The sequence below is a fragment of the Phyllobacterium sp. genome (assembly GCF_037994405.1).
Classification (GTDB): Bacteria; Pseudomonadota; Alphaproteobacteria; order Rhizobiales; family Rhizobiaceae; genus Phyllobacterium.
In genome coordinates, this window is record NZ_JBBNAN010000075.1 from 1 (window position 1) to 41421 (window position 41421).

Consider the following 41421-nt stretch of genomic DNA (forward strand, 5'->3'; position numbering starts at 1 on the left):
CAGGCCGTTGCAGGCGGAACCAGAAGCGCCGGCTATGTGTTTGCAGCGGCGAAGCGAGCCGAGCGGCATAGGGGTTCTCAGCTGCCTGTCCGAGTACGGTATCAAAAATCTTGTCAGCTGCAAGAAAGCTGCTGACATCATCGGCCGCTAGTGCGGTGCTCATGGCGTCGGACGCCTCCTTTAGACGTTTATGATGCAATGCCGCGCCGTAATGCGCCGCGTCGCGGGCGAGGACCCGTTCCACCCCTTCGCGAGCGTCGAGCACCTTGCCAAAGTCCTGGGGATTGAGCGCTGCGATCGCGATACCCGATCGCGGGCGGATTTCCATTAGGCCTTCCCATGCCAGCTTCTGTACGGCCTCGCGCACCGGGGTGCGGCCCATACCGGTAATATCCGTCAATGCCCGCTCGTTGACGATCGCGCCGGGTTCGAGCTTGAGCGTTACGATCATCTCTTCGATCTGGCGATAGGCAAGCTCCGCCAGGCTTTCGCCCGTCTGTGTGATGGTATGAACAGCGGTTTGATACATAAGTGGAAACTTTCAATTTATCACGATTGACAGCAATGGATGTTACAGATATATTACTGATATATCAAGAAGGAGTAAGCACATGTGGTCAGGTGTATTCCCGGCAGTTACCAGCAAATTCACGCAAGATGATAGTCTTGATCATGGGGAAATGGAACGTTGCTTCTCGCTCCTTATGGATGCGGGCTGCGATGGTCTGATTGTCGCCGGTTCCCTTGGCGAGGGGCCGATGCTCAGCCATGACGAAAAACTTGAAGTTCTGAAGACGGCGCAAAGCGTGGCCAAGGGCAAGCCGGTGCTGCTGACCATCAATGAAGCGGCGACCCGTGACGGTGCGGCGCTGGCCAAGCGTGCTGCCAAGGCAGGCGCGGATGGTTTGATGCTTGTTCCAAGTCCAATCTATCATACAGATCCGGAAGAAACCGTAACGACGCTGAAGGCTGTTGCCGCTGCGGGTGACCTTCCGGTCATGATCTATTCCAACCGCATTGCCTACAGAGTGGATGTGACCAACGAGATCCTGGCCGAACTGGCGTCCGACAAGCATTTCGTCGCAATCAAGGAATCTTCGGACGACATCCGTCGCACCACGGATATCATCAATACATTCGGTACGCATTTCGATTTGTTTACGGGCGTCGACAATCTCGCCTTCGAAGCGCTGACTGCCGGCGCGATCGGCTGGGTGGCCGGTCTTGTAACCGCATTCCCGAAAGAGACCGTTGCGATTTACAAACTGGTGCTCGCTGGCCGCTACACAGAAGCCCTGGAAATCTATCGATGGTTCCGCCCCCTGCTCGATCTCGATGTCTCCACCTATCTGGTGCAGAATATCAAGCTCGCGGAAGTGCACGAAATCGGCACCAATGACCGCGTCCGCCTGCCACGCCAGCCGCTGCGCGGCGAGCGCCGTGCAGCAGTCGAGAAGACGGTTAAGGATGCGATTGCGTCCCGTCCGAAGCTGCCTGCGCTCTAAGGCATTTTCGCTGATCGATGGATTCGCAGGCGAGTAAGCAGGATATCGTCATCGTGGGTGCCGGCATTGTCGGCATCGCCATAGCTTGCTACTTGTCGGAGGCGGGACGCGAGGTTCTTGTCATCGACCATCAGGGTGTCTGTGAAGGTACAAGCTCCGGTAATGCCGGAGCTCTGGCCTTTTCCGATATTCTGCCGATGGCCTCGAAGGGCGTACTTGCCAAAGTTCCGGGCTGGCTTATGGATCCTCTGGGACCATTCACCATCCGGCCCTCTTATTTGCCGAAACTAGCGCCATGGCTTTACCGGTTCTGGCGCGCCAGCCGCGCCGATGTGCTAGAGCGAACCGTGCAGGCGCAGGGGGTAATGATGCGGCTCGCCGAGCCGGAAATGCTGGGATTGATGCAGCGGGCCGGTATTCGCCATATGCTGCGCGAGAACGGTTCGCTCGAGCTTTATGAAAGCGAGGAAGAACTGAACGCGGCACTGCCGGGCTGGGAGGCGCGCAAAAGAGCTGGCATCGCCTTCGAACATCTTCGCGGCGATGAACTTGCTGCCAGCCAGCCGGGCCTCGCAACGCGGTTTGCAGCTGGAACCTTCGTACCTGGATGGAAGACGGTCAGCGATCCCCAGCATGTCGGCAAGGGCTTGTGGGAGTATGCCAAGCGTCTCGGTGCCGGGTTTCTGCAGGCTGAGGTTTCGGCTGTCGAGGCGAAGGAACATGGTGCAAGCGTCGCTCTCATCGACGGCCGAAAAATCGAGGCTGCGCAACTGATTGTTGCCGCTGGGGCTTGGTCGCATCGGCTAGCGAGGGGCCTCGGGGATAGAATTCCTCTCGAAACCGAGCGGGGTTACAATACGACGCTGCCTGCTGGAGCATTCGATCTCAGGCGTCAATTGATTTTCTCCGGCCACGGTTTCGTCGTCACACCGCTGGAAACCGGCATTCGCATCGGTGGAGCGGTAGAACTCGGCGGACTTGATTTGCCGCCAAATTACAAACGGTCAGAGGCGATGCTGACGAAGGCGAAAAAATTCATGCCCGGTCTCGTGACCTCGAACGGTCGATCGTGGATGGGTTTTCGCCCCTCCTTGCCTGATTCGTTACCTGTTATCGGCTATGCAACAACGAGCAAAAATGTTCTGTATGCTTTTGGTCATGGTCACCTTGGACTGACACAGTCGGCAGCGACAGGCCGTTTGATCAGCGATCTTATTGGTGGAAGAGAACCATCGATTCCGATCGATCCATTTAACCCGCAGCGTTTTTGAGGAACATCATGGCGCGTCATTCTTTCTTCTGTGTTGATGGTCATACCTGTGGCAACCCGGTCCGTCTGGTGGCAGGCGGTGGACCCAATCTCGTCGGCGCAACGATGATGGAAAAGCGCGCGCATTTCCTGTCAGAATTCGACTGGATTCGTACCGGTCTAATGTTCGAGCCGCGTGGCCACGACATGATGTCTGGTTCAATTCTCTATCCGCCAACGCGCGACGATTGCGATGTGGCGGTGCTGTTCATTGAAACCTCGGGCTGTCTTCCCATGTGCGGCCACGGTACCATCGGAACCGTGACGATGGCGATTGAACACGGGCTCATAACCCCCAAGACGCCAGGCATCCTCAAGCTAGACACGCCGGCCGGGCTCGTCGTCGCCGAATACACGCAGGACGGGCAATATGTCACCAGCGTTCGCATCACAAATGTTCCGGCTTTTCTCTATGCCGAGGGACTTGAAGTAGAATGTCCCGATCTGGGACCCCTCTTTGTGGATGTCGCTTACGGCGGAAATTTCTATGCGATCGTTGACCCACAGCAGAACTTCACCGATCTTGCCGACTACCGTGCACTCGATCTTATCGGCTGGAGCCCCGTGTTGCGCGAGCGTTTGAATGAGCGCTATTCCTTCCAGCATCCGGAAAAGCCTGACATAAATGTGCTCAGCCATATCCTGTGGACGGGAGCGCCGACTCAAGCGGAAGCGCACGCACGCAATGCGGTATTCTATGGTGAGAAGGCGATTGACCGCTCGCCCTGCGGAACCGGAACATCTGCCCGCATGGCGCAGCTCGCCGCCAAAGGGAAGTTGAAGCCTGGCGACGATTTCGTTCACGAATCCATCATCGGCTCATTATTTCATGGTAGGGTTGAAAAAGCGGTCAGCGTGGCGCAAAGGCCTGCCATTATCCCGTCGATTGCCGGCTGGGCGCGCATGACGGGATACAACACGATTTTCATTGACGACCGGGATCCTTTCGCTCACGGATTTGTGGTGAAGTGAGGCGCCCCTCGGCTCGATTCCAGAAATAAGGCGGGTATAGGCAATTCGTCTAAGAAGGGCGAAAATGTCGAAATTTCCGTTGCATTGCGTGCAAAATTTGGTGAAAATCGCCAGCAAATTTATGCGAGCAAATGTAACGTTATTGTGTGCGCCAAAAAAGCAGTTGCTTTCTTTAGCGCAGGCGCTAGGTGTAAGGATATTGGGGCAAACGGGAACCGGATAAAAAAACCGGATAAAAAACTTCCCAATAAAAATGAGGGGTATCGTTGCGATGGAGTATTTCATCCAGCAATCGATCAATGGTCTGACGCTTGGTTCAATTTACGGCCTGATCGCAATCGGTTATACGATGGTTTACGGGATCATCGGCATGATCAACTTCGCTCACGGCGACGTGTTCATGCTCGGCGCCTTTATGGCGATGATTATTTTCCTTGCTTTGGCTACTTTCATTGGCGGCATACCGGTTGTTCTGGCGCTGCTTTTGATGATGATTGTCGCCATGCTGCTGACAGGGCTGTGGAGCTGGACAATCGAGCGCCTGGCTTACCGGCCCTTGCGTGGTTCGTTTCGACTTGCGCCATTGATCACGGCGATCGGCATGTCGATCGCATTGTCCAATTTTGTGCAAGTTACGCAGGGTCCGCGCAACAAGCCGATCCCACCGCTGGTCAATGGCGGAATCACGGTCTACGGCACGAACATCACGATAGCCTACAAGCAGATGGTCATCATTATCGTAACGGCGATCCTGCTTGCCGCTTTCTGGTACCTCGTCAACAAGACGACCCTTGGACGGGCTCAGCGCTCCTGCGAGCAAGATCGCAAGATGGCGGCGCTACTCGGGGTCGACGTAGACCGGACGATTTCCACGACCTTCGTGATGGGTGCAATGCTCGCCGCGGTCGCTGGTACACTCTACCTGATGTTCTATGGCGTGATTTCCTTCACCGACGGTTTTGTTCCTGGCGTCAAAGCCTTCACGGCGGCGGTGCTTGGTGGAATCGGATCGCTGCCCGGTGCTGTGGTCGGAGGTTTGCTGATAGGGCTGATCGAAGCACTATGGTCGGCGTATTTCTCCATTGATTACAAGGATGTCGCGGCATTCTCGATCCTGGCGATCGTTCTGATCTTCCTGCCGTCCGGTATTCTGGGCCGGCCCGAAGTCGAAAAGGTTTAAGCCTATGAAACCTATGCCTGATATTCAGTCGGCGGAGCCGGATTCCGTTTTCGCCAAAGCGCTCAAGGAAGGTCTTTTGGCGGGGGCGCTCGCCTTGGGGCTGTTTTTCCTGGTGGTCGGTTTCCGAACCGATCAGAACATCCGCAATGAGCTCATTTTGACACAACGTTGGGGACTATTGGCGATCTTCGTGCTTGTCGCAGGGGTAGGACGTTTTCTCATTACGTATACCGCCCCCTGGAGAGAAGAGCGCAAAAAGAACAAGCGCGCCGTTGTCGCCAAGGAGCCGTCGGCTTTCCGACGGAGTTTTCCAAAAATCGGTCTGGCATTGCTCTTTGTCTATCCGTTCCTGATAATCACGATCCTCGCCCTGTCTCAGTGGTATTTTACCGGCCAGTGGTCGTATCAGAGCGGTGTTCAGGGCTCGCTGAAGTATGTGGACAATTTCGGTATTCAGATCCTGATTTATGTGATGCTTGCATGGGGGTTGAACATCGTCGTCGGCCTCGCCGGGCTTCTTGATCTTGGATATGTCGCCTTTTATGCGGTCGGCGCCTATTCTTACGCTTTGCTGTCCACCCATTTCGGGTTCTCATTCTGGTTGTTGCTGCCAATGGCGGGCATTTTTGCCGCAACGTGGGGAGTGATCCTCGGGTTTCCTGTCCTGCGTTTGCGTGGCGACTATCTTGCCATCGTTACGCTGGCGTTCGGTGAAATCATCCGGCTGATTCTGATCAACTGGACTGCTGTAACCAAGGGAACGTTCGGCATATCCGGTATCGCCAAGGTCACGCTGTTCGGCATTCCATTCACCGCCGGTGATGGAGGTTTTGCCAAGACGTTCGGCCTGCCGATGTCCAGCGCCTACTACAAAATATTCCTCTATTATCTCATTCTGCTCCTGGCGTTGTTGACGGCCTGGGTCACTATCCGGTTGCGCCGCATGCCGCTCGGCCGGGCCTGGGAAGCCTTGCGCGAGGATGAAATCGCCTGTCGTTCGCTCGGGATCAATACGACGACCACAAAACTGACCGCCTTTGCAACGGGCGCAATGTTCGGTGGTTTTGCTGGATCGTTCTTCGCAGCCCGCCAGGGTTTCGTCAGTCCTGAATCCTTTGTCTTCCTTGAATCGGCAATCATCCTGGCGATGGTGGTTCTCGGCGGCATGGGATCGCTGGTCGGTATCGCCATCGCGGCTGCCGTGATGATTGGCGGTACGGAACTGCTACGCGAACTCGAATTCCTCAAGCTCATATTCGGCAATGATTTTACACCGGAGCTCTATCGTATGCTGCTGTTTGGTCTGGCCATGATCGTGGTCATGGTTTGGAAGCCGCGTGGCTTTGCCGGCAGTCGGGAACCGAGTGCCTTCCTGCACGAACGCAAGATGGTATCGGGTGAGTTTACGAAAGAAGGGCACGGCTGATGGTTTCGGAAGTGCAAAAGAATACGAGCGCAATATTACGCGTCGAACGCCTCTCTATGAAATTCGGTGGTCTAATCGCCATCAATGATTTGAACTTTGAAGCAAAGCGTGGGGCGATTACCGCCCTGATCGGTCCGAACGGTGCCGGCAAGACGACGGTCTTCAATTGCATCACCGGATTTTACAAGCCGACCGAAGGTATGCTGACAATGACACGTCAGAACGGGGAGGAATATCTGCTTGAGCGGATGGCGGACTTTGTCATCACCAAGAAGGCGAAGGTTGCCCGTACGTTCCAGAACATCCGCCTGTTTTCAGGCCTGACTGTCCTGGAAAATCTGCTCGTCGCTCAACACAATCCTCTGATGCTGTCCTCCGGCTTCACAATTCTCGGACTGCTGGGCTTCCCGACCTACAAGAAGGCGGCAACTGACGCGATCGAGAAGGCTCGCTTCTGGCTGGAGAAGATCAATCTGATCGATCGTGCCGACGATCCCGCTGGCGATCTTCCCTATGGCGCCCAGAGGCGTCTGGAAATCGCCCGTGCCATGTGCACAGAGCCAGAACTGCTCTGCCTTGACGAACCGGCTGCAGGTTTGAACGCGCGTGAATCGGCGGAACTGAATAAGTTGCTGCTCGATATTCGTGCCGAGACCGGTACGTCGATCCTTCTCATCGAGCACGATATGTCCGTGGTGATGGAAATCTCCGATCATGTGGTCGTGCTCGAATATGGCACGAAGATCTCCGACGGCACGCCGGAGACGGTCAAGAATGATCCGAAGGTGATTGCAGCCTATCTCGGCGTCGAGGACGAGGAGGTGGTCGAACTGATCGAACAGGCAGAAGCTGCTGGCGTGGATGACATCACGGCGGCCGTTGACCTGCTGTCGACTGAAGCCCTGCATGAAATCGTGGAGACCCACCCGGAAGCGGCAGCCGTCGAGCTGATTCCAGCGACACCTACGGTCAAGGCAAAGCGCAATAAAGCCACTGCTGCCAAGAAGATATCCGAGACAACGGCGCCAACCAAAGCGGAAGCGCCTGCGAAAGCTGGGCCAATCAAAGCTGGAGCAACGTCTAATGCCTTGGCCGAACCGCGGGGTGGCAAGGCTGACAGGCTTATCCTGATCAAGGGTATAGGTCCGGTCAATGAACGGAAGCTCAACGAGCACGGCATTTTCCACTTCGACCAGATTGCGGCGTGGAAGAAAGCAGATGTGATCGCCGCTGAAGTCTACCTGGCTTTTGACGGACGCATCGCACGTGAAGACTGGATCGGGCAGGCGAAGAAACTGGCAAAAGCGAGCCAGGCAAAACCGGCGCCAAAAAAGACCGGAGGGGCTAAATAATGTCAGAACCACAAGCCCTTCTCAGCGTCGAGAACGTCGAGACCTATTATGGCAATATCCGCGCGCTGAGCGGTGTTACCGTCCATGCGAATCCCGGTGAGATTGTCACGCTGATCGGTGCCAACGGTGCTGGCAAGTCAACGCTGATGATGACGATCTTCGGCATGCCGCGTGCGCGTACCGGCCGCATTGTGTTCGACGGCAAAGACATCACGAAATTGCCGACGCATGAAATCGCGCGCCTGCGCATCGCTCAATCGCCGGAGGGCCGGCGTATTTTCCCGCGCATGACCGTGCAGGAAAATCTGCAGATGGGTGCAAGCCTCGATGATCTCAAATTCTTCGATGAAGATTCACGCATGGTGTTCGACCTGTTCCCACGGTTGAAGGAGCGTATCAACCAGCGCGGCGGCACGCTCTCAGGCGGCGAGCAGCAGATGTTGGCGATTGGCCGCGCCCTGATGGCCCGCCCGCGGCTGCTGCTGCTCGATGAGCCTTCACTGGGGCTCGCGCCTTTGATCATCAAACACATTTTCGAGGCGATCAAAGAGCTGAACAAGCATACCGGGCTGACGGTGTTCCTGGTCGAGCAGAATGCGTTTGGCGCCTTGAAGCTGGCTGATCGGGGCTATGTCATGGTGAACGGCATTGTGAAGATGAGCGGTTCAAGCGCGGATCTGCTTGCCAATCCCGAAGTGCGAGCCGCCTATCTTGAAGGTGGTCGTCACTAAGAAGAATGATGGGTCGTGCTCCGGCTGGAGAGGACCAAGGAGAACACTGCCATGCAAGGCATATTGTACGAAGAACCCTCGATCTGGCTGTTCCTGCTGGTCACCTGCCTCATGGGCGGTTGGGCTGCATGGATGGCAGGCCGTGCTTGCGCCAAGACCTGGCGCCCCACTCCCGTCCTTGTGTTATACATGTTCTTGCTCGGCATCGCTGTCCGCTTCATTCATTTTGCATTGTTTGGCGGCACGATGTTCACCCTTCATTACTATATCGTCGACACGATCGTGCTGATTATCATTGGCACACTTGGCTATCGCTACACCCGCACCAAGCAGATGGTGCGGCAATATCACTGGCTCTATGAAAAAGTTTCCCCCTTCTCCTGGAAGGAAAGAACGAGAGCCTAATCAATCTCGCTGGTGCGAAATGAATCAGCGTGACAACCGCCGGGAAATCGGCAAATGTGCTCTTCAAGCGATGAAAAGGGTCATCGCGAGGGGTTTGGTAAGTACCTAGGAAATGGGAGTTTTCAAATGAAGAAGTCACTGTTTTCGGGCGTTGCACTCGCTGCGATGCTCGCTTTGAGCGGTCATGCCTATGCCGATCTCCTGATCGGTGTTGGTGGTCCGTTGACCGGCCCGAACGCCGCCTTCGGCGCTCAGCTGCAGAAGGGTGCAGAAGCCGCCATTGCTGAGATCAATGCTGCCGGTGGTATCAATGGCGAGCAGGTCAAGCTTTCGCTTGGCGACGACGTTTCCGATCCGAAGCAGGGCATTTCCGTTGCCAACAAGTTCGTTGCCGATGGTGTAAAGTTCGTTATCGGTCACTTCAACTCGGGCGTTTCGATCCCGGCATCGGAAGTCTACGCCGAAAATGGCATTGTCGAAATCACTCCCGCTGCAACCAACCCGGTCTTCACCGAACGTGGCCTGTGGAACACCTTCCGTACTTGCGGTCGCGATGACCAGCAGGGCGTGGTAGCCGGTACATACATTGCCGAGAAGTTCAAGGATGCCAAGATTGCGATCGTGCATGACAAGACCCCATATGGCCAGGGCCTTGCCGACGAAACCAAGAAAACCTTGAATGCCAAGGGTCTCAAGGAAGCGATGTACGAAGGCGTTAACGTCGGTGACAAGGACTTCTCCGCGCTGATCGCCAAGGCAAAGCAAGCCGGTGTTACAGTTCTCTACTGGGGTGGGTTGCACACCGAAGCTGGTCTGATCATCCGTCAGCTTGCTGACCAGGGTCTGAAGGTCACGTTCATCTCCGGCGACGGTATCGTTTCGAACGAACTGGCTTCGATTGCTGGTGACGCTGTTGCAGGTACGCTCAACACCTTTGGTCCGGATCCGAGCAAGAATCCAGCCAACAAGGAACTTGTCGAGAAGTTCCGTGCGCAAGGCTTCGAGCCGGAAGCTTACACCCTCTACGCCTATGCAGCCGCTCAGGTGATTGCTGACGCGGCAAAGGCCGCCGGATCGAATGATCCTGAGGCCGTTGCCAAGACCATGAAGGCAAAAGGTCCGTTCAAGACCGTTCTTGGCGACATTGCCTTCGACGAAAAGGGCGATCCCAAGCTTCCAGGCTACGTCATGTACGAATGGAAGAAGGGCGAAGACGGCAAGTACAGCTACTTCCAACAGTAAGCCTTTACTTTAAGTACAACGTGAATGTCCGGCTAAGGCCGGGCATTCATAGCGGGACAGTCAGTTTAAAATGGCTGTTATTCATCGCTGTTTGGCAGCGAGTTCGATATTGAATGACTTATCTAACCATCCAAAAGTATCAAAAATTATTTGTCGACTTGGGCGCATTCGCTAATGTGGTGCGGCCTGTTCAGTTTTAAAACTCTTTGCCGACTCTATCGATAACTACCGGCAGAATCTGAGCCTTTTTGGGCTGGGATATTTGATGTCTCAAATTTCTGATTGTTAAGAATGGAGTTTTTGAATGACTAAACTATTATTTCCAGGCATTGCGATAGCGGCGATCCTTATTCTTGCCGGTCAGGCTCGCGCGGACATATTGATTGGCATAGGCGCTCCGCTGACCGGTCCGAATGCTGCGATGGGTGCGCAGATCAAGCAAGGCGCCGAAGCGGCTGTCGCAGAAATCAATGCGAATCGCGGGATAAATGGCGAGCGGATCGAGCTTACTTACGGGGATGATGTTTCCGATCCGAAGCAAGGAATTTCGGTCGCCAATAAATTCGTGGCGGATGGGGTGAAGTTTGTCGCCGGCCACTACAATTGCGGCGTATCAATTCCGGCATCGGAGGTTTATGCCGAAAACGGAATTCTCCAGACGACGCCTGCCTCAACCAACCCGAAACATACACGAGCGAGGCCTGTGGAATACATTTCGTACCTGCGGCCCGCGATGACCAACAGGGCAAGGTTGCCGGCGCTTTTATTGCCGAGCACTTTAAGGATGCGAATATTGCGATCGTCAATGATAAGACACCCTATGGTCAAGGCCTCGCCGATGAAACCAAGAAAGCGCTGAACGCCGAGGGTATTACCGAGGCGCTGAACGAGGGTGTCCATACCGGCGAGAAGGATTTCTCTGCGCTGATCCGGCTTGATCATGCGCCAATTGGCGGATCAAGGCCTGAAGGTGCAGTTCATTTCCGGTGCTGCGATCGTGTCGAACGAACTCGCGTCGATCGCGGGGGATACCGTCATAGGCACGCTTAATACGTTCGGCCCCGACCCCCGCAACAACCCTGCCAACAAAGACTTGATCGATAAGTTCAGGGCGGAAGGATTCGAACCGGAAGCGTTCACCCTTTATTCCTATGGTGCGGTCCAGGCGATCGCTGTGGCCGCAAATGCTGCGGGATCAAATGATCCTGAAATGGTCGCCAGCGCATTGAAAGAACGTGGGTCATTCAAGACCGTTCTTGGCGATCTCGCGTTTGATGAAAAAGGCCGATCCGAAGTTCCCTGGTTATGTCATGTATGAATGGAAGAAGGGACCCGGCGGTAAAATCACCCACTTCCAGCAATAAGTTTCTGCCCGAATTAAACTGTGAAATGCCCGGTTCTTAGCCGGGCATTTTGCTATTGGACATTTCACTGTCTTATGATCAATATGCCTTGTTTGCAGTGCAGCAATCTGTAGCCAGATAAGCTGCTGCCAAACTCATATTGCTATTTCATATTCTGGAGTCTCGCCTTGCCTATCAAGAAGATCCTCGTCGCCAACCGTTCGGAAATCGCAATTCGTGTGTTTCGGGCCGCCAATGAGCTCGGCATGAAAACCGTGGCGATATGGGCGGAAGAGGACAAGCTGGCACTGCACCGTTTCAAAGCGGACGAATCCTATCAGGTTGGGCGTGGGCCACACCTGGCCAAGGACATGGGGCCGATCGAAAGCTACCTCTCGATCGAAGAAATCATTCGGGTCGCCAAGCTGTCCGGTGCTGACGCCGTCCATCCGGGTTACGGCCTCCTTTCGGAAAGTCCGGAATTCGCCGAGGCCTGCGCCGAAGCCGGCATCATCTTCATCGGTCCGAAGCCGGAGACCATGCGCCGGCTCGGCAACAAGGTTGCCGCGCGCAATCTCGCGATTGAAATCGGTGTTCCAGTGGTGCCAGCCACCGAGCCACTTCCCGACGACATGGAAGCGGTCAAGGCCATGGCCGAACAGATCGGTTATCCGGTCATGCTGAAGGCGTCATGGGGCGGTGGCGGGCGCGGTATGCGCGCGATCTCCTCGCCGGAGGATGTTGCTCGTGAGGTAACCGAGGGTAAGCGCGAAGCCAAGGCCGCGTTTGGCAAGGATGAAGTCTATCTCGAAAAGCTGGTGCAACGCGCACGCCATGTGGAAGTGCAGATACTCGGCGACACCCATGGCAATGCGGTGCACCTGTTCGAGCGTGACTGCTCGATCCAGCGCCGCAACCAGAAGGTCGTAGAGCGGGCTCCCGCGCCTTACCTTACTGACAGCCAACGCAAGGAAATATGCGATTATGGCCTGAAGATCGCCAAAGCGACCAATTATATCGGTGCCGGCACGATCGAATTCCTGATGGACGCCGATACTTGTGAATTCTATTTCATCGAGGTCAATCCGCGCATCCAGGTCGAACACACTGTTACGGAAGAAGTGACCGGGATCGATATCGTCAAGGCGCAGATCCGTATCCTTGAAGGCGCAACAATCGGCACTCCGGAATCGGGCGTTCCTGCGCAAAAAGATATCAAGCTGAACGGCCACGCGCTGCAATGCCGTATCACCACGGAAGACCCGGAACAAAACTTCATCCCGGATTATGGCCGCATCACCGCGTACCGCGGCGCAACCGGCTTTGGCATTCGGCTTGATGGCGGTACCGCCTATTCCGGCGCTGTGATCACACGTTTCTACGATCCGCTGCTGGAGAAGATCACCGCCTGGTCACCGACGGCCGAAGAGACAATCCACAGGATGCATCGCGCCTTGCGTGAGTTCCGCATTCGCGGTGTGGCCACGAACCTGACGTTCCTTGAAGCGATCATCACGCATCCGAAATTCCTGGACAATTCCTATACGACCAAATTCATCGATACGACGCCGGAGCTTTTCGCACAGGTAAAACGGCAGGATCGCGCCACGAAGCTGCTCACTTATCTCGCGGATGTGACAGTGAACGGCCATCCGGAAACCAAGGGACGGGCGACGCCACCCAAGGACGCAGCGCTGCCGCGCGTGCCCTTTATTGAAACGCCGATTCCTGATGGTACGAAGCAGATCCTCGATCAGCTGGGCCCGAAGAAGTTCGCTGAATGGATGCGCAACGAAAAGCGCGCGCTGTTCACTGACACGACGATGCGCGATGGCCACCAATCACTGCTCGCTACGCGCGTGCGGACCTACGATATCGCCCGCGTCGCTGGCACCTATGCCCGCGCCCTGCCACGACTGTTCTCATTGGAATGTTGGGGCGGCGCGACCTTCGACGTGGCTATGCGGTTCCTGACAGAGGATCCGTGGGAGCGTCTCGCGGAGGTTCGTGAGCGGGCGCCGAACATTCTGTTGCAGATGCTTTTGCGCGGCGCCAATGGGGTCGGTTACAAGAGTTATCCCGACAATGTCGTGAAGTATTTCGTCCAGCAGGCCGCGCGGAGCGGCATTGATGTATTCCGTGTGTTCGATAGCCTCAATTGGGTCGAGAACATGCGCGTCACCATGGATGCGGTTGTCGAGGAGAACAAGCTTTGCGAAGCGGCGATCTGCTATACCGGGGATATTCTGAATTCGGCCAGGCCGAAATATGATCTGAAATATTATGTCGATCTCGCGAGGCAGGTGGAGAAGGCAGGTGCGCATATCATTGCCGTCAAGGATATGGCGGGACTGCTAAAGCCAGGCGCAGCCAAAGTGCTGTTCAAGGCATTGCGTGAGGCGACGGATCTGCCGCTACATTTCCATACCCATGATACGTCCGGTATCTCGGCAGCGACCGTGCTCGCTGCCGTGGATGCGGGTGTGGACGTCGTCGACGCAGCGATGGACGCGCTGTCCGGAAATACGTCACAGCCATGTCTTGGTTCGATTGTCGAAGCGCTGAAAGGTACAGAGCGCGATCCGGGTCTCGACCCCGAATGGATTCGCCGTATTTCTTTCTATTGGGAAGCAGTGCGCACGCAATATGCAGCCTTCGAGAGCGATTTGAAGGGACCAGCTTCCGAGGTATACCTGCACGAAATGCCGGGCGGCCAGTTCACTAACCTCAAGGAACAGGCACGCTCGCTTGGCCTTGAAACCCGCTGGCACGAGGTCGCGCAGGCCTATGCGGACGTCAACCAGATGTTCGGCGATATCGTCAAGGTGACTCCTTCCTCAAAGGTTGTCGGCGACATGGCGCTGATGATGGTCAGTCAGGACCTCTCTGTTGCGGATGTGAAAAATCCGGACAAGGACATAGCCTTTCCGGATTCAGTCGTGTCGATGATGCGCGGCGATCTCGGACAGCCGCCCAAAGGCTGGCCAAAGGAAATACAGAAGAAGGTTCTGAAGGACGAGAAGCCATTTACCGAACGGCCGGGTGCCTTGCTGCAACCGGCTGATCTCGATGCGGAACGCAAGGAAGTCGAGACGAAGTTGGAGCGTGAGATCAGCGACCAGGAGTTCGCCTCATATCTCATGTATCCGAAGGTCTTCAGCGACTTTGCTGTTACACACGGTACCTACGGGCCGACAAGCGTCCTTCCGACGCATGTCTATTTCTATGGTCTGGCGCAGGAGGAAGAGGTTTTCCTCGATATCGAACGCGGCAAGACGCTGGTCGTACGCAACCAAGCCGTTGGCGAGGCCGATGAAAAGGGCATGCGCACGGTGTTTTTCGAGATGAACGGGCAACCGCGCCGTGTGAAGGTTCCAGACCGCAGCCGCGCCGGGAGTGGTGCTGGCGTGAGACGCAAAGCCGAACTCGGCAATGACAAGCATGTCGGCGCACCAATGCCAGGCATTGTATCGACGGTGGGCATTTCGACCGGCCAGAAGATCAATGCTGGCGACGTGCTTCTTTCAATCGAAGCGATGAAAATGGAGACTGCACTGCGTGCGGAACGTGACGGAACAGTTGCCGAAGTGCTTGTCCGCGCCGGAGACCAGATAGATGCCAAGGACCTCCTCGTCATTTACGAATAGGCTTGGGGGCGTCGTCATTCGCAAGCATGAAAAAGGCCCCGTGTGGGGCCTTTTTTGATTCCGGCTTACACGCCAAAATGCCCCCGAATGCCCATTCATGCAAATATGCGCATAATATATTGCCGATATCGGTAAATGTCGTTATGGTGGAAGCATGCGCAGGGCTGTTTCAATGTTGAAAGATTTATCGCCGGACGAAAGAAAAAGCATGATCCTCCAGAGGATCAATGAGTCCGGCCGCGTGCTGGCAAATGCGGTTGCATCGGAATTTGGCGTTTCAGAAGACTCTATACGCCGGGATCTGCGGGAACTTGCCGAACAGGGCCTTGTTCAGCGGTTCCATGGAGGCGCTGCGAGAAGCAGATCAGGTCCCCGAAGTTTTCAGCAGCGTGCTCGCGATGAGACCGCCGGCAAAAAGGCAATTGCCGCCGCCGCCGCGGCTCGCATCCCGGCGAATACAACGATGCTTCTCGACGCCAGCACGACAGTGCTGGAATTCGTTCGTGCACTTCCTGCAGACCTTCAGACATGTATCATCACAGGTTCTCCCGATATCGCCTCGGCGGCTCTCGACCATCCCTGCTGCGAGGTCATCCTTCTGGGAGGAAGCCTGAACCGGCTGACACGCAGTGCCATCGGGCAGTCCACGCTGGCTGAAGTCCAGTCGATGCGTGTTGACTATTGTGTTCTCGGCGCATGCGCCATCGATGAAGAACTGATGCTGCGTGCCGAGAACTATGATGATGCACGCATGAAACTCGCTCTTGGTCAGGCATGCAATGAGATCATGCTCCTGACAACAAGCGAAAAGCTTGTTAAGCAAGCTCCCTTTGCCATTGGCCCGATATCGCTCGTATCCACCCTTGTAACCGACCGGACGGCAGATCGGTCGATATTGGAGCGGATAAGCGGGGCGGGGGTCGAAGTGATCGTCGCCGACGATCAGCTTGCGTGACCTGAATGTCTTCGCAGTATCAATACACAACCGGTGATGAATCAATGGATGCCTCTGTCTACCTCAGGAAAGCTGTTTATGGCCGATGGGCCGTCGCCTGCGCGTTCTTCTTCAACGGCTTTCTCGTCGGCAGCTGGGCGCCGCAAATACCTGTATTCATGACGCGTCTCGGGATCAGCGAATTTACGCTTGGACTTCTCATCCTGGTCTTCGGCGTGGGTGCATTGGCCTCAATGCCCTGGTGCGGCTATCTCATCGGCCGGTTTGGATCGCGCGCTGTCATCAAAGGCTTTGCAGTGTTCTGCTCCTTCTCTCTGTTGCTCGTTGCCCTTGCGCCCAATGAAATTACGGCGGCGCCGGCGCTGTTTCTCTTCGGTGCAGTAATCGGTGGCATGGATGTGGCGATGAATGCCAATGCGGTCGAGGTGGAGAAGAAACTCGCGCGCGCGGTCATGTCGTCATCGCATGGATTCTGGAGTCTTGGCGGTTTTGCCGGCGGCGGCCTTGGCGGCCTGTTGATCGAGGCGCATGGTTACCTCGTTCATGCCGTCGTTGTTACCATCATAGCCAGTGTGATCGGACTTGCGGCTTTCCGCTACATGATCACCGAAGAAACGCCGGTCGTGCCCGAAAAGCACAAGCTGATCTTCCCGACCAATCCGTTGATCTATCTCATCGGTCTGATGGCGCTGTTTTCCATGGTTCCCGAGGGTTCTGTTCTGGATTGGGCCGCGCTCTATCTCCAGCAGGAACGTGGCGCGGATATCGCGACAGCCGGGTTCGCCTTTGCCGCATTCTCCGGCACCATGTCCATCATGCGGTTTCTTGGCGACGGTGTGCGCAATCATTTCGGTGCGGTGAACACGCTGCGATATTCTGCACTAATCGGTGCTTCCGGCATGTTGATTGCCAGTCTCGCACCGACTTCGTGGGTTGCGATCCTCGCGTTTGCATTTTCAGGCCTCGGCATTGCCAATATGGTTCCCATCGCCTTTTCGGCCGCAGGCAATCAAGAGGGTACCTCCTCAGGCGTTGCGCTCAGCATGGTCACTTTGATGGGGTATTCGGGCATACTTGTTGCACCTTCGGCCATCGGTTTCGTTGGTGGCAAGACCGGGTTCGGACCGGTCTACATGGTGCTTGCAGCGCTACTGGTCATAGTCTTCCTGATGGCCAATCTGGCGGCCAGTGCCGACAGAAAGTGATCTCAAGCCCGCCGCGTTGCGACAGCAGGCTTCTTACGCTGCAAGAGGAAGTCGGTAACCCTTCTGCCGGGCTTGTGAGATTTCAGGCCGACATTCATTTCCGGCGCCAATTCGCCAGAAAGGTCGAGCGTGGCCTGTTGGCCGACGGCGTCGAAATGCTCTTCCAGCCAATCCTCCGCGGCGGCGCGTCCCAGATCGCGAAGATATTCGAGGAATGCCCATTCAGCATTGATCTTGGATGAAGCCGAGAGGCCCGCAAGCGCCTCATCGGCATCAATACGGTGCATGCGAATATGGCGATACTCGCCATGCTGAAGCCGTCCAGCATCGATCAGCGAGTTCACGAACGCAATGGAACGCAACTCGCGCAACAGAGCAGCGTTGAACGTGATTTCGTCAATGCGATCGCTAATTTCGCGCGCTGTCTTGGGTGTACCCCGCCGTTCGATCGGGTTGATCTGTATGAGCAGGACATCCTCGCTCTCGCTCGAATAGAAGAACGGATATAGCGCGGGGTTGCCGCCATAGCCGCCGTCCCAATAGGGCTCGCCATCGATCTCCACGGCCTGAAAAATATAGGGAAGGCAGGCAGAAGCCATTATAACGTCAGCATTGAGTTCCGATTGCGAGAAAACCCGAAGCCGCCCGGTTTCGACATTCGTCGCCGAAATGAAGAGTTTGAGTTTCGAACAGGATCGTACCCGCTCGAAATCGATTTCCTTCTCAACGACATCCCGCAGCGGATTGAGATTGAAAGGATTGAACTCATAGGGAGAAAATACGCGGGAAAATTGCTCGAACATGTTGAATCCAAGGCCGTTCTCGACGGACCAATTGCCAAAGAACCTGTCCCATGGTGTACGCTGGACTGGGCTGAATTGGCCGGTACGCCCCACTGCACGCCAGAACTCATGCAGTTTTGCCCGCGCACCCTCTGCGCCATTGTGCGACCAGCCATCGGCTAGCGCCACAGCATTCATCGCGCCTGCGCTGGTGCCGGATATGCCGTCGATCGTTAATCGACCATCTTCAAGGATGCGATCAAGAACGCCCCAGGTGAAGGCGCCGTGCGATCCGCCGCCCTGAAGGGCGATGTTGATCGCCTTGGGTTTGGTACTCATTATGCGGCCGTCCAACCGCCGTCGACGGATATGGACGTTCCGGTGATCTGGGCAGCAGCCTCACTGGCGAGAAACACCACCGTCGCGCCAATCTGATCGACCGTCGCGAATTCCTTTGTCGCCTGCTTGTCGAGCATGACTTCGCGGATGACGGTCTCACGGTCCATGTTATGCGCCTTCATCTGGTCCGGGATCTGTGCTTCGACGAGCGGTGTCAGCACGTAGCCTGGGCAGATGGCATTGCTGGTTATGTGCTTTTCCGCAACTTCCAGCGCTACAGTCTTGGTGAAACCGAGAACGCCGTGCTTGGCTGCGACGTAAGCGGATTTGAATGGCGAGGCTCTCAAGCCATGCGCAGAAGCAATGTTTATGATGCGTCCCCAGCCGGCTTTTTTCATGTAGGGGAGGGCGGCCGCCGTCGTATGAAATGCCGAAGTCAGATTGATCGCAATGATCGCGTCCCACTTTTCAACCGGGAACTCGTCCACAGGCGCAACAAATTGGATGCCGGCATTGTTGACCAATATGTCGGCGCCGCCAAACGTTTCGGCGGCCTTGGCAATCAAGGCCCGGCAATCGGCGCCGTTTGACATGTCTGCCTTGATATAGGCGACACTGACGCCGTGCTTGTCGGCAATTTCCTGGGCGAGCGCATGGTCTTCCGGCCGGTCGGTGAACGAATTGATCACGACATTGTAGCCTGCGGCCGCGAGCGCATGGGCGGAGCCTAGGCCGATGCCGGAATTGGAACCTGTGACGACTGCGGTTTTCTTGGCCATGACAAAGTTTCCTTTGGTCTAATCAATTCTACATCCTGAAAGTGACCGGAATATATTGCATTGCAGCAAAAATGCTAGGCTTGGAGCATGAACACTTTGTCATGCAAGGTTTGCGCCAGGAGAGTAGCATACAGCGAGGTCGCATGGTGTTGACAAACGGCGAGAGCTGCGCCACGTGAACAGCGTATCTGGAGTTTGACGATGTCTGACTATTATTCGCAACCTTTTGCCCGGCGGCCCTCGGTTGGTGTCGACGTGGGCGGAATCATGGTTGGCGGAGGGGCGCCGGTTGTCGTTCAGTCGATGACCAATACCGATACTGCCGATGTGGATGGTACGGTGGCTCAGGTGGCAGCGCTCTCGCATGCGGGCTCGCAGATCGTTCGCATTACGGTAGACCGGGACGAATCCGCGGCGGCAGTACCGAAAATTCGCGAGCGTCTCGACCGTCTTGGCCTTTCGGTCCCTCTCGTCGGCGATTTTCATTATATCGGCCACAAACTTCTCGCCGATCATCCGGCCTGTGCGGAAGCATTGGCGAAGTATCGTATCAACCCGGGCAATGTCGGTTTCAAGGATAAGAAGGATGCGCAATTCGGTGCTATCATCGAAATGGCGATCCGCTACAACAAGCCGGTGCGCATCGGCGTCAACTGGGGCTCGCTCGATCAGGAATTGCTGACGGCGCTGATGGACCAGAACCATGCGGCAGGTGCTCCGCTGACGGCAGAGCAGGTGACGCGTGAAGCGATTGTCCAATCGGCGCTGATTTCGGCGCAGCTTGCTGAAGAAATTGGCCTGCCGCGTTCGAAGATTATTCTGTCTGCAAAGGTCAGCCAGGTTCAGGACCTGATCGCCGTTTATGCCGAGCTTGCACGGCGCTGCGACCATGCACTGCATCTGGGTTTGACCGAGGCGGGCATGGGAACCAAGGGTATCGTGGCTTCGTCGGCTGCGATGGGCATCCTGTTGCAGCAGGGCATCGGCGATACGATCCGAATTTCGCTGACCCCCGAGCCGGGCGGGGATCGTACGCGCGAGGTGCAGGTGGCGCAGGAATTGCTGCAGACCATGGGTTTCCGTCAATTCATACCGATTGTCGCCGCATGCCCAGGGTGCGGACGCACGACATCAACGGTGTTTCAGGAATTGGCGCAGTCGATCCAGAGTGATATCCGCATCAATATGCCGATCTGGCGCGAAAAATATCCAGGCGTCGAGGCACTCAACGTTGCGGTCATGGGCTGCATCGTCAACGGACCCGGCGAATCCAAGATGGCCGATATCGGTATTTCGCTGCCGGGAACCGGTGAAACTCCTTCAGCGCCAGTCTTTGTCGACGGCAGAAAGGTCGCGACGCTGCGTGGTGCTGGCATCGCCCAGGAATTCCAGAAGATGGTAGCCGATTATATCGAGAACCGTTTTGGCCGGGGAGCAGACTCGCACGCGGCGGAATAGCGGCTAGTCTTAGGCTAAGGCTAGCTCTGTCTGTCGGCGATAAAGCGCGCAGCATCCTTTAAGAGCGCGGCCTTTTCGCCGAACGGTGCCAGAAGTTCCTCAGCCTGCGCAACGAGGCCCGCCAACTGGCGTTTGGTCCATTCGATACCATGCAGGGAGACGAGTGTGGCTTTGCCAGCAGCGGCGTCCTTGCCCGTTGCTTTCCCCACATGGCCTGCTTCGGCAGTCACGTCGAGAAGGTCATCGGCGAGCTGGAAGGCAAGGCCAATCGCCGAGCCATATTCCGCCAAACGGTCGCGATCCTTGGTGTCGGCATGACCGATGATAGCGCCTGCCTCACAGGCAAAGCGGATCAGGGCTCCGGTCTTCATCGCCTGAAGGCGGATAATACCCTCCTCGTCCGGTTTGACTTTCTCCGCTTCAAGGTCAAGTGCCTGACCGCCAGTCATACCGCCAACACCCGAGGCACGGGCAAGCGTTGCAATCAGCGCCACTCGGGCTTGTGCATCAAGTTCGGTCTCGTCGCTCGCAATCAGCTCGAACGCATAGGTCAGCAGACTGTCGCCAGCGAGAATGGCTGCCGCCTCATCGAATTTGCGATGCACTGTTGGCTGGCCCCGCCGCAGATCATCATCATCCATGGCGGGCAGATCGTCGTGGACAAGCGAATAGCTGTGAATGCATTCGAGCGCCGCGGCAACGCGCAGGGCGGCCAGATTATCTGCGCCGAACAGGGCAGCGCTTTCCATCACCAGAAAAGGACGCAGGCGTTTGCCGCCGTTCAAAACGCCGTGGCGCATGGCTGCCATCAGGCGTGGCGGGCGACTGATCTCGCCGCTCTGCGTCCGGTCAGACAGCAATTCGGACAGCAGTGTTTCCACCGCACTCGCGCGTTGCTGCAAGGTGATCTGGAACAATGAGAAGCCTTGATCTGTCATCATGATCAGGCAATGAGCGGAAAATTGTCCTCGGGTCAATGGCCCTACTGGGCGGTGATGGTCGATTGATGGCCGAGCCTGTGCGTAGAACATGGAAAATCGCAGAATGAATTCCCTTCTGCGGCGCTTTGCTCTATGTGCAACGGGGAGTTATAGCGCGGACGGGATGTGTGACGAGGGTCTTGGTCAGAAAAAAGCGGGGACGAGGTTATCTGGTTGATCCGGGCAGTTCACCTGTCAGCCGGATCATGCGCTACGTTGTTCTGGCCGGCATCATCCTGATTATGTTGCCCATTATCCTGCTTAGCCTTTACCGGATGCCGTTTATTCACCCGGTTTCTACATTGATGGTGAAAGATCTTGCCACGCTTTCTGGTTATGATCGTCGTTGGGTACCAATCGAGCAGATATCGCCAACGCTTATCAATTCCGTGATGATGTCCGAAGACGCAAGGTTCTGCTTTCACTCGGGTGTTGACTGGGATGCGTTGAACTCCGTCGTTTCCGACGCAATTGATGGCGAACAAACGCGCGGCGCATCAACAATTACGATGCAAACGGCCAAAAACCTGTTTCTCTGGACCAGCCGCTCCTTTATCCGCAAAGGCCTTGAAGTACCGCTGGCGGTCATAACCGACCTCATCCTGCCCAAGCGGCGGCTTATGGAAATCTATTTAAACATCGCCGAATGGGGCCCCGGAATCTACGGCATCGAAGCGGCCGCCCAGCATCATTTCAAGGTCAGCGCTGCCAGACTTTCGCCCCGCCAGGCCGCCTACCTTGCTGTTACGCTTCCCAATCCTATCGTGCGCAATCCCGCAAGGCCGGGACGGGGGATGCAAACTCTCGCGAGGCTCAATGAACGCCGCGCGCGTGGAGCCGGGGCGTACGTTGGATGCGTAAACTAGTATCGAAGAGGTTGAGATTCGGCAGGTCAAAGCTTTTGTGACAAAAAATATGCGACTCCTGCTGGTCAAAAGCTCTCAAGCCGTGTATAGCCCCAGCCGAACTTTCCGGAATTTTGTCCATTGTGACAGGCTCAATCGGGCCAGTGCCGGATTTTGACTGATTACTGGAGCTGGAACAATGGCTGTACCTAAACGAAAAACTTCCCCGTCGAAGCGCGGCATGCGCCGTTCCGCCGACGCGCTGAAGGCACCGACATATGTCGAAGACAAGAATTCTGGCGAATTGCGCCGCCCGCACCACGTCGATCTGAAGACCGGCATGTATCGTGGCCGTCAGGTTCTGACACCGAAAGAAGGCTGATCGATCCCTTTCTTCGAACTAGCGATTAAAAAGACCGGCCTTGTGCCGGCCTTTTTATTTGGACTGCTCTGGCAAGGCGTCCAATTTCCTTGTGAGGAACTCGCGCATTGCCGGGTCTTCGCATAGGCCAATAGCTCGACCGTACGCCGTGCTGGCCTCGTCATTGCGTTGCAGGTGCGAAAGCAAATGTGCCGCCAATGCCCAATAGGACTGATAACTGTTCGCTGTTTCGGCGCAAATAGCCTCAAGTAGCGTCCAGCCAACGGCCGGACCTCGTGCCTCGGCAACTGCAGCTGCCCGGCCAACCAGTGCACCGATCGTTGGTGCATGGACAACCAGACCCTCATAAAGCAATGCGATCTCTCCCCAGTCCGTAAAGCCCGTCTCGATGCGCTGCGCGTGTACCGACTGAATCGCCGCCTCAAGCTGAAAGCGGCCGATACGGCCCTTGCTCGCGGCTGCCTTCAGAAGCAGCTCAGCTTCATCGATCATTGGCCTTGACCAATATGCTGTATCCTGCTCTGAAAGAGGGACGTAAGCGCCAGCAGCATCGCGCCGCGCTTCGTGTCGCGATTCACAATAGAGCATGAGTGCCAGGAGGCCCTTTACTTCGGGCTGTTCCGGCATAAGGCGCATGAGAAGCCGACCAAGATCAATTGCTTCTACTGCGAGCCCTTTGCGACGTGGGTCGGCGCCTGCCACATCATCCCAGCCGCTGCCGTATGCGGCGTAAATCGCCTCAAGTACGGCTTCAAGCCGAACCGGCAGTTCCCTGGCCGTCGGAATCTCGAAAGCGATGCCGGCATCACGGATTTTCCGCTTTGCCCGTGCAAGACGCTGACCCATGGCCGCGGGCTGAACAAGAAGGGCGGACCCTATGCGCGCAGCGTCCAGGCCGAGCAGGGTCTGGAGCATGAGAGGTGTCTGGGCTGTGGCCTCGATGGCCGGATGGGCGCAGACAAAGAGTAGTTTCAGTCGTTCGTCCGGGAATGACACATCGCTGTCCGTCATCGTGGATGCTTCGTCGGCGATCATGAGCAGGGCAGGAACCGCTTGCGACCGCACACGGGCGTGGCGTCTGGCATCGGTCATCCGATGGCGGGCGGCTGTCAACAGCCATGCTTCGGGCTTGTCCGGTACGCCATTGCGCGGCCAGGTTTCCAAAGCCGAGGCGAATGCATCGGCCAAGGCATCTTCTGCTGCGCAGACGTCGCGTGAGCGCGCCGCGAGAAAAGCAATCAGCCGGCCGTAGGAGTCGCGCGCCGCGGCCTCGACAGCACGGCGTGCGTCTAATCGTTCCATCTCAACCTGGCATCTGAATATTGGGCCTCACCTCAACTACGCCGCCTGCTATGGCGGCCGGACAGCGAGCCGCCCAGCCGAGCGCGGTATCAAGATCCGGCACGTTAATGATATAAAAGCCGCCCAATTGCTCCTTGGTGTCGGCATAGGGTCCGTCTTGAACGAGCCGCTCTCCGTTCTGCAGCTTTACAGTCGTCGAGGTATCGGGTGCCTGGAGCCCGGCGCCGGTGACCATTATGCCAGCTTCTCTCAGAACCTGGCTGTAGGCCATCCACCCGGCGCGATAATTTTCCTGCTTGCTGGGGTCAGTGCGTGCTGCGTATGCATCTGCTGTTTCATAGGCCAAAATCGTATAATTCATGGCAGTTCCTTTCGGGTTTAAAGCGCGAAAGACATGCGCTCGATGCAATGACGGCTCATCAGATCGCATTTTGACATGAATTGCAGAAATTGTTTTCAGGAGGCTACTTCAGTTCTATTTCGATGAAAGCATATTCGCCGTCATTGGCGTTGATGACGTCATGTTCGACGCCTTCGGAGCGAAAATACGGTACGCCCTTCTTCATATCGGCAAAGGATTCGCCATCTTTCGTCAAGAGCTTGACCCGGCCGTCCATCAGCGGGACTACAACGTAGTCGTGCGCGTGACGGTGCCAGCCGGTGTTGTCGCCGACGGCGAAACGATATTCAGTGACGATGACCCGGTCATTGTCGATGAAGACTGTCGCTTTGGCCGAACCCGTCATTTCCGATCCCTCGTTCTGGGTGCATCAAGACCTTTTGCGATCCCCGATAGTCTTGGGGAATCGCGCTATGCCATGCTTACCCCTGGCCGCCGTCCGCTACGAAACCTGCGGCTTCAATGCCTGCAATAGCCGCGATTTCATCATTGTCCGACGTATCTCCTGTGATACCGACGGCACCTAATATTTCACCTTTGCCGTTCTTGACGAGAACGCCGCCGGCAACCGGAATGACGTGTCCCCCAGAGGCAGCCACCAGACCCTCGACGAAATGCGGGCGGTCCTTCGCGAACTTTTCAACGGTGCGCGAGCCGGCGCCGATCGTCAGCGCACCGAAGGCTTTGCCAAAGGCAATTTCAAACCGCAACATGGAGGCGCCATCCTGCTTTTGGAACGCCTTGAGGTGGCCGCCGGCATCAAGCACCGCGACCGATAGGGGACGCATGCCGACACCCTTTGCAAGGGCGGCCTTGATGATGGTGTTGGCTTTGGAGAGGGTAATTTGGGCCATAATGTTCTCTCGTATCTTTTCATAGCAACGGCTCCCATCTTGGGAGCCGGCAGCGGTTCAGTTGAAGCTTTGACTATTTGTCGAGAGAGTCGAGCTTACGCTGCATGGCGGCAATTTGCTCTTTGAGCTCGTCCAGCCCGGTGTCCTTCGCGGGCTTCTCGGTTGCGGGAACTTCTTCGGGTTCGGTAGTGCCGGCTGTCTTGCCCAGCGGGAAGGGTGTGAACATGCGCATCGCCTGCTGCAGCATTTCGGTATTGCGTCGAACCTGCTCCTCGACCAGCTTGATCGGCGCGCTGACATTCATCATGTCCATCGGCGTCTTCCCAAAGGCCGCAGTCAGCTGCTCACGCATGCGCTCCTGTTCTTTTGCAAAGGCCAACATGGATTGCTCGAGGAAAGTCGGGAGTACGACCTGCATCTGGTCGCCGTAATAGGCGATCAACTGCCGCAGGAACGGGATTGGCAGCATGTTCTGCCCATCCTTATTCTCCAGTTCAAAGATGATCTGGGTCAGGACTGAGTGGGTAATGTCCTCGCCGCTCTTTGCATCCTGTACGGTAAAATCTTCATTCCGCTTTACCATCTCTGCCAGATCTTCGAGCGTGACATAAGTGCTCGTGCCGGTATTGTAGAGACGCCGGTTGGCATATTTCTTTATGACGACGTCGCCAGTTTTTCCTGCCATTGCTCAACTCCCCAACCTCGTGTCCTTTGCCGAATTTGCGTGCCGGCTTACGGATAGCCCTTGGAGGATAGGGGCAAAGTGCTGCAATTCAAAGTGAATTGTGCAGCGCATCCAACGCGATGCGCCAAGATCAATGCTGCAGTGCAAAAACGGATAATTACGCCTTAGACCTAAATGCCCCTTGTCAAATGATTGCGGGGAGGGAATTCTATTTGGGAGTGTGCTGGGTGAATTCAGCATGACATAATTTGAGGAGACGTCCATGACCCAATCGATCGTCATTGCCAGTGCGGCCCGCACTCCCGTCGGATCGTTCAACGGCGCATTCGCCAATGTTCCGGCACACGAGTTGGGCGCTGCCGTCATCAAGGAAGTACTTAGCCGTGCGGGCGTTGACGCCGCAGACGTCGATGAAGTGATCCTCGGCCAGGTCTTGGGCGCGGGAGAGGGCCAGAACCCGGCGCGTCAGGCCGCTATCGCAGCAGGCATACCACAGGAAGCGACAGCGTGGGGCCTCAATCAGGTTTGTGGCTCAGGCCTGCGCGCGGTTGCGCTTGGCATGCAGCAGATTGTGACCGGAGACGCAAATATCATCGTTGCCGGCGGCCAGGAGTCCATGTCTTTGGCACCGCACTGCGCGCATCTTCGTGGCGGCGTGAAAATGGGCGATTTCAAGCTGATCGACACGATGATCAAGGACGGTCTGACCGACGCATTCCACGGCTATCACATGGGAATCACCGCTGAAAACATCGCCCGCAAATGGCAGCTCACCCGCGAGGAGCAGGATGAGTTTGCACTGCGCTCCCAGAACAAGGCCGAGGCGGCGCAGAAGGCCGGCAAATTCAAGGACGAGATTGTTCCGTTCACGATCAAGACCCGCAAGGGCGACGTCGTGGTTTCAGACGACGAGTATATCCGTCACGGCGCAACGATGGATGCATTGGCCAAACTCAGGCCCGCCTTCGACAAGGACGGCACAGTCACCGCCGGCAACGCGTCCGGACTCAATGACGGTGCTGCCGCGGTGGTCTTGATGAGCGAGGATGAAGCCAAGCGTCGCGGGATCAAGCCTCTGGCGCGGATTGCGTCCTGGGCCACGGCCGGCGTCGACCCGTCGATCATGGGAACTGGACCTATCCCGGCATCGCGGAAGGCATTGGAAAAGGCCGGCTGGAAGGCCGAGGATCTTGACCTTGTCGAGGCGAATGAAGCCTTCGCTGCCCAAGCCTGTGCGGTCAACAAGGATCTGGGCTTCAATCCGGACATTGTCAATGTCAATGGCGGTGCCATCGCTATTGGTCATCCCATCGGCGCGTCTGGTGCCCGCGTTCTCAACACCCTGCTGTTCGAGTTGAAGCGCCGCAACGGCACCAAAGGCCTCGCAACGCTTTGCATCGGTGGTGGTATGGGCGTGGCTCTTTGCGTTGAGCGTACCAAGGATTGATCGTCATTTCGGCCGGCTCAACACCATTTGAGCCGGCGCTCCGGTTCTATTGTTTTTTAGGATCACACTTCGTTTGAGAGAAATCTGTTCAGGGAGGGCACAATGACAAAAACGGCAATCGTGACAGGTGGCACACGCGGTATTGGCGCTGCCATATGCGTGGCACTCAAAGCGGCTGGTTACAAGGTCGCAGCAAATTACGCCGGCAATGATGATGCGGCGAAGAAATTCAGCAAGGAAACCGGAATACCGACCTACAAGTGGGATGTGTCGAATTACGAGGAATGCGCTGCCGGCATCGCCAGGATCGAAGCCGATCTTGGTCCTGTTGGCGTTCTGGTTAACAATGCCGGCATTACCCGGGATGCGATGTTCCACAAGATGACGCCCGGTCAGTGGAACGAAGTGGTCAACACCAATCTGAATGGTCTGTTCAACATGACCCATCCGGTATGGAGCGGCATGCGCGATCGCAAATTCGGGCGGGTGATCAATATTTCCTCCATCAACGGGCAGAAGGGACAGGCAGGGCAGGTCAACTACTCGGCATCGAAGGCTGGCGATATCGGCTTTACCAAGGCCTTGGCGCAGGAAGGTGCGCGCGCCGGAATTACCGTCAACGCGATCTGTCCTGGCTATATCGGGACTGAGATGGTGCGTGCGATCGACGAGAAAGTGCTCAACGAGCGCATCATCCCGCAGATCCCGGTCGGGCGCCTCGGTGAACCTGAGGAAGTGGCGCGCTGTGTTGTATTCCTTGCTTCCGATGATGCAGGCTTCATCACCGGTTCGACGCTTTCAGCCAATGGCGGGCAATATTCGAGCTGATCGAACACGAAATCTGAAGCGGATCTGAAAGACGCCGTGCAGGGAAAATGCGCGGCGTCTTTACGTCTTGTTGATGATGATCTCGTATTTCAAGAGGAGCAGCGCGCCAGGCGAAATGAATCTTGTCCTACGTTCGGGCATTTGATTGCATTGGGTCTTTTCCCGAGGGTAGACACAGCGCTTGGTGAACAAAACAGGAAAGTCCGTTGAGTGCTGATTCGTCGTCGATTCGTTCCGGCTTTGATCGAAATGAAGGCGACGACGATCACGGTTTTGGTTTTCACTTTAACTAACTATAAGTAATTATTACTTTTTTCTTAATATTGGGCTGAGGTCGGTTAATGTGCGGCGGTCAAATTCCTAAAGGTTAATGCGGCACAAAGGAATCTGGCCATGCGCCGAATTCTGATTCAGCATTTAGTGCAACGCGCACTGCGAAAATCTATATATGGCCGTGAACAAATCAGGAATCTTGTCCTAGCGCTGATTCGTAGCTGATTCGTTCTGCTCGCGTTCCATTTCCTAATGGTACACTCCGTGAATCAGTTCGTGATTGTTTATCTGACGCGCCCCGCATACTTTCTGTGCGACGCTGAAAATGCTAGCGGAATGCATGCCCGGCTCGCCCTGCTCGTTTGCTCGCGCCGTTGTGCCGGTATTGGAATGTAGTTGATGAACCTTATGCCCACTCCTGAACTTCCCCTCGTCCTGACGGGCCGTGATGTTACTGCCGTTCTGGGGCCGACCAATACGGGAAAGACGCACCTCGCCATCGAACGGATGCTGGCGCATCATACCGGGACGATCGGCTTGCCACTGCGGCTTTTGGCACGCGAGGTCTATAGCCGTGTTGGCGAGCGGGTCGGACTGGCAAACGTTGCGCTGATTACCGGCGAGGAAAAGATCAATCCGCCGGGTGCCCGCTATGCGGTATGCACAGTTGAAGCCATGCCGCGCCAGACTGACATGGATTTTGTCGCCATTGATGAAGTGCAGCTCGCCAACGATCTTGAGCGCGGCCATATCTTCACTGACCGGATTCTGCACCTTCGCGGCCGCCAGGAGACCTTGTTGCTGGGCGCGGCGACGATGCGTGGAATTCTAGAAAAGTTGCTTCGCGGAATTTCAGTGGTCACAAGGCCCAGATTGTCGAATTTGGCCTACGCAGGATCGAAGAAGATTACACGGCTGCCACCACGCACTGCTGTTGTCGCCTTCGCTGCCGAAGAAGTTTATGCGATCGCCGAACTTATCCGGCGACAGAACGGCGGCGCAGCGGTTGTCATGGGCGCACTGAGCCCACGCACCCGCAATGCGCAGGTCGATCTCTACCAATCGGGCGATGTCGACTATCTTGTTGCGACCGATGCTATCGGTATGGGTCTCAATCTTGATGTCGACCATGTGGCGTTTGCCCAGGACCGAAAGTTTGATGGTTACCAATTTCGGGATCTTTCCCCGGCAGAAATCGGCCAGATTGCCGGACGCGCTGGCCGGCACTTGCGTGACGGAACGTTTGGCGTTACCGGCCAGGTGTCGGGTTTCTCCGACGAACTGGTGCAGCGTGTGGAAACGCACGCGTTTGATTCCGTCAGAATCCTTCAGTGGCGCACGGCCCGTTTCGATTATTCCAGCCTCGACGCGTTGAAGCGATCCATCGATACGCCTGCACCCGTTGAAGGATTGACACGAGCGCTACCTGCAGTCGACCAGCAGGCCCTGGAGTTTCTGTCACGCGATCCCGTTGTGGCGCCGCTTGCCACGACACCGGAGCGTGTTGCCCTGTTGTGGGATACGTGCGCACTGCCCGACTATCGCAAGATCGCGCCGGCGCAGCACGCAGATATTATCGCGTCGATCTATACGGATCTTGCTGAATCGGGACACGTCAATGAAAATTACATGGCCGAAGAAGTGCGCCGAGCCGATTCCACCGACGGCGATATCGATGCGCTGTCGCGGCGCATCGCCCAGATCAGAACCTGGACATTTGTGTCTCACAGGCCCGGATGGCTGGCAGATCAGGCACATTGGCAAGAAAAGACGCGTGAAATTGAGGACAGATTATCAGATGCACTGCATGAACGGTTGACGAAACGCTTCGTAGACCGCAGGACAAGCGTGCTTATGAGGCGCCTGAGAGAGAATACAATGTTAGAAGCCGAAATTAGCCCTGCCGGGGACGTCGTTGTCGAAGGGCACCATGTTGGTCGTTTGGATGGGTTCCGTTTCACTACGGATGCCCAAGTCGATGGAACAGATGCGAAAGCCATCAAGGCCGCTGCACAAAAAGCCTTGGCGACGGAGTTCGAAAGTCGCGCGACGCGCTTTGACGCTTCGGCCAATGGCGACTTTGCGCTGGGCTCCGACGGCACGTTGCGTTGGATCGGCGCTCCTGTCGCTTCGGTCGTTTCCGGCGAACAGCCGCTGAAGCCGCGTGCGGTGCTTCTGGCCGATGAACAATTGACAGGTCCAGCGCGCGACAAGGTGGCGGCGCGGGTCGATCGGTTCCTTGCACACCACATCGAAACTGTGCTGAAGCCGCTTGTTGATCTCGCCAACGCCGATGCGCTTGTCGGCATCACCAAAGGTCTGGCTTTCCAGCTTGTCGAGAATTTCGGCGTCTTGCAGCGCCGTGACGTCGCCGAAGACGTTCGCGGCCTTGATCAGGATTCGCGCGCCGCTCTCCGCCGGCTCGGCGTCCGCTTCGGTGCGTACCATGTGTTCTTGCCGGCGCTGCTTAAACCTGCTCCAGCGGGATTGCTGACGCTTCTGTGGGCGCTCAAGGAAGATGCGAAAGATCGCCCTGGATATGGTGATGTCGTGCAGGTCCTATCTGCCGGGCGCACATCCGTCGTAACGGATCCAAGCTTCGATCCGGCCTTTTATCGATTGGCGGGGTACCGGATTCTGGGACGGCGCGCCGTCCGCATTGATATTCTTGAGCGCTTGGCAGACCTCATCCGCCCGGCACTTGCGTGGAAGCCCGGTACGGGCACCCGGCCGGACGGCGCCTATGATGGCACGCGTTTCGTTGTCACCCCGGCTATGATGTCAATTCTCGGCGCGACCGCTGACGATATGGAAGAGATCCTGAAAAGCCTCGGCTATCGTCAGGAAGCAATTGAAGCCGCGATCGTCGCTGCGAAGCTCTCTGAACTCGATGCAACGTCGGTGCCTGCAGCGCCTCGGGAAAGCAGCGAGGCACCAGAAGCAACCCTCGTTGAGCCAGTTGCTGCTTCCGCACCGGATACCGTCGATGCGGCCAATGCTCCCGTCGAAATACAAGCTACCGAGCCAGTTACCCAAACCAGCGAGCGCGCTGATATTGAGTCGGCTGCGCCAGAAGAGGCACCAAAGCCTGTATTTCTCTGGCGTCAGGCCCGTTTCGAAGGTCGTAACAACCGAGGCAATCAGGAACGGCGCAATCAGCCCCACGGAGGCCAGGTCCGCAATGGCCAGGGGGAGCAACGTGCTGGCCGTCCAGAGCGGAATTCGAACCAGCAGAATGAACAGGGTGACCGCAAGGAACGTTTCCGTGGCAAAGGCAAGCCTGGTGGAGGTGACCGGTTCAAGCAGGATGGCGGGAAGCCCGCAGGCAAGCCGCAGACCCATGCAAAGCGTCCGGAACGGGAGGAGCGTCCGGTCAAGATCGACATGGACTCGCCCTTCGCCAAATTGCTGGCTCTGAAGGAACAGATGAAGAAATAGGATGGCATGAATGCCAGGGGAAGATAAACAGCGCGTCGACAAATGGCTGTTTTTCGCGCGGGTGGTCAAATCCCGCTCCCTGGCGGCAAAGCTTGTAACGGGGGGTGGTGTCCGTATCAATAAAGACAAGGTTGATCAGCCGTCACAGGCTGTGAAACCCGGCGATGTACTGACAGTCACCCTTGATAGACGCATCCTGGTCTACAAAGTTATCTCCCGCGGGACGCGACGTGGCCCCGCTGAGGAGGCGCGAACATTGTACGAAGACATGTCACCGCCGCTCCCACCAAGAGATCCTGCTAGCCGCCTCAATGGATTGCCCGTGCGCGTTACTGGTTCCGGTCGTCCGACAAAACGCGAACGGCGGCAGGTCGACCGGCTTATGCAGGGGGATGACGATCCTTCAGAGAACTAAGCAAGTGCGATTGCGGAAATCGTCAATTGCGTCGAAATAATCTCTAATATTGACCAACCATCTAAAATAATATTTTACGAAATGCGTTAGTAAGGGATGATGATTGCTTGTCGCGCAGGCACCGCAATGCGATGAATGGCGCCGTGCGTATTTGGGTAATGGCCCATGTTCGGGAGTGGCGAAGACAAACTTCGGCGTTTGAACATGATGCGGGCCGCGTTCTGGTGCCGCAGTTTATTTTCCCCCCTTGTCAGCCCGGCGTCAAATCGTTACCTCAACCGCTGACACGCTGATCGTGGTGTCTTCAGGAGCCAGCAAATGACTTATGTTGTGACCGACAATTGCATCCGCTGCAAATATATGGATTGCGTTGAGGTCTGTCCCGTCGATTGTTTTTACGAGGGTGATAACATGCTCGTCATCCATCCGGACGAGTGTATCGACTGCGGTGTTTGTGAGCCTGAATGCCCGGCTGAAGCGATCAAACCCGACACAGAGCCAGGTCTGGACAACTGGCTGCAGATCAATGCCGAATATGCCGAAAAATGGCCAAACATCTCACAGAAGCGCGACGCGCCTGCGGATGCTAAAGAAATGGACGGCGTTGAAGGCAAGTTCGAAAAGTTCTTTTCACCGGAGCCTGGCGAGGGCGACTGAAATATTTCAGGAATTGATGTTTGACCAAGCTTGATTTGCCGCAATCTGCAAGTCTTGCAAAAACACTATTTTGAGCAAGTGCAGCAAAAAGTTGATTCTAATCACTTTTCGTGATATGGATACGGGATATGTTGATCATTGGACGTCAATTTCGTGGCGCTAAAGCATAAATCACCAATCGGCTAGATTTATTTCGGACCTACAGTTCAGGGTATGGTTGTGTGTACGTCCAACCCACTGCTTCGTCCGGATTGCTTTTGCGCGAAAATATTGGCGGCCGACAAACCGGGTTCCGGTGTCCAGTGATTGGTTTAGCCGGTGCGTTTTGCCGGGCGCAGCAAGGAGTTATTAAGCGCATGACAGCAGTTCCGCAGAAAAAAGCCGCCCAGCGTATTGGATTCAAGACGGGCGAATTTATTGTATATCCGGCCCATGGCGTAGGTCAAATCGTCAACATCGAAGAACAGGAAGTTGCAGGTCACAAGCTTGAACTATTTGTTATTGACTTTCAGAAAGACAAAATGCGCTTGAAAGTACCGGTTGCCAAGGCAACCGCCATTGGTATGCGCAAGCTCTCCGAGACTGATTATGTCGATCGCGCTTTGAAGGTTGTACAGGGCCGCGCCCGTATCAAGCGCACCATGTGGTCCCGCCGCGCGCAGGAATATGATGCGAAGATCAATTCAGGCGACTTGATCTCGATTTCGGAAGTCGTCCGTGACCTGTTCCGTGCTGACAATCAGCCGGAGCAGTCCTATTCAGAACGCCAGCTTTATGAAGCCGCGCTCGATCGGATGGCCCGCGAAATTTCCGCCGTTAACAAGATGTCGGAAACGGAAGCTGTCCGTCTGATCGAAGTCAATCTTGCAAAGGGACCGAAGCGTGGCGCCAAGGCTGAGGCTGACGCCGAAGTTGAAGCAGACGCCGTCATTGAAGACGAGCAGGAAGAAGCCGCGTAAGACCGGTCTATCCTACCTTTTAAAAAGCCCGGCATTGCCGGGCTTTTTTGTTGCTTACTCGCTGATGACCTTGACCTTGTCGCCAACGGACACAGTCCCGCCGGGCGGCAATGCATTGATCAGGCGGAAGAGATCGAGCTTGCGATCGGTCCCCATGATCTGATTGGACAGGCTGGTCAATGTATCGCCGGATTTCACCGTGACGACGCGGATGCGGAGGGGCTTGATATTCGCCTTCTCCTGCGGCGTCAGCAAATGAAAACTCTGGATCACCGTCTGCGAGGCGGGCGTCAGCGCAGTGCTGCCTGTCGGAGCCGCCGTCAGGAACCGGTAGATTCGATTGCCGGCGTTGACGACGAATATGTCGAACTCCCAGCGGTCGGCCCGCGCCTTTGCGCTTGCTGCCGGCATGCCGTTGAAGGTTGTTGCTATGACGCTGGCGTCATCAAGACCTGTGACCCAGCCGCTGCGCATGTAATCGGTCATGGATGGATTGCCTGAGACCTGCGTACCGTCAAAGCGGATCGCCACTTCGCCCGGCCCAGTCGCCATGACGGCATCCACGCTGTTATCGATAACGAACCCGTCGGGAACGGTGAAGCTCACGCCGAGCAACGGGTGAACAAAGCTCCGCCCACGGACATAACCCTCCTCTGGCGTGTCGCCATAGAGAAGGCCATCAATGCCCTGCAGGAACGAATCGCGGTCAGTCGTCCCCACACCCGGTGCCCCGATACGGCGGGCGTGGCCGCGCGCAAGTTCGATGCGCTGCGGCGCGGAAGGATGGCTTGCAAGAAAGTCGAGGCTTGCATCGGTCGCACCGGAGACGTTGCGGAAATCCGCATAGGACGCCATGGATTGCAGAAAGCGCGCAGCAGCGAACGGGTCATAACCAGCCTCGCCAATCATCTTGATGCCGATCGCATCGGCCTGCAGTTCCTGATTGCGCGAGAACTGTGCCATGCGCAGCTTGCCGCGGATCAAGGCCTCGCGACCGGCGCTGTCGTCCTGCAGAACTTCCGAGACCACGCGGCCGGCAATCTGCGCTTCCTGCTCGCGCTGCTGGCGTTCGATGCCGTGGTTGGCGATCACGTGGCCCATTTCGTGGGCGATGACGGCGGCAAGCTCGGCACTGTCATTGGCAAGGGCGAGCAGACCGCGGGTCACGTAAAGGTAGCCGCCAGGTAGCGCGAACGCATTGATATTGGGGGAGTTCAAGATCGTGATGCGATAGGTATGCGTCGGGTTATCCGAGACCGTGGTCAAATTGCCGACAACCTTGGCCACCATGCGTTCAAGCTTGGCGTCCTTATATTCGCCGCCGTAGGTCGCGAGAATGCGCGGATGCTGCTCGGCGCTAAGTTTAGCCAATTGGTCGTTCTTGCTGACATTGTCGACCGTAACCGGATTCGACGAGGGGCCGAGCGCATCTTCCTTGGAGACGTTGAGCATCTGGCAACCTGACAAGAAGGCAAGCACAAGCATCCCCGACGCAAGATTCCTGACGCGAGCGGCTGGATGAAACCATCCGTTGCTTGTGGGGGAATTGTGCGTAGCCAGAATCATGTCCTCGTTGTCGTCGCGCGCCAGCAGACTCGTATGTGCCTGTTCTTGCTAGCCCGACAAGCAGCCTTGAGCAAGAAATTCATTGCTTTCTTGAATGTGGCAAGGCGTCGAAAATATGTCATAGCGCAGAGTCTTCTGCGCCGAGGTATTTTCGCAACAGCGAAGGTCCCTTTTGCGACAGCAATTCTTTCGCAGGTCCTGAAGCGACAATTTTGCCGTTTTCGAGAAAGAACAGCGTCGAGGGCAAACGCAATGCATCTTCCGGATGATGTGTAACCATCACCACCGTCATGCCGGTTTCCTCTTGCAGATTGCCGACGAGGTCAAGCATTTCCTGCCGCAGCGCCGGTCCGAGTGAAGCGAAGGCCTCATCGAGCAGAAGTACCGGGCGATTGCGCACAAGAGCCCTGGCGATCGCCACGCGCTGGCGCTCGCCGCCGGATAGCGCCTCGGGCTTTCGTTTTTCCTTGCCGCCAAGACCGACTTTCTGGATCGCCTCGTGGATTTGTACCCATTGAGCGCGGCTCAACTTGAGATCCGGCCTGCTGCCAAGTCCGACATTTTCGGCGACATCGAGATGCGCAAAGAGATTGTTGTCCTGAAAAACCATGGAGATCGGGCGCATGGAAGGCGCGACGTGGGTCACGTCTATGCCGTCGATCAATATCGTGCCAGCCTTGGCCGTTTCGAACCCGGCAATGAGATTGAGCAGCGTCGACTTTCCGGATCCGCTCGGTCCGATGATGGCAGCTATAGTCGACCGTTCAATGGCGAGATCGAAACGCATCGCCATGTCGCCAAAGTCGAAATCGACCGCAGCAAGGCGGATAGAGGCGCCCCCGTTCGCTGGCGATCTGGAAGGTCTAACCATTGTTTCCAACCTCTTTCCTCGCCAGGCTGTTAGCGCCCCTGTCGGCTACTATCATCAGAAGCAGACACAGAGTACCGAGGATGAGTGCGAGGCCGGCCGCGTCTTCCGTGCGATAGCTCCCCATACGTTGCAACAGTAGAAATGGCAGGGTCTGGACCGAATTGTTGCCGAAAAGGGCGATGGTGCCAAGGTCGCCCAGCGACAGCGCCATTGCAAACGCAAAGGCAACGCCTAAGGGTCGCTTGAGGAAAGGCCAATCAATAAGCCGGAGCCGGTTCCAGCCGGCAATGCCAAGCTGCGCGCAGAGCCGGTTCTGCCGGCTTGCTGCGGTATCCCATGATGGACGAAGAATGCGAAAGGCGAAGGGTATCGCCATCGCTGCGTTGACACTCACGACCATGATGGGTGCCAGGCTGAACGGGTCCACAAAATGATGGGAGAGGATGAACCAGCCCGCGCCGATGACGATGGGCGGAACAACGATGATCAGGCTCGCGCCGAGGTCCAGCGAGCGCTCGAACATTTTGGGCGATTCGTAGCGGCGCTCACTGGCCAGACATTCCCGGGCCATCACCAGCGCCAGCGAAATAACCAGCGAAAGTGTGGCGGCAGCGGCGCCAAGGATCAGGCTGGTTGAAATTGCCTGCCAGACCGTGCGTTCGATGAAAAGTCGCGGAAGATCAGCGGCAAGGCCCGAAACCACCGTTCCGGCCATGGGCAATCCGACGAACAGTAGGCCAAGAAGGATGATCGTGCCGTTCGAGAGCTTCGTTCTCAGGGATGGCCGGTCAAAACGGCGCGTGGTCGTCCGCAGGCTGAACCCTTCCGCCGCGGGCCTTCCGGTCAGATTCAATACGAGCAGAACGGCGACCGTCAGGCATAGCTGCACCAGCGTCAGGGATACGGCGCGCGCAACGTCGAAGTCGAAATGCAAAGACTGGTAAATCGCAACTTCCAGGGTCGTGGCTCGCGGCCCGCCGCCGAGCGTCAAGACAATGGTGAAGGACGTAATGCAAAGCATGAAGATTAGGCCAGCGATGCCGGAGAGACTGCGCAGGATCACCGGCCATTCGATGAGTCGGAAACGCGCCCAGCCGCTCATGCCCAATTGTGACGACAGTTTCCAGTAGTCTTCCGGGATGGAATCGAGACCGGAAAGAATGAGCCGCGTCGCCAGGGGCAGATTGAAAAACACGTGGACAATGAGAATGCCGGTCAGACCATAGATGTTGGGAACGACATCAATGCCTAAGCCCCTGAAAACGGCGGCTACCCCCCCATTTCGCCCATAAATGCTGGTAACGCCGAGAACAGCGACAAGCGCGGGCAAGGCCAGTGGCAGGGCAAAGAGCCGCAAGATCATGGCGCGACCGGGAAAATCCGGATGCGCATGCAGAGCGCGAGCAAGCGGAATGGCAAACGCTACCGAAAGCAGCATGGAAAGGAGCGCCTGCAGGAGGGTGAATCGCGCTATCCGCCACAGGTAGCTATCGAAGGTGGCAAAACCCTCCGCGCTGGCGCGCAATGCCTCGATCGTAAGACTGAGCAATGCGCCGCCCGCAAGCACAACCAAGAAGGCGAGGGCAAGCGCCCCCGCCAATGGTTTCATTGAGCGGACAGCTGCCACGACCTTACAAACTCATGGCCGCAAGCCATTCGTCGATCCAGGCTTTCCGATTCTTCGCTACTTCCTCAGACGGAAAGATCAAAGTCTTTGCCGGCTTCACCAGTGTCTCGAAAGCTGGATTGAGTGGCGTACCTGTTTTGGCAGCAGGGAACATCCAGTTGTTTTCCGGGATCGTGTCCTGGAACGCCGGACTGGTCATGAAAGTCAGGAATTGCGCCGATAGCGGATTCTTGGCCCCATTCACGGTTTGCCCGGCCACTTCGATCTGCAGGTAATGGCCTTCTTTAAACGAAGCGGCCTTGTAGCGCTCGGTCTTTTCGGCGATCTGATGGTAGGCGGGCGAGGTTGTGTACGAAAGGACAAGGGGCGCTTCGCCCTTGGTGAACAGACCATAGGCTTCAGACCAGCCGGGGGTTACCGTCAACACCCGATCCTTCAGCTTGCTCCAGGCCTCGCCGGCCTTGTCGCCATAGACCGATTTCACCCACAGCAGCAGACCCAGCCCCGGCGTCGAGGTGCGCGGATCCTCGATGGCGATCTTTTGCTTTGGATCTCCTTCAATCAGGTCCTTCAGGCTCGATGGCGGATTCTTCAGCTTTTCCGTGTCATACACCACGGCGAAGTAGCCATAATCATAAGGCACGAACAGATCGTCCTTGTAGCCGCCAGGAATGCTGACCGCGCCGGTATCGATGCCGTGCGGCGCAAAGAGGCCGGTTTCGGCGGCTTCAAACGTGAGGTTCGTGTCGAGGCCGAGGACGACGTCAGCCTTGGTTGACGCGCCTTCAAGCTTTAACCGGTTGAGCAGGGCAACGCCGTCGGTCACGGCAATGAAATCGACTGTGCAACTGCACTGCTTTTCGAACGCGTCCTTTACCTTGGGACCTGGACCCCATTCCGCGGCGAAACTCTCGTAGGTGTATACCGTCAGTTTGCCGTCGGCTTTAGCCGGAGCTGCAAGGCCGAGTGCCATAGCGCCGGCGAAAATTGCTGATATCACGCGTGTGTTGAGTGGTCGCATCGGCGCCTCCTGTAGGTTTCGAATTCAAAAGGATTGGTGCGCCGGCTTTCCTGCCGCGTCTAATCCCTCCGCCGGTACGAACCGGATCAGGTTCCGCGGGTTGGCAGGATTTCTCCGAGAGCCTCTCAGCCTTTCCTGTGTAGGACTGGCACCCCGTTAGAGCGCTGCAAAGATTAGAGATAAAGCGGCAGCCGCGCAAGCAGGGTTACGTTGCCGGCTCAATGAAATACTTCCCCCTTGCCACGCCCGCTTTCGCGTCTGGCCATTGAGTGGTCGGGAAGACGGGCGCTCGTCAAAGCGCGTCTTTGTAGTGAAATATGCGATCCGAAGGCCGCCCGTCCGGCGACTTTATCCCGTCTGTTGCGCTTGGGAGGCCTCGGCTACCCAAGGAGTGCCATTTGCGGCACTCCATGCGTCACCTACTCGCCCCTTAAAGTGCTCGTCCAGCACGCGCCGGTCGTCCCGGGGGCAAAACCCCTCTCTTGGATTTTCTAGGGATTTAGCTGCGCTAACCCCAAGAAAATCCTTTCTCCCAGTCAAGGGGGAGATGAGAGCGGCGCATTGCTTATGATATCCTTATGTCTTGGTGCATTCTTCCAGCTCGAATGCTGATTTCGGTACCGCTAGTTTCACGCCCGAAACCTCCCGATGACGGATCGGTTTCATGTGAAAGGATCAGCCATGTTTCGTGGTCAAGGATTTCAGTACTCAACTGTCAGAGTTCAATCGGACGCTTCACGCAAGCCAAAGGATGCAATCCTGTTGCGTCGCAGAAAGCAGAAAGCGTTTCCTGCGATCTCGCCAAGCCTCGTTCTGGTCATTGGCGCTACCGTTGCTGGTATTGCTGTCATGACGATTGGCCTGCTCGGATAGTTGCCATGCCCATCAAAGCTATGCGGAAGACCCGTCGCATGCTATGGGCGATTCATGAGCAAATTCGTTATTCTTCTCGGTGGAACCGTCCATGTCACTGACCGTCTCCGGCAACTTGTAGCGGGAGCTCGCGTTCTTGCTGCTGACGGCGGGATCGCCCATGCCGAATCACTTGGCCTTGTGCCGGAGCTCTGGCTTGGCGATTTCGATTCGACCTCGCCTGAACTTGACGAGCAGTATGCAGATGTGCCGCGGGTCGTTTTTCCGGCGGCGAAAGACATGACTGATGGCGAGCTTGCGCTGAACGAAGCCTGGCGGCTCGGTGCGACAGAGGTCATTCTGTGCGGAGCTTTTGGCGGTTTGCGAACCGACCACACGCTGCTTCACCTGACGATGGCAACCGCTCAGGCAGCCGAAGGACGCAAACTCATTCTGTCCAGCGGCGCCGAGGAAGCACATCCTCTGGTTGCCGGCGCTTACGAGTTTGATTTTGCAGATGGAACCCTGTTCAGCATTGTTGCATTTACGCCATTGGAGGGACTTTCTATCGAAGGTGCGCGCTGGCCGCTAGAAAATATGGAACTTTCCTTCGGTTCATCGCTTACAGTATCGAATGCCGTGTGTGGATCCCTCCACGTATCGCTCCATTCGGGTAAAGCAATCCTGATTGCGGCGCCGCAAACTGCTCAACGCTTGTAAAACAAAGCGGAAAGTGTAATTGTTGCGGCACAGCATTGGGGACGCAAGCTGGTGAGTTTGGTTTTTGAACGGGAGAGGTCTTCCATGTTGAAAAGTTTGTCTACGATTGCAGTTGCCGGACTTTTGGCACTTTCGGTTGCAGGTTGTACAACCAGTGATCAACGTGTCGCCGGTTATGGCGTTGGCGGTGCTGCATTGGGTGCATTGGCTGGTGGTGCAATCAATGGTGGCAAAGGCGCGCTTGCTGGTGCGGCAATTGGTGGTGCCTCCGGTGCCCTCGTTGGTGCCGCAACCAACCCGCGCCCCAGCGGCTACTGCACTTATCAAAATCGCTATGGCGAGCGTTACAGGGCTCCTTGCCGTTATTAACATTCAATATCAAGAGTATGACAAACAGGCCGGAACTTCCGGCCTGTTTTCTTTTTGAGCCGCAGTTCTGTTGGAAAGTCGTGTGAAAACGAGCGGGAACGATCTTTCTTCTGCCGCATTACAAAAGCAGCATTGAGTTCTTGATATTGTTAAGTGAGAGGATTTTGTAATGAAATTTCGTCTAACCGCCGTAGCGGTATGTGCGCTTCTGGCAGTTTCTGTTGCCGGTTGTGCAACGAGTGAACAGAATCAACGCGCTGGGACGGGCGCCTTGATTGGTGGTGGCATTGGTGCCCTTGC

At 56.4% G+C, this 41421-nt stretch carries 36 protein-coding genes, 1 pseudogene and 1 riboswitch; of the genes and pseudogenes, 24 read left to right on the forward strand and 13 right to left on the reverse strand.

Going from position 1 to position 41421, the window contains the following annotated elements; all coding sequences use genetic code 11:
• Positions 1–529 (reverse strand): GntR family transcriptional regulator (locus tag AAAC48_RS04335; protein WP_340652993.1); only part of this gene is annotated, 529 nt, incomplete at its 3' end.
• 82 nt (positions 530–611) lie between these two features.
• Here AAAC48_RS04335 and AAAC48_RS04340 point away from each other — a divergent pair.
• From AAAC48_RS04340 to AAAC48_RS04400, 13 genes and pseudogenes are all read left to right on the forward strand, one after another.
• On the forward strand, positions 612–1505 hold the full coding sequence (locus tag AAAC48_RS04340) for a dihydrodipicolinate synthase family protein (protein ID WP_340652994.1): 894 nt from the start codon (positions 612–614) through the stop codon (positions 1503–1505).
• Positions 1506–1522: 17 nt separating this feature from the next.
• On the forward strand, positions 1523–2776 hold the full coding sequence (locus AAAC48_RS04345) for an FAD-binding oxidoreductase (RefSeq protein WP_340652995.1): 1254 nt from the start codon (positions 1523–1525) through the stop codon (positions 2774–2776).
• 8 nt (positions 2777–2784) lie between these two features.
• Positions 2785–3786 carry a 4-hydroxyproline epimerase gene (locus AAAC48_RS04350; protein ID WP_340652996.1) on the forward strand — a complete coding sequence of 334 codons (1002 nt, stop codon included), beginning with the start codon at positions 2785–2787 and terminating at the stop codon, positions 3784–3786.
• Positions 3787–4057: 271 nt separating this feature from the next.
• A complete protein-coding gene (locus tag AAAC48_RS04355) occupies positions 4058–4966 on the forward strand; it encodes a branched-chain amino acid ABC transporter permease LivH (protein WP_340652997.1) in 909 nt (302 codons plus the stop codon).
• Positions 4967–4979: 13 nt separating this feature from the next.
• A complete protein-coding gene (gene livM / locus AAAC48_RS04360; RefSeq protein WP_340653024.1) occupies positions 4980–6392 on the forward strand; it encodes a high-affinity branched-chain amino acid ABC transporter permease LivM in 1413 nt (470 codons plus the stop codon).
• Positions 6392–7744 carry an ATP-binding cassette domain-containing protein gene (locus tag AAAC48_RS04365; protein WP_340652998.1) on the forward strand — a complete coding sequence of 451 codons (1353 nt, stop codon included), beginning with the start codon at positions 6392–6394 and terminating at the stop codon, positions 7742–7744. Before livM ends, AAAC48_RS04365 begins: the two co-directional genes overlap by 1 nt.
• The gene (locus AAAC48_RS04370; protein WP_340652999.1) at positions 7744–8475 is read left to right on the forward strand and encodes an ABC transporter ATP-binding protein; all 732 of its coding nucleotides are present in this window, start codon (positions 7744–7746) and stop codon (positions 8473–8475) included. The genes AAAC48_RS04365 and AAAC48_RS04370 overlap by 1 nt, the downstream gene beginning before the upstream one ends.
• A gap of 51 nt (positions 8476–8526) precedes the next feature.
• Positions 8527–8880, forward strand: a complete 354-nt coding sequence (locus AAAC48_RS04375) for a DUF6867 family protein (protein ID WP_340653000.1) — start codon at positions 8527–8529, stop codon at positions 8878–8880.
• 126 nt (positions 8881–9006) lie between these two features.
• Positions 9007–10122: a branched-chain amino acid ABC transporter substrate-binding protein gene (locus AAAC48_RS04380; RefSeq protein ID WP_340653001.1), complete on the forward strand. Its 1116-nt coding sequence runs from the start codon at positions 9007–9009 to the stop codon at positions 10120–10122.
• 304 nt (positions 10123–10426) lie between these two features.
• A pseudogene (locus tag AAAC48_RS04385) lies at positions 10427–11486 on the forward strand (branched-chain amino acid ABC transporter substrate-binding protein).
• A gap of 167 nt (positions 11487–11653) precedes the next feature.
• Entirely contained in the window at positions 11654–15112 is a 3459-nt protein-coding gene (gene pyc, locus AAAC48_RS04390; protein ID WP_340653002.1) for a pyruvate carboxylase, read from the forward strand.
• Between the two features lie 208 nt (positions 15113–15320).
• A complete protein-coding gene (locus tag AAAC48_RS04395) occupies positions 15321–16067 on the forward strand; it encodes a DeoR/GlpR family DNA-binding transcription regulator (protein WP_340653003.1) in 747 nt (248 codons plus the stop codon).
• A 44-nt stretch (positions 16068–16111) separates the two neighbouring features.
• Positions 16112–17272, forward strand: coding sequence for an MFS transporter (locus AAAC48_RS04400; RefSeq protein ID WP_340653004.1), 1161 nt, complete (start codon positions 16112–16114; stop codon positions 17270–17272).
• Positions 17273–17274: 2 nt separating this feature from the next.
• Here the strand turns inward: AAAC48_RS04400 and AAAC48_RS04405 are convergent, their stop codons facing one another.
• Positions 17275–18393, reverse strand: a complete 1119-nt coding sequence (locus tag AAAC48_RS04405; protein ID WP_340653005.1) for a patatin-like phospholipase family protein — start codon at positions 18391–18393, stop codon at positions 17275–17277.
• The gene (locus AAAC48_RS04410; RefSeq protein ID WP_340653006.1) at positions 18393–19172 is read right to left on the reverse strand and encodes a 3-hydroxybutyrate dehydrogenase; all 780 of its coding nucleotides are present in this window, start codon (positions 19170–19172) and stop codon (positions 18393–18395) included. Before AAAC48_RS04410 ends, AAAC48_RS04405 begins: the two co-directional genes overlap by 1 nt.
• Before the next feature lie 186 nt (positions 19173–19358).
• Here AAAC48_RS04410 and ispG point away from each other — a divergent pair, with 186 nt between their 5' ends.
• Entirely contained in the window at positions 19359–20630 is a 1272-nt protein-coding gene (gene ispG, locus AAAC48_RS04415) for a flavodoxin-dependent (E)-4-hydroxy-3-methylbut-2-enyl-diphosphate synthase (protein ID WP_340653025.1), read from the forward strand.
• Between the two features lie 20 nt (positions 20631–20650).
• On the opposite strand, the gene AAAC48_RS04420 is transcribed toward ispG, so the two are convergent.
• Positions 20651–21568, reverse strand: a complete 918-nt coding sequence (locus AAAC48_RS04420) for a polyprenyl synthetase family protein (protein WP_340653026.1) — start codon at positions 21566–21568, stop codon at positions 20651–20653.
• A 248-nt stretch (positions 21569–21816) separates the two neighbouring features.
• On the opposite strand from AAAC48_RS04420, the gene mtgA reads away from it, so the two are divergent.
• Positions 21817–22476, forward strand: a complete 660-nt coding sequence (mtgA, locus tag AAAC48_RS04425; RefSeq protein ID WP_340653027.1) for a monofunctional biosynthetic peptidoglycan transglycosylase — start codon at positions 21817–21819, stop codon at positions 22474–22476.
• Between the two features lie 178 nt (positions 22477–22654).
• Positions 22655–22837 carry a 50S ribosomal protein L32 gene (rpmF, locus tag AAAC48_RS04430; protein WP_008121851.1) on the forward strand — a complete coding sequence of 61 codons (183 nt, stop codon included), beginning with the start codon at positions 22655–22657 and terminating at the stop codon, positions 22835–22837.
• A gap of 54 nt (positions 22838–22891) precedes the next feature.
• Here rpmF and AAAC48_RS04435 read toward each other — a convergent pair whose 3' ends face one another.
• The 5 genes from AAAC48_RS04435 to phaR form a co-directional block, all read right to left on the reverse strand.
• The gene (locus AAAC48_RS04435; RefSeq protein ID WP_340653007.1) at positions 22892–24139 is read right to left on the reverse strand and encodes a DUF6596 domain-containing protein; all 1248 of its coding nucleotides are present in this window, start codon (positions 24137–24139) and stop codon (positions 22892–22894) included.
• 1 nt (position 24140) lies between these two features.
• On the reverse strand, positions 24141–24500 hold the full coding sequence (locus AAAC48_RS04440; protein WP_340653008.1) for a YciI family protein: 360 nt from the start codon (positions 24498–24500) through the stop codon (positions 24141–24143).
• 103 nt (positions 24501–24603) lie between these two features.
• Positions 24604–24885, reverse strand: coding sequence for a cupin domain-containing protein (locus AAAC48_RS04445; protein WP_340653009.1), 282 nt, complete (start codon positions 24883–24885; stop codon positions 24604–24606).
• 76 nt (positions 24886–24961) lie between these two features.
• Complete coding sequence (locus AAAC48_RS04450; RefSeq protein WP_340653010.1) at positions 24962–25393, reverse strand: heme-binding protein; 432 nt, start codon at positions 25391–25393, stop codon at positions 24962–24964.
• 73 nt (positions 25394–25466) lie between these two features.
• Positions 25467–26078: a polyhydroxyalkanoate synthesis repressor PhaR gene (gene phaR, locus AAAC48_RS04455; protein ID WP_340653011.1), complete on the reverse strand. Its 612-nt coding sequence runs from the start codon at positions 26076–26078 to the stop codon at positions 25467–25469.
• Between the two features lie 262 nt (positions 26079–26340).
• Between phaR and AAAC48_RS04460 the strand changes: the two genes are divergently transcribed.
• The 6 genes from AAAC48_RS04460 to AAAC48_RS04485 all read left to right on the forward strand — a co-directional run bounded on the left by AAAC48_RS04460 (position 26341) and on the right by AAAC48_RS04485 (position 34095).
• Positions 26341–27525, forward strand: coding sequence for an acetyl-CoA C-acetyltransferase (locus tag AAAC48_RS04460; RefSeq protein ID WP_340653012.1), 1185 nt, complete (start codon positions 26341–26343; stop codon positions 27523–27525).
• 102 nt (positions 27526–27627) lie between these two features.
• Positions 27628–28353 carry a beta-ketoacyl-ACP reductase gene (locus tag AAAC48_RS04465; protein WP_340653013.1) on the forward strand — a complete coding sequence of 242 codons (726 nt, stop codon included), beginning with the start codon at positions 27628–27630 and terminating at the stop codon, positions 28351–28353.
• A 672-nt stretch (positions 28354–29025) separates the two neighbouring features.
• Positions 29026–32064 (forward strand): helicase-related protein, encoded by a 3039-nt coding sequence (locus tag AAAC48_RS04470; protein ID WP_340653014.1) that lies wholly within the window; start codon positions 29026–29028, stop codon positions 32062–32064.
• A 10-nt stretch (positions 32065–32074) separates the two neighbouring features.
• A complete protein-coding gene (locus AAAC48_RS04475) occupies positions 32075–32479 on the forward strand; it encodes an RNA-binding S4 domain-containing protein (protein WP_340653015.1) in 405 nt (134 codons plus the stop codon).
• 318 nt (positions 32480–32797) lie between these two features.
• The gene (gene fdxA, locus AAAC48_RS04480; protein WP_340653016.1) at positions 32798–33136 is read left to right on the forward strand and encodes a ferredoxin FdxA; all 339 of its coding nucleotides are present in this window, start codon (positions 32798–32800) and stop codon (positions 33134–33136) included.
• A 356-nt stretch (positions 33137–33492) separates the two neighbouring features.
• Positions 33493–34095, forward strand: coding sequence for a CarD family transcriptional regulator (locus tag AAAC48_RS04485; protein ID WP_340653017.1), 603 nt, complete (start codon positions 33493–33495; stop codon positions 34093–34095).
• A 54-nt stretch (positions 34096–34149) separates the two neighbouring features.
• On the opposite strand, the gene AAAC48_RS04490 is transcribed toward AAAC48_RS04485, so the two are convergent.
• The 4 genes from AAAC48_RS04490 to thiB form a co-directional block, all read right to left on the reverse strand.
• Entirely contained in the window at positions 34150–35580 is a 1431-nt protein-coding gene (locus tag AAAC48_RS04490) for a M48 family metalloprotease (RefSeq protein WP_340653018.1), read from the reverse strand.
• A gap of 199 nt (positions 35581–35779) precedes the next feature.
• Complete coding sequence (gene thiQ / locus AAAC48_RS04495) at positions 35780–36532, reverse strand: thiamine ABC transporter ATP-binding protein (RefSeq protein WP_340653019.1); 753 nt, start codon at positions 36530–36532, stop codon at positions 35780–35782.
• Positions 36525–38141: a thiamine/thiamine pyrophosphate ABC transporter permease gene (gene thiP, locus AAAC48_RS04500; RefSeq protein WP_340653020.1), complete on the reverse strand. Its 1617-nt coding sequence runs from the start codon at positions 38139–38141 to the stop codon at positions 36525–36527. The genes thiQ and thiP overlap by 8 nt, the downstream gene beginning before the upstream one ends.
• A 22-nt stretch (positions 38142–38163) precedes the next feature.
• Positions 38164–39180 carry a thiamine ABC transporter substrate binding subunit gene (gene thiB / locus AAAC48_RS04505; protein WP_340653021.1) on the reverse strand — a complete coding sequence of 339 codons (1017 nt, stop codon included), beginning with the start codon at positions 39178–39180 and terminating at the stop codon, positions 38164–38166.
• 46 nt (positions 39181–39226) lie between these two features.
• A riboswitch (TPP riboswitch) is annotated at positions 39227–39346 on the reverse strand.
• A 761-nt stretch (positions 39347–40107) separates the two neighbouring features.
• On the opposite strand from thiB, the gene AAAC48_RS04510 reads away from it, so the two are divergent.
• Entirely contained in the window at positions 40108–40752 is a 645-nt protein-coding gene (locus AAAC48_RS04510) for a thiamine diphosphokinase (protein WP_340653022.1), read from the forward strand.
• A gap of 84 nt (positions 40753–40836) precedes the next feature.
• On the forward strand, positions 40837–41121 hold the full coding sequence (locus AAAC48_RS04515; protein WP_340653023.1) for a hypothetical protein: 285 nt from the start codon (positions 40837–40839) through the stop codon (positions 41119–41121).
• Positions 41122–41421 lie beyond the last annotated feature (300 nt).

Coding starts and splice junctions, on each gene's coding strand:
- mtgA (WP_340653027.1), top strand. CDS start 21,817: ATGCGCTACGTTGTTCTGGCCGGCATCATCCTGATTATGTTGCCCATT.
- AAAC48_RS04420 (WP_340653026.1), bottom strand. CDS start 21,568: ATGACAGATCAAGGCTTCTCATTGTTCCAGATCACCTTGCAGCAACGC.
- AAAC48_RS04365 (WP_340652998.1), top strand. CDS start 6,392: ATGGTTTCGGAAGTGCAAAAGAATACGAGCGCAATATTACGCGTCGAA.
- AAAC48_RS04470 (WP_340653014.1), top strand. CDS start 29,026: ATGAACCTTATGCCCACTCCTGAACTTCCCCTCGTCCTGACGGGCCGT.
- AAAC48_RS04405 (WP_340653005.1), bottom strand. CDS start 18,393: ATGAGTACCAAACCCAAGGCGATCAACATCGCCCTTCAGGGCGGCGGA.
- phaR (WP_340653011.1), bottom strand. CDS start 26,078: ATGGCAGGAAAAACTGGCGACGTCGTCATAAAGAAATATGCCAACCGG.
- AAAC48_RS04375 (WP_340653000.1), top strand. CDS start 8,527: ATGCAAGGCATATTGTACGAAGAACCCTCGATCTGGCTGTTCCTGCTG.
- AAAC48_RS04460 (WP_340653012.1), top strand. CDS start 26,341: ATGACCCAATCGATCGTCATTGCCAGTGCGGCCCGCACTCCCGTCGGA.
- thiB (WP_340653021.1), bottom strand. CDS start 39,180: ATGCGACCACTCAACACACGCGTGATATCAGCAATTTTCGCCGGCGCT.
- AAAC48_RS04395 (WP_340653003.1), top strand. CDS start 15,321: ATGATCCTCCAGAGGATCAATGAGTCCGGCCGCGTGCTGGCAAATGCG.
- livM (WP_340653024.1), top strand. CDS start 4,980: ATGCCTGATATTCAGTCGGCGGAGCCGGATTCCGTTTTCGCCAAAGCG.
- rpmF (WP_008121851.1), top strand. CDS start 22,655: ATGGCTGTACCTAAACGAAAAACTTCCCCGTCGAAGCGCGGCATGCGC.
- thiP (WP_340653020.1), bottom strand. CDS start 38,141: ATGAAACCATTGGCGGGGGCGCTTGCCCTCGCCTTCTTGGTTGTGCTT.
- AAAC48_RS04355 (WP_340652997.1), top strand. CDS start 4,058: ATGGAGTATTTCATCCAGCAATCGATCAATGGTCTGACGCTTGGTTCA.
- AAAC48_RS04435 (WP_340653007.1), bottom strand. CDS start 24,139: ATGGAACGATTAGACGCACGCCGTGCTGTCGAGGCCGCGGCGCGCGAC.
- AAAC48_RS04445 (WP_340653009.1), bottom strand. CDS start 24,885: ATGACGGGTTCGGCCAAAGCGACAGTCTTCATCGACAATGACCGGGTC.
- AAAC48_RS04340 (WP_340652994.1), top strand. CDS start 612: ATGTGGTCAGGTGTATTCCCGGCAGTTACCAGCAAATTCACGCAAGAT.
- thiQ (WP_340653019.1), bottom strand. CDS start 36,532: ATGGTTAGACCTTCCAGATCGCCAGCGAACGGGGGCGCCTCTATCCGC.
- AAAC48_RS04465 (WP_340653013.1), top strand. CDS start 27,628: ATGACAAAAACGGCAATCGTGACAGGTGGCACACGCGGTATTGGCGCT.
- AAAC48_RS04410 (WP_340653006.1), bottom strand. CDS start 19,172: ATGGCCAAGAAAACCGCAGTCGTCACAGGTTCCAATTCCGGCATCGGC.
- AAAC48_RS04510 (WP_340653022.1), top strand. CDS start 40,108: ATGAGCAAATTCGTTATTCTTCTCGGTGGAACCGTCCATGTCACTGAC.
- AAAC48_RS04515 (WP_340653023.1), top strand. CDS start 40,837: ATGTTGAAAAGTTTGTCTACGATTGCAGTTGCCGGACTTTTGGCACTT.
- AAAC48_RS04400 (WP_340653004.1), top strand. CDS start 16,112: ATGGATGCCTCTGTCTACCTCAGGAAAGCTGTTTATGGCCGATGGGCC.
- AAAC48_RS04350 (WP_340652996.1), top strand. CDS start 2,785: ATGGCGCGTCATTCTTTCTTCTGTGTTGATGGTCATACCTGTGGCAAC.
- AAAC48_RS04450 (WP_340653010.1), bottom strand. CDS start 25,393: ATGGCCCAAATTACCCTCTCCAAAGCCAACACCATCATCAAGGCCGCC.
- fdxA (WP_340653016.1), top strand. CDS start 32,798: ATGACTTATGTTGTGACCGACAATTGCATCCGCTGCAAATATATGGAT.
- AAAC48_RS04440 (WP_340653008.1), bottom strand. CDS start 24,500: ATGAATTATACGATTTTGGCCTATGAAACAGCAGATGCATACGCAGCA.
- AAAC48_RS04380 (WP_340653001.1), top strand. CDS start 9,007: ATGAAGAAGTCACTGTTTTCGGGCGTTGCACTCGCTGCGATGCTCGCT.
- AAAC48_RS04370 (WP_340652999.1), top strand. CDS start 7,744: ATGTCAGAACCACAAGCCCTTCTCAGCGTCGAGAACGTCGAGACCTAT.
- AAAC48_RS04485 (WP_340653017.1), top strand. CDS start 33,493: ATGACAGCAGTTCCGCAGAAAAAAGCCGCCCAGCGTATTGGATTCAAG.
- AAAC48_RS04490 (WP_340653018.1), bottom strand. CDS start 35,580: ATGCTTGTGCTTGCCTTCTTGTCAGGTTGCCAGATGCTCAACGTCTCC.
- AAAC48_RS04345 (WP_340652995.1), top strand. CDS start 1,523: ATGGATTCGCAGGCGAGTAAGCAGGATATCGTCATCGTGGGTGCCGGC.
- AAAC48_RS04475 (WP_340653015.1), top strand. CDS start 32,075: ATGCCAGGGGAAGATAAACAGCGCGTCGACAAATGGCTGTTTTTCGCG.